Consider the following 57671-nt stretch of genomic DNA (forward strand, 5'->3'; position numbering starts at 1 on the left):
TGAGCTATGCTGAAAAAACCGTAGATAAAAACTTGGTAAACTAAGGAAGACAATTAGGAGTTTACCATGACAAAGAAAGCTAAAAGATACAGTGAAGAATTTAAAGCAGAAGCGGTCAAAGCAATAGAGAATAATGGTGGCAATGTCAGTGCCACAGCAAGGCATTTAGGGCTACCAATGCAGACACTAGCCAATTGGCAACGAAAAGCCAATCAAGGCAAACTCAAAGGTACTAAGCAATACGATCCAGAGCTTGTTTCAGCCCTTGAAGAAATTAAGCGTTTAAAGCGTGAACTAAAAATAGCACAAGAAGAGCGAGAGATATTAAAAAAGGCTACGGCGTACTTTGCCAAACACGATCAGTAAGGTACGCCTTTATTGACCATCACAAATATGAATTTAGTATCACAGCCATGTGCAAAAACCTTGATATCAAACCATCAAGCTACTATGACTGGAAAAAGCGTGACATCAGTGTTCAGCAAATACATCGCAATCACTGTGAGCTGCTTGTAAAAGCTGCGCACAGGAAGACCAAAGAACGATATGGCTATGAGCGTCTGCATGCTCACCTAAATGAACAAGGACACGATGTCAGCAAGTATATGGTACGTAGTATCAAAGAAGAACATGGTATCAAATGTAGACGTCATAAGCGCTTTAAAGTGACAACGGACTCAGAGCATAACAAGCGTGTTTATCCTAACCTGCTTAAACAGAAGTTTGGCGTTAATCGTCCTAATTGTGTCTGGGTCAGTGATATCACCTATATCTGGACAGATGAGGGCTGGCTTTATTTGGCAGGCGTTAAAGATTTGTATACCAAAGAACTGGTTGGCTACGCTATCGATAAACGCATGAAGACTGATTTAGTCTGTAAGGCCTTAAATAAAGCAATCAAAGATAAAAGACCTAGCCAAGGACTTATTGTGCATTCAGATAGAGGTAGTCAGTATTGCAGCGATGATTATCGCAAAATGATCACTAAACACGGTTTTAAAGGATCTATGAGTGCGAGAGGTAACTGTTATGACAATGCGCCAATAGAGAGCTTCTGGGGCGTTTTAAAGAATGAGCTGGTATATCATCATAATTATAAAACTCGATTTGAAGCAATCAACAGCATCTTGAAATATATTGAGTTAGATTACAATCAAGTCAGGATTCAGCAGAGTTTAGGTATGAGATCGCCAAGACAAGTTTGGATGGATTTCTATCGTCAAGCTGCCTGATTAAAATCTCCCAAGTTTAGGTGTACGGATTTGACAGCAGGGGTCAAACCCCTTATTTGCTCTAGTATTGGCTTTATTTGTTCGTAGTAAATTATTAGTACTTAAAACCTTAGACAAACACTAAATCTTTTAACATTACCCGAATCTCAACTATTTTTTATCCTTGGTTTTAAAGATCTGAAAATATTTAGTTATTAAATCTAACCTTACTGATAAATAAATTATGCTAAATCAATCACTTTTACAAGCCTATGAACAGACAAATTACTGCTTTAATGACATTACCTTAAATATAGGTATGATATCTAAAGATAGCACAGAGTTATTTACACCCTATAATGCTCTAGGTGGAATATTTATCACTGCATGGAATCCATATGGCAAAGTAAGAAGCCATATTGAAAACAATCAAGCCAATGAATCATTAAAATCCTATCTATTAAGTTTAGGATTGAAAGTAATTGATGGGTATGGTGAAAGCCCTGATGGTATATGGAGAGAAGAGAGTTATTTTGCTTATCCTGTCGATAAGACTACTTGTTTAGCATTATGTAATCGATTTAAACAAAATGCAGTAGTGTACGTTAATCATAATGGTCTAGCTGAATTAGTATTTTCAGATTAAACTGCTAACATTATTGCATTTGTTTAAAGCTTCATAAAAATAAAAAATACTTTGACAGAAATCAAAACATCTGATAATTTAAAAATACATCGTGGGTTTATGGCTACTTCCAGCGCGATGTAAAACAAAGACTGGTAAAACGCACAACTCCTTTTTGCTCTGTAAGGTGACTGTGTCGTTTCAATTTGGCACAGACAGAGCACTAGGAGATTTTTTATGTCTAAAATTCGTCCACTCCCCTTTTTCATCCAATCTGTAAATACGCAATCCAACTTATTGTCTAACCACTTTTATCCTAAAGTGGCAGGACATATGCACACGCATGCCTTTCTAAAACAAACCAAACTTTATCAACAATATCTCATTAAATTCCTAAACCATAAAATCTGCTTGGCTTACCTTTCTTTTTATTACTGTATTTAACGTAACTCCGCATCTAATTAGTACATTGTCACTCTAAATACAATCACCTCATTTAAAACGTCAAAGGTAATCTTATGAATACGAACATCACAAATGACATTGATAACACCAAAACTCAAACTTGGATCAAAGAGATATGGGAGTGGGCTGACGTCAATAATATACCTGAATCTCAGATTCCTCGAGATGCTAAATCACTAATCGAGCTTAAAGAGCTTGATATCTCATTTTGTAGCTCTTCTACATACGTATCGGACGGTAACGGTGGTTTTATTGAAACAGAGTCTCGTAAGGCTTTAACCTCCCTACCTGAAGCAATTAAAAACCTTAAAAACTTAAGATATTTAAGATTAATCGGTGCTAATAACCTTCCACAAGGTTTTGAAGAATTAGATGGTTTAAAAACATTGGTATTTCTTAAAACATCATTTGAAGTTATACCTTATTCCGTCTGTAAATTAAAAAACCTTAAAGAGCTTTATATAATGTCGAGTACGCTTATAAAACTACCAGACAATATAGGTCAGTTATCGTCTCTAAGACTGATTGATATGAGAGGTACTCAGGTTAAAGAATTACCTGAATCATTTACTCAGTTAAAACAGCTTAGAAGTATCACTTTTTGTGTGAATCCATTGGAATATCTTCCTGAGGATCTCGATAAACTATCAAACCTTGTGTATATTAATATTAGAGCTTCACAATTGGATAGACTACCCGAGTCTTTTGGTAACCTGCCAACATTAGCTAGCTTGACCTTATATGAAAATGGTTTGAAATCCTTGCCAAACAGTTTGGCTAAATTGAATTCATTAGAGCATTTAAAAGTTCAAGAAAGCTCGTTATTAGAGGTATCCCCTGCCGTTAAAGAGTTTATTAGTCATTATGATGAATAAGAGCATCTAATATTGATTAACAGTTGTATATAATAATTTTAATAAAGAAAGCTTCTTATTACTAGGAGCTTTCTTTATTAATATGGACATGCAAGGTGAACGTCCTATTCATATCACAGTAAATCAAAGAATTGGAGAAAGTAAAAACAGACGGCCGATTCCTTCGTCTCTTTATTACAGTCTTGGTCTAAAAATTCAGGGTTAAGCAAAGAGCTAATTAAAAAGGTCCATTTATTGCAAATTCCAACACCAACTAGGAATTATATGGATTACCGGACGCCATCAGATGTGGACAAAAACATGCGTACATATAAAACTACTATTCAATCAAGATTACTAATTAACCTCCCAACCCATTACCTACCCGCTTTTCGACTATAATGCGCTTGCTGATGCTTTAAAATACTGGCGAAAATGGCATCATCGTAGGGCACCACAAGGCTTTTTGGTACCGTTAGCTCAAAGTCACCTGCTTCTACCTTGATGAGCTTTTCGTCTAAATGTATAACATTAAGACCATAATGTTTTAGGTCTTCTGCCAACTCATTGAGTATCGTTTCTTTTTCAGAGTCACTAATGGTAGGCCTAGAGTAACTTTGCGGCTTAATAACTAATCTATCTCCCACTACCTCATGATTGTCGAGTGGATCGCCGTTTAGTAGCACACTATGTTCAATTTGGCTTTTATAGCGGTCATTGACAACTCCCATATCGTCCTCTCTTTATTTATTGTTATTCTTAATGGCTATAGGTAGCTTTCTAGATTTGGGCTAGATTTGGGCTAGATTTGGTAGAACGTGACAGGTAATACTTATAAATTAATACTATCAATCAACGTGTGTCAAATGACAGATGTTTGTTTAAGCTTTGATATTATTGCTAGGGCTTATGTGATGAGCGGTTTAGCCCCGATTGCAGCGGATATACTTGGGGCAGCACAAGGTGGGGTCGCTTAGCCAATGCCGGTATCGCGATAGCAGGAACGGCAGTGGCTATTAGCGTCACCCTTGTGCCACCCAAGATAGTAGCGCAAAGCGGGTTGAGCTACTCAGCTTGTATGGTATGCCGTTTAGTCTTTAAGTGATGCTCTTCTACAAATAAAACCCCCTACTTCACCACTACTAAATCTTTTACTCGTGTCGTATAACACGGGCTTAATAGTTTGCGATTCATCTGCCACGTCTGTTCCTTTTTGATACCCTCACTGGCGATAAATAAGGCATTTTGCTGATAATGATCCTGTTTGAACTTGTGGTTCAGCTCATCCATAACGGCCATTAACGCCGTTTGCTTTTCTTCAAGATGACAATCCTTATCTTGCCCAGTCGCATCTAACAAATCAAGCTGCACCTCATCGTGCTGGCAAATTCCCGATAGCATCACGCCAGCCTTCGCATACCGAACATCTTGTTTGTAGATATGATGGAGCACCTCACGCGCAGCAGCCACTATCACTCGAGTATCAGCAGTGGGCGTGATAAATTGATATTGACCGGATATTGGGGTGTAGCGCTCTGTGGTATTAAAGGGGCTATTTTTGGCAAAGACGGTCATAAAGCTACAGACACTTTGTTGCGCGCGCAGCTTACTGGCGGCCTTGGACGCATGACCGCATATGGCCTGCTCTAAGTCTTGCTGGCAGGTAACTCGATTCGAAAATGAGCGTGAAGATATGATTTGTTGCTTAGGTTCGACCTGCTCGATACCGAGACATGACTGCCCATTGAGCTCTAGACAGGTACGCTCCAGTACTACGCCAAAATGCTGGCGAATTTTGCCCGGTTCACAAATTGCCAGTTGATAAACGGTGTCGATACCGAGCGCATTCAGTCGCTTTTTATAGCGGCGCCCAACCCCCCATACTTCGCTGACATCGGTAATTTGCATTAATCTGCGCATCCACCTTGGGTTGGTTAACACACAAACACCCTTGGTAGCTGGATATTGCTTGGTGGCATGATTGGCCAGTTTTGCCAGTGTCTTGGTCTCCCCTATCCCAACACCGACAGGGATACCTGTATACATTTCAACAATTTGCTTAATCTTTTTGGCATAAGCGTCTAAATCCTGCATGGCTACTGGATAATCGGCAAGGTACAAAAAAGCCTCGTCGATTGAGTAAACTTCTACGGTCGGACACAACGACTCTAAGGTACTCATGACCCGATGCGACATATCGGCATATAAGGCGTAGTTTGAGCTAAATACCTCAATGTTATGTTGCTTGCAGAAGTCTTCGACCTTAAAGAATGGCACTCCCATCTTGATACCTAAGGCTTTCGCCTCTGCTGATCGGGCGACGACGCAGCCATCATTATTAGACAATACAACCACTGGCTTATGTTTTAGATCGGGGCGAAAAAGCTTTTCACAGGAGGCGTAGAAACTGTTGCAATCAATTAGGGCGTACATGGGAATATCCCAGTATATCTCGTTCAGGTTAAGGTGGATGATAGTCGAACAACTCTAAAATGATGATAAGGCAACCGAGCGCAAGACTACTAAAGCAGGCTTTGCAAGGTTAACAGAGTAATCGTTTTGTAGTTCGCTGACTATAGAGAGACGAGGCTCACTACTAAGGTCTGTCAGGACGGATTAAAGATAACAGAGAGAGCTAATAAAATAATAGTCTTTAAAGCGAATTGACGACGCTTGATGTCGCTTTAATTTTAGTTTTGGGCTTAGTTTTAGTTTCAGTTTTAGTCAGAAGAGCTATAAACCGTGTTATCGCAATAAAGAAAAATGAGTGTCTAACGTTAGTCATTGTATTGTTTGTTATAACAGTGTTTCTTAATTAGAAAGCCTTAAAATAGAAAGCCTGTAGAATGAAAAAGTATCTAGCTAACTAGTAAAAGAGGCGTGGGCAACTTAAAAATTTGGGCGACGGCTTTGACCCCGACCACGTTTCACCTCTCGGATAATATTGATGACAACGCCAAACACTTCAAAGTCAGTGTCGTCATCTAGGAGGATATCGTCAAAGTCTTTGTTGTACGCCACCAACTTTGGGGTTGGCTCCAAGCAAAGCTCCTTCACCGTAAATTCGCCATTGAGAGCACAGACAATAATGTCGCAGTGCTGAGCCTCTAAACTGCGATCCACCACCAATAAATCTTCAGGGTAAATGCCGGCATCGATCATAGATAGCCCGCCTGCCCGTACCAAAAATGTCGCATTGGGATGGCTGATGCACAGCTCATTTAGGTCAATACTGGCTTCAACATAACCTGCAGCGGGTGACGGAAATCCTGCTGGCACTTTTTCAATAAAATAAGGTAGTGGACTGAAACTTGCAGGGTGAAGCTTACCAAGTACTTTTGTTTTCATAGTGATATACAACCCAATTCAAAACGACCTAGACCACGAATTTTAACTTATTACCGATTTTAAACACCTTATCTCATTTTACACATAATAACCTCATTTATGACCTAATAAACTCATTTTAAATCTAACAGCAATTTGAGATGAGCAAACTATTGACCAGTAACGACATTTTTTAGAGGAGTAACGAACTATCCTAGTCAAGCTAGTGTAGTCAAGCAAGTAGAGCAATGTAAGTATAGAGCAATATAAGTATAGTTAAGCAGGACAGTCAGGCAGGATAATCAAAGATATTGAGCACCTTATGATAGTGCCTTATAGCATAGCCTCATCATATAGCTACTACTCAGAATATAGAGACTATCCAGATAAACCATATTTAGCTATTTTTGGAAGCTAGTGCGATCTAAAAAGTAACAAATCATTACAACGTAATTATCATGTTTAAATATTAGGTTACAACTTATAAAAACATTACTTAAAAATACATTTTTAAATATTTGCTACTCCTTAACAATACTTACATTACAAAGCTTTATATTATTATTGGCAGTAAGTTATTAGTAGATAGTAGCAGGTATAGGAACCTTATCCTGAAGGAAAAGACGAAAGGGAATAAAATGCACTTGAGACCATTAATATCCAGTTAATACTATTCAGTAAGTGAGTCTATTTGTGAAATTAAGTTATGACCTTTGATGCCTTATTATAATTTTATCCCATGTGATTTATTACCGTTCCTCTTTACACCATGTAAACCCTATACATACGCCTAACTTTTAACGATAAGATGGCTCGATAAGACTTAATCAATCCTAAATAAATATAAGACTTAATAACTATTTTCCTCAGGATAATACATGACCTTAGACAAGCTTAATTCTCCCGATATAGCGCTAGATACGACATCAGACACTACAGATAATTATTCTAAAAAGTCTGCTAGTATAGAGGATAAGGCCCATGGTCAATACCTTGAGGCGATTAGCTTTCAAATAATGACATGTGCTGAACCGCCTGAATTAGTCATCAATACCATCGAATCTTTATTGGCAATTAAAGAGGCGCGTGACGAAATCCTTATTATTGATAATAATAATACACAAATCGAAAAGTATGCTCCCCTTGCAGCATTCTGTAACCGCCTAGATCCTGACTTAAGGGTTCGCTTCTATCATGTGGATGCTATTGAAGGATATAAAGCGGGCGCTCTCAATCTTGCTTTGGAGATGATGGCGTCCAATTGTTCACACATTGTCGTGGTTGACAGTGACTATCAAGCGCTGCCTCATGCAAGGCTATCTATTGCCAATGCTTTGCAACGTTATCCTGAACATACTCTACTTCAGTTCCCACAGTTTTATCGTAACGAGGGCCAACAAGATGTGCATAGTGAGTTAAATCACTATTTTAATTATCACTTGTATCGCCCTTTTAATCGCTATAAGGCGTTATCGACAGGTACCTTTGCGGTAATACGCCGTCAGGATTTGGTAAATTTAGGGGGTTGGTCTGGTGCTTCGATTACGGAAGATGCGCAGATGGGTGTGCTCATGCATCGAAATGGATATCGCAGTCAATTTATCCCTGAAGTTATTGCGACTGGCTTATTGCCTAATTCACTAAAAGATCTTGCTGCCCAGCGCCGCCGCTGGATTTACGGCAATATGCAGGTACTCAAAAACGTCTCTTCAGTTTTATTAGGGTTTTTTAATAGACGTTCTCGGAAATCCGGCTCATTTAATTCAAAACCTTACGACTCACAACCTTCTCATTCAAGCTTTTCAAACTCAAGCTTTTTAGAAAAAGGCCGAATAACCAATGACTCTATCGATACTCGCGCGATAAACGATGACTATATAGCGTTCCGTTATTCAGACCCGAATCTTATTAAAAAAGAATCGGTCATACCCCAAAAGCAATCTATGTTTGAGCGTGTGGCTTATCTACGCGCACATCTTTCACAGTTGACTGCTTGGATAAATTTTACCGGTCCCTTTATTGGGCTTCACATCGGTAGCTTGTTGGTCGCAACGGGTACAGTTTTTTACCCCATTAGCAAAGCGTCAATAGTGACGTCTCTTTCTATCGTTTATACAGGCTATTCGGTATTTTTATTAAGACGCTTATGGGCGTATTTGCAAGACCAATCACCTCTAAATAAACAACTTATTAATAACAGTACGAACGACATTGGCTCTATTAACATTGGCTCTATTAACATTGGCTCTACAAACGAAAAGCTTCTGAAAGGTCAGCTCCTTAATGGCGAGCTTCTTAATAGAAATCATCTTAATAGAAATCATCTTAATAGAAAGCTACGTGCTTGGCTAATGCATCTAAACTTTTGGGAGTTGGGCGCTTTATCTTGGCTACCCGTATTATGGGGTCAAAATAAGCCTTTCGTTTGCACCCCTAAAAATAAAATCAAATCTATTAGTCGATCCGCTTGGATGAATAACCTCAGGACAACCCCAAAGCTGGTGTTTGTATTAAACCTATCAACAGCAGCTGTGGTATCTCCCCCCAGCCCATTTTATTCACCGTTATTATTAACCAGTGCGCTTAGCGTCTGTGGATTAAAACTCGCAGCTTTAAAAGTAGCCGTCGATAACTTTGCCAGCATTACAGAAGAGTCAGCAATAACACAACCGATAAATAAAACGTATCTTGCTATTCATGGCCGTATAAAAAAGGATACCCGAAAAAGACTTAGTGACAGAGTAAGCGATGGTAATAGATTTAACAAAACACTGGATGACAAAACCGGTACCAATGATAGGGACTGTATCAACACTAAACCCACTATCACAACCCCTAAAGCATCGTATAACTGAGGCCAAAACAAATAGTATTCATCGTAAAAAGCGTTAAACGTATTTAAAGCCTACATTAATCAATACCTTCTAAACATCTACATTTTTTATCGCACATTTTTATCGCACACATTGGGGCACTTATGTCATCGTTAGCACATCAAACTCATACCACATCCTCTCAATCTACCCCCTCTAAAACCACATTGTCATCAGCCAAAAAGTTACGTATTGCGGTTATCGCTCATTCGCTATACCCCATCGCTCAGCCTTATGCCGGGGGTCTTGAAAAGATGACACACTTAATCTGTGATGAGTTGGTAGATCTCGGTCACGAAGTTCTGCTATATGCTCATAAAGACAGTAATACCAAGGCAACCTTAATACCACTACTGACCCGTGGAGAGTTCGACACCCTAGTTAGTGAAAATGGACATAAAGCCTTATCCATGGGTAGAAATGAGTTATTCCAATATTTGACGTATCAACTGGCGCTTCGCGATATCATTGCCCGCTATGAACGCGGCGAGATTGATATTGTACACAATCATAGCTTGCACCATATCCCGATGATGACCGGCCAAGCCTTTGGATCTCGTTTTTTTACCACGTTCCATACGCCAATCTTCCCTGATCTAAATATTGCACTACTGACCTTAAGCCGAGGCACCTCCACTCAATTTACGTCAGTCAGTCATTATCAACAACGCCTATTCTCTGAGTTTGTACCGTCAAAAGTGGTGTATAACGGCATTGAAGTAGATGAATTTAAGGCAAACGTAGCCCCTATTAAAGATGAGGTGTATTTTTGGTATGGCCGTATATGTCCAGAAAAAGGCACCCATTTGGCGATGCAATATTGTAAAGAAGCCAATAAAAAATTAATCATTGCTGGACCTAAGAGCAATCAAGGTTATTTTGATGAGCAAGTCGCTCCGTTGCTTCGTGAGGATGAAGAAAATGGGTCTGCAAAACGCTTTGAGTATGTCGGTCACTTGACCAAATCTGAAATTAATGACTATCTTACTCAAGCGACAGCCCTGCTATTTACCAGTACATGGGATGAGCCTTACGGCTTAACCTTGGCTGAAAGCTTGGCCTGTGGTACGCCCGTTTTGGGATTTGATGTTGGTGCTAGTGCCGAAATAGTTACTCCAACGACGGGTATTATCGTCGCTAAAGAGGACAAGCAGGCCTTTATACAGGGTTTTGATGATATCAAAAATATCTCTCGGCAAGCGTGTCGTGATCGGGCAGTGCAGTTTTGTTCGGCGACCGCAATGGTAGAGGGGTACCTAAACTTATATTATCAAACATTAGATAGCTCAAATGATTTGCAGGCATTCACTGACTGTGAGGCGTCATTAGAACGCGAACCGCTCTCTACTTATCATGGATCAGACTTAAGACAAGACTCAAGAACAGACTTAAGAACAGACTCTTCGCAAATCACGCTATCTCATAACGATACCGATGGTAGAGATAAACATCCTGTTCATAAGAACCCCACGTCAAATCCCGCAAATTCTGGCTCGCCAGTTAACGTTGGGGAGTGAGAGTGATGCGTATTGGTTACTACGCCCATCATCATGGATCGGGACATTGCCGTCAGGCCGATAAGCTTGCCGCACTTCTCACTGATGTTGATAGACAACAGATGACTGTTTTTACCAGCTTAAGTTTGGATACTTACCGCTTTACATCCCTGCCAGAGTCACAAATCATTCGCCTGAGTAATGAGCATGAGCGAAAAGATGACGTGCTACCAGGCCGTGCTGGCAACTATTGGCAGCCTAGTTGCCTTCATTACTCGCCTATCGGCAATACCGATATTTTAAAGCGTAGTCACCAACTTTTAGATACCATCTATCAGCGTCAGATAGATCTGATGATTATTGATGTCAGTGTGGAAGTTGCTATGCTCTGCCGTGTCTCAAGTATCCCCTACTTATATGTGAGACTGCCAGGGAGCCGTGACGACACACCACATATCAATGCCTTTGCTGGCGCTTTAGCATTACTCGCTCCATATCCGCCCTCTTTGGAGTCGAGCATTACCTCTGATTGGGTCGGTCAAAAGACACTCTATCTTGACTTTATCAACTTTTTTAAACAGTCCTCTGTATCATATCCAGCATTTATTTCCCAGTTGTCTAACGACGTAACGCAAACCGCGCACAGTCTAGATAAAAGCAGATCATCTAACCCGTTATTAAATAGCCTCCGCCAAAAAGCGGCAACATTGTCAGATGCCGACTCAACGACATTAGAAACATTTCCATTAGGTATATTGCCGGATGAAAATAACATCAACAACATCAACGACAACAATGTCAATTCAAGCCACTCTTTTTCAAGCCACTATCATTCAAGCCACCATCCTATTGTAACCGTTATTAAAGGTTATGGTGGGCATGAGGCAATTGACATCAAGCTGCCTGAATTACGTAGTCTGTTACCAGAGGCCATAATCATATCGCTTGGTCCTATCCATGAGAATGTACGTCATAACGTTGATATTGCGACCCATGTCGATGACGTCATGCCTTTTATTGAGCATAGTGATTGTGTAATCATGGCATGCGGGCTGAATGCGATTGCTCAAGTATATGCCTCTAATACACCGCTGGTGGTACTACCCGATAATAGACCGCATCGTGAGCAAGAAATCATGGCGGAAGCATTAATATCAGAAGGTCGCGCATTGAGTTGGGCGCAGTTTACTGAGAAGATGAGGGTTAATGCTAAGCAAGAAAAGACTACTTTGACTCAAGCGCTTAAACAAACTCTTAAAACAGAACCGTTAGATAGCGTAGTCGCTCAAGACAGGCAATCCAACTCTTCTAATCATCATCAAACCCGTTTAGAACCATCGGCTGCGAAAGCTTTTATGCAAAGCATGGTTGAGTATACAACCTGCAAAAGCTGGTTTGAAAACTGGTTACTGCCTCAGCTTGACTTGAAACCTGATAGCTTTTCTAGACACTAAACTATCTTTGCCAGCCATTTAAACCCATTATCAATTAACCCTATTACCTATTAACTCTTTTTTAAACGCTTCAAACGTGGTGTGACTTGATGAATGACTCAAATACAGATTTAACGCAACCCTTTAATCAGAAGGATAATCAGCCTTCGAACAACCAACTTTCTAATAACCACGTTGCCGTCAGCGTCATTACTACTTGCTATGGGCGAAATCGGCATTTGTATAATCTGCTAAGTAGTCTTGAACAAGGAAGCGTTCAGCCTGAAGAAGTTATTATTGTTAATGATGATGCCGATCCGAAGCGTTTAGCAGAGTTTTCGCTGAATATTATTCAGATCCCGACTACCGTTTCAGACTCTGATTTAGGCTCAAATGCAGACGCTACTACCGGCTCTACTACAGCTTCTACTAGCAATGCCAAACCTAAATTTGATATTGGTCACAATCGTAATCTTGGTGCAGCTAAAGCCCGTTATGAAGCGCTGATATTTCTTGATGTCGATTGCATCGTTGCACCGCATTTTATTAAGCAGATGAGTTTAAAACTACAAAGACAGCCTGATGCCTTAATTATGGGACAGCCCAGATACTTGACTCGTCCTTTAACGGTTGATGAAAGCACGCTGCTAAAAGATGGCAACTTTCCTGTTCAGACGTTGAACGCCTTATCAGTGTATAACCCTTACCGTTATAATTTTGAGCCTAGCGATTCTGGTTTTTCAAACAACGAAGATAATTTAGATGATGATAAGACTGACGACAAGTTAAAGAATAATCAAAGCGACAAGGTCGAAACATGTTCAGTTAAAGCCGCTCCTGTTAATGTTGCAAATACCCTATTAAGAGAAACCTCTCATGCGAACCCTTCGCTACCAACTTCAACGCCAATGATGAAGACTGACGACTATGGCGCCTTTTGGAGCTTATGCTTTGCCATAACACGCCAACAGTTTCAAAATATAGGGGGCTTTGATACTCAATATATCGGTTATGGGGCAGAAGATACTGACTTTGCGTTTACTGTGCGTGCCATGAGTATTGACTTTTATCTAAGTGCCGATGTGGTGTATCACCAGCAGCATGGCGTGTATCGGCCGCCCCTCAATCACCTTTACAGTATTGTTATTAATGCCAATCGCTTTTATAACAAATGGCAACATTGGCCAATGGGCGGCTGGCTTCAGCAATTTGTTGATATGGGTCTGATTGAGTGGATTGATCAACAAGACAAGCCTATCACTGTGATTAGGGAACCCTTAGAGGATGAATTACAATCAGCCCATTGTCCTGATGCGCCGTTTGTTTGAGGCAGCGTTTGTCTTAAATGCTTAACAATAAATAGGCAGCTTTAATAGCCAACAGTATTAATCACTATAACGTCAAACGTCTATGTATTCATAACACCGTTTTTTATCAATCTACTGACGTATCACCGTCACCCCCGATGGCGCTGTGTTGATCTCATGCCTCTCAAACTCCCAATTATGACCATGCCAAAAGTGGTTGGTCACTTCATTATGATTAAAGCCTATCATCAATAGCTCTAAAGGATCGTTGTCAGGAAGAGTTAATTGTAAATACGCCCTCACCGCTAACATCAAGCGATATAACAAAAATCCCGATGAAGGCGCTGAGGAATGTATGTCTTCAAAACGGGGATAATCTGCCACCACGCGATGATTCTCTGACAGCACCTTATGATAACTGTCACTGTCTAACATGGCTTCAATCTTCTCAGGAATGACCAAAATACGGCTATCCTCTATCGGATCATCTTCAGGTTTCGGGTCATCATCAGGTGTAGGAAATTGATAGCGTATATTACTAAGTAGCAAACCAAGAGGGGCGTCTTTTGCCATCTGCGCTATAGAGCTCATGTTATTACTTCTGGGCGGTAGACCAAAATGCAGTTGACTGTCGCCAATCTGACGGAAAAATATCAACTTAGGCAATGCTTTTATCATAGGATGTGTGGTCAAAAACTCAGCATGAATAAAGTAATTAAATAACACCAAAACATCATCAGGGTTTAACATCTCTTCGAGTTTCTCTTTGCTGATTGCTGGGTTATTGGCGATAAGCACCACCCGCTTAGCATCGAACAATGCCTTTTGAATAACACTGGGCAAGCTTTCAAAAGCTAAGCTATTATTTTCAAAAACATTACCTTTTAAGCTTTCATTTTTCAAACTATCAGCTCTCAAACTCTTAAAGGAACTCATCTTATTAATAGTCACCTCTGAAGTCGTTTCTGCAAAGCTTGATGAACTTGGGATACTGTCATCAAGAGAAACATCATCACTATACGAGACCATATTATCTATATTCAGCATTGTCATATTGATTTATCATTACCCTAAGAAATAGTGTTAATTGACTAGAAACTAGTCTACGCCAGTGCAATGGTCGAATGTTCCACACGCCCTAACCATATCTGATTGAAATAGCTACTGATTTTAAACGAATTTAATGTCATTTTGCTTAAAAATATTGCAACATTTTAAAAAAACGTTATCATAGCATTTCTTCTATTATTGTTATGTTATAACATATCATTTTTTCTAAAGTTTAGATTTCATTAAAACCAATTAAGACAGCTTTATAAGGTTACGTTTTATGAAGAGAAAACCACTTTCTGTTGCGATTTATACCCTTCTTGTTTCTTTAGCGACTCAAAACGCTCTCGCCAATACTGAGCCCACCGACAGCTTGACGGACAATGACTTACAGTCCGATACTGAGGTCATGCCTCAGGCCACCTTTGAAGCCATTACTGTTACCGCTACTTCAAACAAAGTACCGAGCAGCTTAGCTTTTGATAATGCAAAAAAGGCCAGTGATGTCGTCATTAGCAATGAGAAATTACGCCACCGTTCTGCGACACTTGGTAACGCCCTAGCGGACGAGCTTGGTGTACATAGCAATCCCTTTGGCGGCGGTGCATCTGCCCCGGTGGTAAGAGGTCAAGAAGGGGTACGTGTCAAGATATTAGAAAACGGCATGGATGCGATCGATATGTCGACCCTATCACCAGATCATGCGGTCGGTGTCGATACCTTATTGGCTGATAGAGTAGAATTAATACGGGGCGCCTCTACCCTTCTGTATAGTACCGCCTCGCCTGCTGGGGTGATTAACGTTGTCGATGGGCGGATTCCGGATTACGTGCCAGAAAATTATGAAGGAGAAGCGGCACTACGCTTTAATGACAATAATGATGAAAAAGTGGCAACAGCAGGAGTGACCTTTGGATTAACAGACAATGTCGCACTGCGTGTCGAGGGCCTGTCACGTAAAGCCAATAACTATGAAGTACCTGAGATTAATCTTGCTGAAAAGCTGAACTACCTACCCGACTCACATAACAAATCTAACGTGGGGACAGTAGGGTTATCTTATATCGGTGATCAAGGTCATATTGGCGTTGCCTATAGCGAGCGCCATGACGACTATGGCTTAGTCGGTCACAATCACAAATACGATTCATGTGGTGGCCATGTGCTAAACTTCCTTGGCATTGGCAAAAATCGCCCTTATCTCAATGTCTATCCTCATTTAATGGGCGATGATGATTTAGTGGACTCTTTCCACTTCCATTGTGGTACCGATCATGAAATGGACCCTGAACATAGCCATGATCATCCGTTTGGGCATAACCACGATCATACACAAGCTGGGCCTTGGGTGGATATGAAGAGTAAAAGCTACTACCTACAAGGTGAGCTGCTAGACCCAATTAGCGCCATTGAAAAAGTCCGATTGGATGTTGCGTATCACAACTACCACCATGAAGAGCATGACCACGGCAAAACCATCCCAGATCCCGCCCAAGGTAGTGTCTTTGTTAAGGCTAATACCTCTTATTTTGACAACCAAGGTTACAATGCCAAGTTACAAGCCTATCATACACCGACCGAGCATTTGCAAGGGGTTTGGGGTATTCAAAGCCAATCTCATAAAAGCAGTGCATTGATCCCTTCTAAAGAAGAACGTGCTGAAAATCGTCGCCTTTTGGTGGAAAACACTCAGCGTCAATTTAGCCTGTTTGGTGTTGAGCAGTATAAGCTCAATGACTGGCTGTTTGAAGCAGGTCTGCGTTATGAAAAATCAAAAATACCTATCACTTATGACCTAGAGGCAATAAAATCCCAAAACAAGCTGCATAGTCAGCTCTCAGAACCAGAAATGCCAGACTTAACCCCTTATAAAGAGTCTGCTTTCTCTTATGCGCTAGGCACTATCTGGGACATTACCCCAGAATATCGTTTGGATCTCTCATACTCGCATAATGAGCGTTTGCCCACGCCAATGGAGCTTTACTATCACGGTAAAAACTTAGCCACCAACTCGTTTTTGTATGGTAATAAAGACTTAGATAAAGAAAAATCAGATAACATTGAGCTAGGCATTCAGTTTGATAATGATAAATGGCACTACAAAGCCAGCGCCTACAGCAATCACTTTGACAACTATGTCCATGCCGAAAACCTACATAAAGATGGCAACTTATATCTTCGACGCATGACTCAATCCAAAGCCAAAATTCAAGGCTTAGAAGCAGAAGTAGGTTATGAATACCTACCTGGGCATAGCGCCACTGTATTTGGTGACTATGTGCGTGGCAAGCTCTATGGTTTTGCCCCCATTTATGGCAACAAAATCTATAAAGAAATCCCTAAATACGATCCACCAGAGTTCTGTGGCGCCTATCCGGGGGATGCAGATTATGAAGAAAGGTGTGCTTATACTGACTATGAAGTGATTGGCATCGACAAGGTAGATCGTCCAGAGCGTAACGCGCCACGTATGTCGCCACTACGCTTAGGCTTTCGCTTAAACAACGAGTACAATGACAACTGGTCAACCTCGCTTGACTTCACCCGAGTCTTTACCCAAGACAAAACCTCGACTGCGACAGTTGCCAGAATACCCAAAGATGAAGACTTACTCAAAGTCACCAAAGTCCCAGAAAATGCCACCAAAGGTTACTCATTATTAAACCTAGGGCTAGATTACAAAAACACATGGGGCAACTCAAAACACCCCTTAGACTACACCCTATCCTTACGCGCCAACAACGTATTGGACGAAGAAATTTATGTACACAACTCGTTTTTATCATTTGTACCGCAAATGGGACGTAATATTTCTTTGGGCTTAAATGTTCAATTCTAGAGTCATCGTCTTCATTTAAAATAAGTCAAAGATAGCGTTTTGCCCATCTTTACTAAGATTTTATAATAACGTGGAGCCCATCCCGCTTTCACTCCTATCTTGGCTCGCACAGAGCGAAACGCTACGCTTTAGTCCGTTCCTGCTACCGCGATACCGGTCTAAAAGCTAGCGTTTCTGCCCTGTGCCTTACCAAGTATATCCGCTACAATCGGGGCTAGTACTCTTTAACCCTCAGAGCTCTGAATCACCTCAGCATTTTCTTTATAGTCAAAGAAATCTAAAATGGCTACAAGGCAACCGAGCGCAACTACTACTCTAGTAGGCTTTGTGAGGTTAACGCTGTCGCTCTTTAGATTGCCTACGACTATAGCCCATGTTTGTGCACATAGGTTATCAGGTAACCTCCCATTTCTACGCCATTTGCGGTATCATAGGCGGATATTATAAATTCTGAAAACTTAGGGCGTGTGGAACATTCGACCATGGCACTGGCGGAGACTATTTTTTAGTCAATATGCAGTGAAATTTTTGACGCTTAGTCATTCTAAGTTAGAACCCTAAATTTTTAATAGCCGCCATATATTGGCAAAAAAGAGTCCCGCCCTCACTCGAGCATAGCTCTCGCCTTGCGAACGGGCAAAGCAGTGCTTTGCTTAATCCGTTCTCAGGGCTGATACTAAAATCGCCCCAGACGTTGTTACAAACCTAGCCAAGGTCCAATACGCTTCGGGCATTAGCGTCAGTTTGCGCCTAGTCTGGAACGATTTTAGCTATCAGCAGTGCTAATTTGCGAATGTTCCACACGCCCAAATTAAAATCAATAAACTTAATAGGTGATTTTGTGCGTCAAATTCTTGTTACCAGTGCCCTTCCCTATGCCAATGGTCCTATTCATTTAGGTCACTTGGTAGAATATATCCAAACCGATATCTGGGTGCGATCAATGAAGGCTCAAGGCCATCAAGTAACTTATGTCTGTGCTGATGACGCGCATGGTACTGCCATTATGTTAAAGGCAGAGGCCAATGGCGTAACACCCGAAGAGCAGATTGCAAAAGTAAAAGCATCGCATGAAGCAGACTTCAGCAAATTCTTAATAAGCTTTGATAACTACCACTCTACTCATTCAGATGAAAATCGCGAATTTTCTGAGTTAATTTATCGTCGTTTAAATGGTGAAGGTCATATCTCAACCAAAGATGTTGAACAGCTATTTGATCCTGAAAAAGGACTATTTTTAGCCGACCGTTTTGTCAAAGGTGAATGTCCTCAGTGCGCCGCAAAAGACCAATACGGTGATAACTGTGAAGTCTGTGGTACTACCTATAATGCGACTGAACTTAAAAACCCTTATTCAACATTATCAGGTGCAACCCCTGTTTTAAAGACTTCAAAGCATTATTTCTTTAATTTACCTGAGTTTGAAGACTTTCTAAAGCAGTGGACCAATGATAAAGATCGCCTGCAACCTTCAGTATCTAATAAGCTTCAAGAGTGGTTTGAGGCAGGTCTAGCCAGTTGGGATATCTCACGTGATGGGCCCTATTTTGGCTTTAAAATTCCGGACACACCTGACGGTGAACCAGATAAATACTTCTATGTATGGCTCGATGCGCCGATTGGCTATATGGCTAGTTTTAAAAACCTGTGCAAACAGCGTCAAGGCTCAACTGACCCTTCTAAACCTGAGCTAAACTTCGATGACTATTGGTTAGAGGAAAATCAACACAAAACCGAGTTGTATCATTTTATTGGTAAAGATATCGTCTACTTCCACGCCTTGTTTTGGCCAGCCATGTTAGCTGGGGCTGAATATCGCACGCCAACGGGTGTGTTTGCTCATGGATTCTTGATGGTCAATGGCGAGAAAATGAGTAAATCGCGGGGTACCTTTATTCAAGCCGAGACTTTTGCTAAACATTTACATCCAGAGTATCTACGCTATTACTTTGCGACCAAGTTGTCAGATAAAGTAGAAGATCTAAATTTAGATTTTGCTGACTTTATGCAAAAGGTGAACTCTGACATGGTCGGAAAAGTGGTCAATATTGCCAGCCGTAGCGCCGGCTTTATCGTCAAAAAATATGACGGTATGCTATCTGATACCTGTGCAGAGCCTGAGCTATTAAATGATGTGATGCGCACCGGTGAAGAAATTGCCACGGCTTATGAAAATCGTGAGTTTAGCCGTGCAATGCGCCTAATTATGCAATGTGCAGATAAAGCAAACGAATATATTGACAGCAAAAAACCATGGGCAATGGCGAAAGAAGAAGGTCATGAGCAGGAAGTACAAGAGGTTTGCTCAGTTGCCATCAATATTTTCCGTCAGCTTATGGTGTATTTAGCGCCAGTATTACCTGAGCTTACTGACAATGCTAAGGCCTTCTTAAATATAGATGACTTAAGTTTTGAGAGCCGTCACACGCTATTGCTAGGTCATAAAATTAATAAGTTCAAGCCATTGATGCAGCGTATTGAGCAATCGCAAATTGATGCCTTGATAGAAGAGTCAAAGCAAGACTTGGCGGCAGTCGATGCTAATAACAGTGCTAATTCTAAGAGCAGCGTTAACTCAAAGAGCAATGCTCAGACAAAAGAAGATACGATCTCAAATTCCACATCTGTAGAAAGCTTTATTGAGTTTGATGACTTTATGAAGGTCGAAATGACAGTTGCTCACGTCCTTGAGTGTGATTATGTAGAAGGTGCCGATAAACTGCTACAGTTTACATTGGATGTGGGTAAAGATAAGCCAATCAATGTCTTTAGTGGTATTCGTAAATTTTACGAGCCAGAACAATTAGCGAATAAAAAAGTTATTTGCGTTACTAACCTTGCCCCACGTAAGATGAAGTTTGGGGTATCAGAAGGTATGATTTTATCTTCTGGCGACCCTAAAACAGGATTAGTCGTCGTCACCTTACCAGACGAGTGTCAAGTCGGAGATAAATTAGCGTAATATATTCTGTCTAACGACTAAGGCGTGTGCCCATTTTTATATCACTTTTATATATGAGGACACGCCCTAAACTTTTTATAGGGGATATCTGAAAATACCTTTATAATGGTGGTGTTGATCAAATATAAGCCGATGTTAATTAACATCGGCTTTTTTTAGTTAGCATCTTTTTTTATTTCACAGTTATGTTACATTATAGTCAAATTCCCTTATAAATGTTACAAGGCAATCGATCTCAGTGAATACTGTGGTTAGGATAGCACCCTACAGCTGTGACACTTTAAGAGAATTAAGAGAATAGTATTCCATAGTTTTGTTTTACATTGTTCATTTTAAGTGAGTAACCGCTAATGCAGTCAGATTCATCATCATTATTAAATCTCTTTCAGCCATCTAACCTATTAGCCTCAAAATTCAACAAAAAAAGAATTTGGCGCTGTATGATTGCATTAAGCATGAGTGTCGGTATTGCGACGGTTACTGGCTGTACAGATAAACCTGACACACAAAGTGCGGGTGGTACTGCACCGACTAAAGAAGCCAAAACAGTAGCGGTAACACAAATTGTAGAGCATCCTTCTTTAGATGAGATCCGCCGCGGCATGACTGAGCAGTTGGCACAAGATGGCTATGTCAAAGGACAAAATCTTACGATTAATTTTCAAAGTGCGCAAGGCAATACGGCGACTGCTGGACAAATTGCCAAACAGTTTGCGGGTGATATGCCGGATGCTATCGTAGCCATTTCAACCCCTTCTGCACAAACTGTCGTTGCATCTACGACCACTATCCCTGTTATCTATACCGCTATTTCTGACCCCGTCGCTGCTAAGCTTATTACGGCTAATAACGTCCCAACTCAATCCAATGTCACCGGCTTATCAAGTCAATTACCGATTGAGCCCCCTTTGGACTTAATTCAAAAAATTGTACCAGATGCCAAGACTATCGGTTATGTTTACAGCCCAGGAGAGGCCAATTCCGTTGCCGTATTAAAGCAATTGCAAGCCGCGGCACCTGCACGTGGGCTTAAAATACTTGATGTGGCTGCCAATCGCCCAAATGATGTGGCAATGGCAACCCGTAGCTTACAAGGTCGAGCGGATGTTATTTACACCTCACTTGATAATAACGTCATTACCGCATTTGAAGCCATGGCCAGTGCCGCAAATGAGATGGATATACCCGTCATTACGTCAGATGAGTTTAGTGTACGCCGCGGTGCTACTGCTGCCCTTGGTGTCAATGATTATGACTTTGGTCGTGTCACCGGAAAAATGGTATATCGCGTGTTAAATGGTGAAGCCATCACCGATATAAAACCAGAAATAATGAACGAATTAACGCTATACGTCAGTCCAAAGCATGCCAAAGAACAAGGCGTCACACTGGATAAAAGCCTGATAGCGGATGGTATCAATGTGGATGAGACAAAACCTAGTAACCAAGCTGCGAAGTAACAACCAAGCTTTTTAATAACACCAAGCTTTGAAGACAACAGGCGAGATTAACTATTCGAGTCTATTTCATAATGACAGTACTCAATAAACGCTTATAAACGGAAAGTTATAAGTTTTTCATGCCGCCACTGTTGGTCAAATTGCAATACTAAATTGGAGTGGCTATCCTGACGTCATCGATGCCATAGCCACCCCATCATTACAATCTGTAGAAGTCTTAATCAATACGAAACTCATTGTATTCTCATCGGTTACAGACTCAGTAGAAGCCAGGCTTGTAACGAGCTGAGAGGGTTCAGACACTAAAATTACTGGCGCTTCAGATGCCCTACCCTTGTATCCTCAAATTTAGTTAATGCAACAGATTACTTTGGGTTTAAAAAGTTGGTTACGTTTATAGTCCAGAAGAGGTAAACCCTACTGGCGTTCTTTGTAATTTTAAATTAGGTCCATAAGGCGTGTGGGACATTCGACCATGGTACGGGCTTAGACTATTTTTGAATGTTCAACCGACCTTAACTTGAGTGCAGAGTTATATTGTACCTCGTTCTCAACTTATGAAAACTCATTGTAGGTTGGTGCTTTTAGCCCAGAATATTAAAACCTTTAATCAAAAATGCTGGGCTAAAGCCACAGCCTACGTTAAGAGTTGAGAATGGGGTATATTCTGTAAAATTCATTTTGGCTTACAACACTTAGTTAGCTCAATATATCATTCGTTATTAGTTTTTAGGGATTAACTATTAGCACTGAACGACTCATTGGGTTAACTAAGTTATATGCTGCGTAAGTCAAACCATTGTGGTGTTTATCCATTATGTCTATCATCGCTTTTTTTGGTGCCCTTGAAAGTGGTCTCATCTATGCCTTAGTGGCTTTAGGCGTCCTTATTTCATTTAGAACGTTAGATTTTCCAGACTTAACGGCTGATGGTAGCTTTCCTTTAGGAGGAGCAATCGCCGGTGTCTCTATTGTCTCTGGCATAGATCCTTGGATAGCCTGCGGTCTAGGCATGCTCGCTGGTGCAGTCGCTGGCATGGTCACTGCTTGGCTACATGTCAAATTAGGCATATTACAACTGCTTGCCAGTATTTTGGTGATGGTAGCTTTATACTCAGTCAATCTTCGCATCATGGGTGCACCAAACCTTCCACTACTTGGTGAAAACACTGTATTTAGTACGCTAGTGACCAATGAGAATGGCTATTGGATGCGCTGTCTCATTATTGGCGGTGTCGTCATTCTCGCTAAGTTATTTTTGGACTGGTTCTTTAGTACTGAATCAGGATTGTCCATGCGTGCTACCGGTTCTAACCTTAAAATGGCTCAAGCTCAAGGCATCAACACCTCTATTATGACTGTGGTTGGTATGGCAATATCTAATGCGCTGATCGCATTGGGAGGTGCGTTATTTGTACAGACCCAAGGCAGTGCAGATATCTCAATTGGTATTGGTACAATTGTCATTGGTTTAGCCGCTGTTATTATTGGTGAGACCATTACTCCTGCCAAACGTATCTGGTTAATTACCTTTGCTGTGATATTAGGGGCTTTGATCTATAAGTTATTTATTCAAGTGGCACTGTCGAGTGATATGCTAAGAAGTATTGGCTTTGGCTCACAAGATTTAAATTTAATTACTGCGTTACTGGTAGTGATAGCCCTACAGTTACCATCGATAAAATCTAAATTATTATCTGGTCATCGAACGTCGTAAATAACGACTGTCAGTTTATTAAAACTTATTTGGAATAAGCTGGAATAAAAAGGATATCAGTTTATGATGCAAGCCAATGACCTTCGATTGACTTTTAATCGAGGCACACCTATTGAGAATCCTGCTTTACGTGGCATCAGCCTAAATATTGCAGAGGGCGAGTTTGTCACCGTTATTGGTACCAATGGTGCGGGCAAGTCTACCTTCTTAAATGCCGTCAGCGGTACTATCCGAGTTGATAGTGGCTCTATATTACTTAATGGTATTGATGTCACTAAAAAGAATGCTCATCAAAGAGCGCATTGGGTTGCCCGTGTTTTCCAAGACCCTATGGCCGGCACTTGTGAAGCATTAACGATTGAAGAAAACTTAGCACTGGCTTATAAACGGGGTGAAAAACGTGGTTTAAAATTCGCGCTTAATAACAGCAACCGTGACTTATTTCGAGAGAAGCTGTCTATCTTAAAGCTTGGTCTTGAAAATCGCTTATCTGATAGAATGGGACTATTATCTGGCGGTCAACGTCAAGCCGTCAGTCTTCTAATGGCATCTTTACAACCGTCAAAGATATTATTGCTTGATGAGCATACCGCTGCTTTAGATCCAAAAACAGCCTCGTTTGTGTTAGAACTAACAGATAAGATTGTGACAGAGAATAATTTGACAACGATGATGGTCACCCACTCAATGCAGCAAGCATTAGCGCATGGCGACCGAACGGTTATGTTGCATCAAGGTCAAGTAGTGCTTGATGTTTCAGGTAATGAGCGTCAAGGTATGACGGTCCATGACTTACTTGATATGTTTGAACAAACCCGTGGGGAGAAAGTCGAAGATGACAGTTTGATATTAAGTTAACATGGGTTTGCTAAGATATAGTCATAGCCAGACTATAGTTGTTTTGGTAAGAAATAGTATAAAGCTCTAAATCAAAAAGCCTAACTGAATTCAGTTAGGCTTTTTTGTATAACTTAAGACTAAGTATTAAAGTTCAAACTCTAAAGGACGGTCACCTTCACTGTCTTGAATACGGGTCGGCAAGCCAATATCGTTTAGCAAGTTAATAAAAGGTCTGACGTCGAGCTCTTCAACGTTTGCCATGTGGCCTACATCCCACTCGCCAGTCGCGATAAGCATCGCCGCGGCAACCGGTGGCACGCCAGCGGTGTACGAAATACCTTGGCTGCCCACTTCATTATAAGCGTCTTTATGATCAGAAACGTTATAGATAAAGACTTCGCTATCTACGCCGTTAATTTTACCTTTAACCTTATCACCGATACAGGTTTTGCCCGTGTAGTCTGGCGCCAATGAGCTTGGGTCTGGTAAAACTGCTTTAATGACTTTAAGAGGCACGACTTCTTGACCTTCTGCGGTAGTGACTGGTTGCTCTGATAGCAGTCCTAGGTTTTGAAGTACGGTAAAGACATTGATGTAGTGCTCACCAAAGCCCATCCAAAAGCGAATATTCGGTACATCAAGGTTAGCTGATAATGAATGAATTTCATCATGGCCGCTAAGATAGCTGTTTTGCTCACCAACAACAGGTAGGTCGTCGGTGCGCTTCACTTCAAACATTTTGTTCGATTGCCATTGACTGTTTTGCCAAGAGTAAACGGTTCCGGTAAACTCACGAAAGTTAATCTCTGGGTCAAAGTTGGTGGCAAAATATTTGCCATGACTGCCGGCATTAATATCGATAATGTCAATATCGGTCACAGTGCCTTTATCCATCATGTCATAGCCGACACGCGCATACGCATTGACCACGCCAGGATCGAAGCCTGCACCTAAAATGGCAGTGATATTGTTATCAGCACAGCGCTCTTTACGTTTCCACTCATAGTTACCATACCAAGGCGGTGTTTCACAAATTTTGCGTGGATCTTCGTGAATTGCCGTATCGATATACGCAGCGCCTGTATTAATACACGCTTCAAGCACTGTCATATTGACGAATGCTGAACCGACATTGATAACGATTTGTACGCCGGTGTGTTTGATTAATTGAGCGACAGCGTCTGAATCCATCGCATCCACGGTATGAGTATGCAATACAGCCTCTTGCTTAAAGCTGCCTTTTTCTACAATACTGGCGGCAATGGCATCGCACTTAGCCTTGGTACGTGACGCGATATGCAACTCCCCCAACACGTCGTTATTCATAGCGCATTTGTGGGCAACCACTTGGGCAACACCGCCGGCACCGATGATTAAAACATCTCGTTTAGGGTTTTGAGTGTGAGTAGTAGTCAATCTGGAAATCCTCCTTAGTGGGTCAACCTATCTAAATCGATTACCATCTAGGTTATGAGTTGACGCCGTGAATGATGTGCGTGAATTAAAAAGGAAGAATTAGGAAAACCCACGCACCCGAAATATTAAATTTACTAGACATTGATCTATCGTTGTTAGATTAAAATAGAATTTGGCAAAATCATAAAACCTACTATTTGTAGGGTTAGATTAGTTGCATCTGTAATTGCCTTCTTCGATAGATAAATGTCTAGATTTGATATACTTAATGAATCAAATAAATTCAAAGGGCAGCATTATAGTGATTTATGACTGATTTTGCGACTGAATTTTATTGATCAAACTTAACTATTAACCGTCTAAGATGCTATTTTAGCAAGATTACTCTTAAATATTGGCTACTTTAAAATCAATACCATCATATATAAGAGCATTCATAGGTTATTTAAGCTCTAATGACATATAAGGGGTTAAGCTTATGATGTGCTATCCGGCTTAGGACAAGCTGGCTTTAAAATCATGATAACCAAACGTTTTTTGTACCTTTAACTCGCCATTTTCATCACAGATGACAATAGAGGGCATTGCCACGCCATTAAACCAGTTTTTTTTAACCATGGTATATCCTGCCGCATTGCCAAATGCAACAGTATCGCCGATGCTCAAGGAACTCTCTAATGCATACTCTCCAAATATATCTCCAGCTAAGCAAGACTTACCATAAATAATCGTACTAGATTCACTCTCTTTTGAGGTGATATTGCAGTTTTGTTTATTAATCTGAACTAATGGTGCAGTCTCTCGATATATTAATAAATCGAGCATGTGAGCTTCAATCGAGGCATCAACTACGGCAAGTGGCTTCCCATTATGTAAGGTATCGACCACCGTCGTCACAAGCTTAGCGGCATTATGAATACAGGCTTCACCAGGTTCTAAATATATTTGGACGCCATATTCGTCACTGAAGGCTTTTAGTCGATTTGCCAACTTCTCCAATGGATACTCTAGGGCAATGAAATGAATGCCGCCGCCAAGACTGACCCATTCAAGCTCATAAAAAATATCGCCAAACTTACTTTCAATATCATCAAGGCTGGCACTAAAGGCCTCGAAGCTGTCATTTTCACAATTATTATGAATCATAACACCTGTAATCTCGGAGATGATAGGTTTGATTTTATCGATATCATGCTCCCCTAGACGGCTAAAGGGACGCGCTGGATCGGCAATGATGAAAGACGAATTACTGGTTTTTGGATTAATGCGTAATCCGACAGGAACACCTTGTGTTTTGGCCTTGTCTTTAAAAGCATGGAGCTGATTAAATGAGTTAAAGATAATCTTATCGGCGTAAGATAACACCTCATCGATCTCATCGGCACTATAGGCAACACTATAAGCATGAGTCTCTTTCTTTTCACGGCTACCGTCAGCTTTAATCCAATCTCCAAATTCTTCTTTTCCTAAACGTACCTCATTAAGCGAGGAGGAGGTTGTGCCATGCAAGTAAGGCTTCATCTCATCAAACACGCCCCAAGTCGCAAAACATTTGAGCGCCAACAGTGCTTTTGCGCCTGATAAGTCGCACAAACGCTTAACGATTTCTAAGTTTTGCTGTAAATCGGCGATATCAATTTGATAATAAGGGGTTTTTAGCATATTTCTTCCTAAAACAAACAAAGGACAAAAGTCTATTAATTATCTACGGTAACTCACCCATTTTACTCTTTAATGGCTTTTAAGGAGCGATTTAGCTTCTCAGCATCAGGGTGAAACGCATAACAGATCACTTCCCTATCTCCATCTTGCCAGCTATCAACGGTTGGTGTCAGTACCGACATTTCATAATAGGATTTTTGATAAGGACGTCCAATATAGCCTTTAAATTTATCCTCACAAATATCAAGCATAGTATTTAATAAGCTGTCTGTCTCAACATACGCTTTGGCGTCTGGTAAGTTGAATTTATAATATACTTCGTTATCATGCGGTGACTTACAATCAATAATCGGAAAATTATTAGCCGCTATATTATCCTTATCATCTTTAATGGTATCTTCTTCACTAGGATCGTCAAAACACATGCCAACGTGCATTGAACTTGCTTCATTTCCAGTCATTTCCTGCTGAGACTGTTCGTGAGAGCATCCACTGAGCCACAATGTACCTATCAAAACAGACGTTAGCAGTCCGACTGAAACGCTTTGCGTGCGAGCTTTACACTTTTTCAATACCATTACTCCACTTTTGGACCACTCGATATGATCAAACCTAACCCAATACTATGCAGAATTTAATAGAATCAATCTTAATGACCTATCATTGGCTATCATTGGCGGTCACTGGATGTCATCGCCTGAAATACAGAATCTTAACGTGTTTATTGTCTGTGATTTAATTTATTTGGTTAAACGAGCTTGTCTTAGTCTTTCATAGCTACTTAGCTACCTTGCCAAATATTCAGTCATCTCTTCCACACCATGCAATGTCATCGGATACATATGACCTTCCATTAATTTTTCAATCTCACCTATGGTATGAGTATAGTGCCAGTGAGCCTGCTCTTCTGGATTAAGCCATGCTACTTTATCAAAGTGGTCAAGCACACGTTTGAGCCATACGACTCCAGCCTCTGCGTTCATATACTCGACACTGCCCCCAATAGAAAATAACTCATACGGTGACATCGAAGCATCACCGACAAATATCACTCGATACTCTCGGCCATATTTCTGCAATAGCTCCATCGTCGGGGTACGTTCTGAGTGTCGACGTTGGTTGTTTTTCCACACATAGTCATATAGACAGTTATGAAAATAAAAGAACTCTAACGTTTTAAATTCATTTTTAGCGGCAGAAAATAACTTTTCCAATGCTTCAATGTGCATATCCATACTACCGCCAATATCAAACAGCATTAAAACTTTCACCCGGTTACGGCGTTCAGGCTGCATATGAATATCAAGCACCCCCTTGTTGGCCGTTCGCTTGATCGTCTCTTTGATATCAAGCTCATCCGCGCTACCGGTACGCGCAAACTGACGCAAGTTACGAAGTGCCATTTGTAATTGGCGAGTACCCAGCTGCCTGTCATCGTCTAAATCACGATACTTACGCTGTTCCCATACTTTGACCGCACTGCGTTTACGCGATTCACCGCCAACGCGCACTCCTTCAGGGTGATCGCCATAGGCTCCAAAAGGTGACGTACCACCAGTGCCGACCCATTTACTGCCCCCTTGATGTCGCTCTTTTTGCTCTTTTAAACGTTCCTCTAGGGCTTTCATAAGCGCTTCAAGCGAGCCATATTTTTTTAACAATCGGCGTTGTTCTTCAGTTAAGTTTTTGGGATCAAGCTTTAAGTCTAGCCACTCTTTAGGAATATCGGTCAGCTTCGCCATTAGCTCATCAATATCTAAGCTATCTACACCATCAAAGTAGTCTGCCATGGCTCGGTCAAACTTATCAAAATGTCGCTCGTCCTTGATCATGCAAAGCTTTATAAGGCGATACATATCGTCACGACTGGCAAAAGTCCATAAGTCTTCCTTGTCCCCAGCATCATCAAGGTCATCATTCGATAACTCAGGATGTGGCTGACGCATTAATCCCTTATCGAGCGCGGCATTTAAATCCAGTAGCTCACGTGTGCTTACTGGTATGCCATAAGCCCGTAGCGTATAGAATAGTTTTACAAACATAATCGCCTTACCCTCAAACCTACACCAAAATACGACGTCTCATTCATTATTTACTATCTAAAGTAGTCCAAAGTAGATAATAGACTAGAATTAACGACGCATCATATTGGCAAAACGCTGTAATAATGTAATATCAGCCTCATTTTTAAGCAAAGCGCCATATAAAGGCGGTATTGACTTCTCACCACGTAAGTTCTCCTCCAATTCTTGCTGCGCCATATCATCAGCCAAAAGCAGCGTCAACCAATCCACTAATTCTGAAGTCGAAGGTGGTTTTTTTAAACCTTGAATATTACGCAGTTTATAAAATATGTCTAACGCATCATTGACAAGCTTTTGTTGAATATTAGGGAAATGCACATCGACAATCTGGCGCATCGTCTGTTCATCAGGGAAATCAATGTAGTGGAAGAAGCAACGACGTAGAAAAGCATCGGGCAACTCTTTTTCATTATTTGAGGTAATGATCACCACCGGACGTTGTTCGGCTTTAATGGTCTCCCCCGTTTCATAGACATAAAATGACATTTGATCTAATTCATGCAGCAAATCATTCGGAAATTCGATATCGGCTTTATCAATTTCATCAATCAACAGCACACTACGCTCTTTTGAAGTAAACGCTTCCCATAGCTTTCCCGGCTTAATATAGTTATTAATATCATAAACTTTATCATCACCCAACTGTGAATCGCGCAGGCGTGATACCGCATCATATTCGTATAAGCCCTGCTCAGCTTTCGTTGTCGATTTAATATGCCAGGTAATCAAAGGCATACCCAAACTTTGAGCAACTTCTTCAGCGAGTAAGGTCTTACCTGTCCCCGGCTCGCCTTTAATCAACAAAGGCTTTTGAAGGGTAATAGCGGCATTGACTGCCAATTGCAAATCATCAGTCGCAATATAACTTTGGGTACCAGAAAACGTAGTATTCTGAGTCGTTAGATCTGTGGGTTGATCATTTATATTTTGAGTCATAAGGGGGTTCTCTTCGAGTAAATTAAAATTGAAATGATGCTCAATATATTTTTAATTATTTAGTACTAGCTCACTAACTGTTCGTTAAATAGCTGTTTGTTAAATAGCTGGTTACTCACTAACTCATTTTTAAATAAAAGGTTACTCTCTAACAAGCTTTATGCCCTAAAATCTAATTCACTAAATCCTTATCACACAAATTCTGTGACATAAGACGTTATGGGGTAAACTTTGTGATATAAGAGTATTGCTTGGTGTTGAGTGGGTCTTCAAGAAAATAGAAATCCTGTTAATTGAGGTGACCCGAGCATTGATAATTTATAGGGACAGGACTTAAGCATAGATAGCATAGGTAATTTTTATTATTCTTTTGTAGTTTTTTGACTCCATCATGTTTTGAATCGAGCATCGACGTTGTCTTAAACGTCAAAATTACCTTAAATGACTTTAATATGAATATTTTGAATTTAATTGACACTTTATACTAGTCGACACCTGATGATAATTGACATCTATATATTAAAAAATATTAATAAACATTAACCTAGTTAAGGATTACTTCGAGTATATAAAACCTACTATCTATGAATCATTATGTTTAGAGGTAGGTACTGGTTTTTTAGTCTTAATTAACTGATGCTCATTAGCTTCATCATTACTGTCTATTAAGTCGATATAATTTGCAGAAGCCAACTGGAGGTTTGATTTTTCATCCTTAATAGCTTGTTGACGTGAACGTTCTGCATTAGATTCAATTAGATTTCTAATCATCTGCCATATAAAGCCCAATACCAGTCCTAATCCAAAAACGACCAATATAGGCAGTAAGCTTCGCAAGGCGGTACCAGGTTCTTTCATCAAAATACCATAAACCACACCAATAATTGCTGGGGCAATATCACCAGAGTTACCCGCTGCAGTGCTTGGTGTCAATAGTATGGCAAAAACAGCAAGCCAACTCATTCCTCCAATTGGGCGAGGAAGTATTCTGACAATAAACAACCACAGCAATAGAACAATAATTGAAAATCCCACATAGGCATAAATAGGCAGCATATCTGGTGGCACATCTGCCACAAGATGACTCCACCAAATCGTAATCCGACTAGCGGATTCGCTGATGGCATCCATCGGTAATTTAGAAATAATATTGCGTAACCAGTCCATGCAATGCTCAGTCTATAAATTAATTAAGGTTAAAAATCTAACTACTCTAGCAGATTTGGTCAATAACAAAATAACTATTAATCAACCTTAGCAACTTTATCCATATTTCTATTGCTACAGTAATATCAATAGCCGCCTAGTTGTATATAAAAATACTTTTCAAGAATACAGTTTGAACAACACTCATTTTAACATGACTTTAGGGTCTAATGAACATTAGTATCGATGCAAAAATCGATAGTGAGGATTAAGATATTGATAAAAGTGTATTAATACAGCAACGAAAGTCAGTCATATTTCTTATCTTGAGAGTCTTTCATGCGAGCCTGCGCTTGTGCCAACAATACATCTGAAGGCGGGGCTTGAACAAAATAGCCTTGTGACTTTAGCTTTTCAATAACCTCATCTTTATCTACTCGCGCTAATTTCTTAGTCTCTGATAAGTCCAAATGCATTAAAAACTTGCTCTCGCCTAAGCTTTGACGTAATTCTTTAGGCAATACCCCAAGCCAATCTTTAATCTCATCGGTATCATTCGGATAATCTGGACGGGCTATATAAACATACATTTCACTATGCTTTGGGAATTTATAGATATCGCAGTGCATTACATCGGCTCTTTATTAGTTAGTGAATAAAAATGGTTAGTGAATAAAAATTATTTAAAATTGATTAAAAGATTGCTGAGGAAGTTTCTTTGAATGACTTAAAATTAATAGTGATTCATAAGTGAATAAATCTTTAAGTTAAATTCTAATCTCATCAATACTGATATTTTTTTCCTTTATTATTTACCTTTTGTACCCCTTTATAATACCCTAATATCTTTATAGTATGACTTTTCATGATTAAAAAAATAATAAACTCAATACATACCGTTACTATTATACGTAACCGTTTTTTTAACGATTATTAAGATTAAATGAGTCTCATAAACTTATCTCTTGTAAAAAAAGCGAACACCTTTCATAATAAGGGCGTTTTTCAGGAGAGCACAGTATCTTTTTTCGTCACATATTTGTTTTAAATTATGATTACATTAACTAATCATATTAATTAACTTGAATATATGTTGCGACAAGTATGGCTGTCACCGAAGGCGTAAGCACCCTGCCAATCGCTCAGGTAACCGGACTGAATAACTCATTTACTTGCCGCCTATTGATGTAGGATCGGTTAAAAGTAGGATTGATGTCATCGCGAATTAAACATCTTTTTACGCGTTTTCATCGTAATGACAAATCTGGAGAGTGGTACATACAGGCGTTTGAAACGAACGACTAAGACAATAACCTATCTAGTCAATAAAGCATATTTTTTATAACTAGCGTTTAGTTGTCATTACTCGTCGTTAATAGACCTATGAAAATGTACCCACCGAAGGGGAAAAGACATCTTATTATTGTATTTTAATTAATGTAAACTCTATAGTACTGATGTCGAAAATCTCAGGTAACAGGACAGATGGGGCAAATAAGTTAATCGAGACATCTTATCAGTGTAACTGAACAAGAGCGAAACAACATCGCTTTGGTTTTATTGATAAAATGGACTTTGTAACTTATTTGCCCCTTTTTTGTTCCGCACTATTTATAACTAATCGATTTGTTAACTATTCGATCTTAAGGATTTGTCATGACAACATTGCAACGCACCCCTTTTTATCAGTCTCACCTCGATAATAATGGTAAATTGGTTGATTTCTCTGGATGGGAACTCCCTATTCATTATGGGTCACAGATTGATGAACATGAAGCGGTACGTACTGATGCCGGTATGTTTGACGTGTCGCATATGGTCGTCACTGACGTTAAAGGTAGTGACGCCAAAGCATGGCTGCAGAAACTATTGGCCAATGACGTCGCTAAGCTAAAAACTGTTGGTAAAGCGTTATATTCAGGTATGCTTAATGAAGATGGCGGTGTTATCGATGACCTAATCGTTTATTTAACCAATGAAGATGAAACGACATATCGCATTGTGTCCAACGCTGCAACGCGTGACAAAGACTTAGCGAACTTCAATAAAGTAGCCGAAGGGTTTGATGTGACGTTAACCGAACGTCCTGAACTTGCTATGCTAGCGGTACAAGGTCCAAATGCGATTGAAAAGCTTAAGCAAGCCAAGCCAAATTGGGCAGATACTTTAGATGGGTTAAAACCTTTTGTGGGTGCTGACCTAACAGATGTAGAAGGTGAGAACTGGTTTGTCGCTCGCACAGGATATACCGGTGAAGATGGCGTTGAAGTGATATTGCATGGTGATGACGCCAATTCCTTTTTTGCTTTATTGCTAGATAAAGGTATCAAACCAGCTGGTCTTGGCGCTCGTGATACGCTACGTATGGAAGCGGGCATGAACTTATACGGCCATGATATGGATGAAACCACTAGCCCTTATGAGTGTAACATGGGATGGACGTTGGCCCTAAAAGATGATCGGGACTTCGTTGGTCGTGAGGCAATGACGGCAAAGCGTCAACAGGCGAAAGACAATGGTACGGCGATGAAGCAAGTGGGATTATTATTAGAGTCTCGCGGTGTACTTCGTGAAGGTATGACCGTAATGATCAATCAAGGGTCTGATAACGAACAAACGGGTATTATTACCAGTGGTACCTTCTCCCCTACTCTAAAACAATCTATTGCGATTGCCCGTATTCCAGCTTCAGTTAGTGATGACGATACCGTAGAAGTTGATCTACGCGGTAAAGGTAAATACGTGGCAGTACGTGTTTTAAAACTGCCTTTCGTCCGTAATGGTAAAAAGCAGTTTGCTTAACCAAATTTAAGAGCTTGTATAAAACGAACATTAATAAAATTTCATGACTAAAACATGACTAAAAAATAGCCCCTGACTTTGCTATAGTGAGTCCGTCATTTAAACTTAACCCGATAGTTTTGATGCCGTAGTTTTAGAGTTTCCCCCTAGCCAAACCACTACCTTTTTTGGAGAATAGTATGAGTAATGTACCAAGCGAACTAAAATATGTTGCCAGCCATGAGTGGTTACGTTTAGAAGATGACGGTACTATCACGGTCGGTATTACAGACCATGCCCAAGAAGCCCTTGGAGATATCGTTTATGTCGAGCTTCCTGATGTCGGTGATACTGTTGCTGTCGATGATGAAGTGGCGGTTGTTGAATCTGTAAAAGCGGCTTCAGATGTCTATGCCCCTATCACAGGTGAAGTTGTTGAAATCAACGAAGCGCTTGAAGATGATCCAGAAGTCATCAATACCGATCCTTATGGTGACGGCTGGATGTATCGTATTAAGCCTGACAATGTCGACGATTATGAGGCCTTATTGAGCGCTGAAGAGTATCAAGCAGAGCTATAATCTCTCTAATGGTTTTAAGCTATCTAATTGATACTTAACAGCTGAATACTTTAAAGACTGAATAATTTTAAAGATGTATTGCGAGCGTTATGTCATGGATGGGGTGACGCTCACTATTCACAAATTGGCGACTTAGGTGTGTTAAGCATGCCTATTTAGTACATCCATGACTATATGGAGACATCTTAAACTCAACACTTAACGGACACTTAGGGATATTTGTTATGTCTACTCAGCCTCAAAATAGTACACCCAGCAACTTTCAAAACCATGATAATCAGAATGACAATCAGCATCATAATAAGCGCAAAAAAAACGCTACTCAGCCATCAGCACCCCATTTAGCAGCATTTACTGAAGTGGTGGAATCTCGCCGCTCAGTAAGGAAGTTTACTGATACGCCGATACCAGATGACGTTTTGGCAGATTGTTTGCGGTTGGCAATGCTTGCGCCAAACTCTAGTAACTTGCAACCTTGGGAATTTTACATTATTGACACCCCAAGTATCCGTCAACAGGCAAATCGTATTTGTATGAATCAAAATGGTGCTAAAACGGCAAATAAATTGATTGCTGTTGTGGCACGTACGGATACATGGAAACAGCATGCAAAACAAAATCTTGATGAGTTTCCACACTCGCCTGTTCCCGAAAAGGTTAAAAAATACTACAGCCAGATAGTTCCTCTTGACTTCTTACGTGGTCCAGCTGGCATTATCTCTATTGCCAAGCGTGGGCTCACTAAAGCGGTACGACAGTTTAAAGGCCCCGTTAAAACGCCTTATTATACCTTTGAAGATATTAAAAACTGGGCGACAAACAATACGGCGTTAGCAGCAGAGAACTTAATGCTCGCCCTACGTGCACATGGTTTTGACAGCTGCCCAATGGGTGGGTTTGATGAACCTGCACTCAAAAAACTATTAAATCTATCGCCGGATCACCATGTCGTTATGATTATCGGTGCCGGTGAGCGTGCTGAAAGAGGCATCTATAGTGATCAGTATAGATTTGATTATGATCAGTTTGTCAAACACGTATAACCCAAAGCAGTATTGGCAACGTCTTGTTATATAGGCAACTTGCAAGGTCTATATCTTGCAATGCCTAACAGCAAAACCTAATGTCAAAACCTAAATATGAATCAATACCGCTATTAAGCTATGAACCAATACCGCTATTAAGCAATGCCACTACTATGAGTACTGTCAACCGCGTCAATAATTCCAATTACTTTAAGTAAGTAACATAATTAAGTACTGTAAGTAAGTACGATAATTAAGCACGATAATTAAGCACTATAAATAAGTACCATAACTATCGTTAACGTTTGCCTTCCTGCAAACCTCAGCCCCTCGTTATATTGAATATTAAGGACTGCAATGACTTCACCAACTAACTCTAACTTATCATTTGACAGTTTATTTGATGATGCCCGCTTTGTATCCAGACATCTTGGTTCGGGTGCTAATGATCAACAAGCCATGCTAAAAGCAGTGGGCTATGATGACATGGACAGCTTTATTGCAGATACTGTGCCTGAAGCGATCCGTATGAACCGTGCGCTTGATTTACCGCCAGCTATGAGCGAGCATAATGCGTTAGCCAAGCTACGTACTATGGCGGATAACATAACCGTCAACAAAAGCTATATCGGTCAAGGCTACTCTCCTGTGCGCATGCCTGCCGTCATTCAGCGAAATGTGTTGGAAAATCCAGGTTGGTACACCGCTTACACGCCTTATCAAGCAGAGATATCACAAGGTCGTCTTGAAGCCTTGTTAAACTTCCAGCAAGTTTGTATTGATTTGACCGGCCTTGAGATGGCAGGTGCGTCGTTACTTGATGAAGCCACAGCGGCGGCGGAAGGTATGGCAATGGCCAAGCGCGTTAGCAAAAGCAAATCCAACCAGTTTTTCGTCGATGAGCGTATTTATCCGCAGACTCTAGACGTGATTAAAACCCGTGCTAAATACTTTGGCTGGGAGGTTGTGGTCGGTGATTTTGAAACCGCTAAATCAGGTGACTTCTTTGGGGCGATCTTCCAATATGTTGGCCGTGAAGGCGATGTGGTAGATTTAACCGAGGTGATTGCTGCTGTTAAAGAAAATAAAACCTATGCGTTGGTAGTCAGTGATATCATGAGCTTGGTACTCCTTAAGTCACCTGCGGATATGGGTGCAGATGTGGCATTAGGTAGTACCCAGCGCTTCGGTATTCCAATGGGCTTTGGTGGACCACACGCAGCCTACTTTGCCTTTACTGATAAAGCAAAACGCTCAGCGCCTGGTCGCATCATTGGTGTATCCAAGGACGCTCAAGGCAATGTCGCCTTACGTATGGCGCTACAAACTCGTGAACAGCATATTCGCCGTGAAAAAGCCAATTCAAATATTTGTACCTCGCAAGTTTTACTTGCCAACCTAGCAGGTATGTATGCGGTCTACCATGGTCCAGAGGGTCTAAAGCGTATCGCAACTCGTATTCATGCGATGGCAACGGCATTTAGTAACGCCATTAAGTCTGCAAACAATGAGTTAAAGGTGGTTCACGACAATATCTTTGATACGGTATTGGTTGACTGTGGCTCAGAGAAGCTGGCATCACAGATTTTCGAAAATGCGGACAATGTTGGCTACAACTTATGGCGTGAAGGCGACACTAAACTATCTGTCTCTTTTTCAGAGACCAGTGACGCGGCTGATTTTGAAGTATTAACTCAGTTGTTTAATAACAAAGCGCAGTCGCTTTCACATGACGCTGAAATGTCCCTTGATGCAGCAGTCCTGCGTACAGATGATATTCTGACTCATCCTGTCTTTAATTCGCATCATACTGAACACGAGATGCTGCGTTACTTGAAAAAGCTTGAAGACAAAGATTTGGCGATGAACCGCAGTATGATTTCACTGGGCAGCTGTACCATGAAGCTTAATGCCACCAGTGAGATGTTGCCGATTACTTGGAATGAGTTTGCCAATGTGCATCCTTTTGCCCCGCAAGATCAAGTGACCGGTTATCTGGCGATGATTGAAAGCTTACAAGAGCAATTAAAAGCAATCACTGGCTTTGATGATATCTCTATGCAGCCAAACTCTGGCGCTTCTGGTGAATACGCTGGGCTTCTTGCCATTCGCCGTTATCACGAATCACTGGGACAGTCTAATCGCACTGTCTGTCTGATTCCAAAATCAGCGCACGGTACTAACCCTGCGACGGCACAAATGATGGGAATGCAAGTGGTGGTGGTCAATACCGATGAAAACGGTAACGTTGACATGGCTGACTTAAAAGCCAAATGTGTAGAACACAGTGATAACCTTGGCGCCCTAATGATCACTTACCCATCGACACATGGTGTGTTTGAGCCCGGTATCCGTGATATGTGTCAGCTTATCCATGATCATGGTGGACAAGTCTATATGGATGGTGCCAACATGAATGCTCAAGTTGGTATTATGCAGCCTGCTGAAGTGGGTGCTGACGTTCTGCATATGAACCTGCATAAAACCTTCTGTATTCCACATGGTGGTGGTGGTCCTGGCATGGGGCCTATCGGGATGAAGTCGCATCTTGCGCCCTTTAAAGCCAACCACAGTGTGACTCCGGTATTCAATGCGCCAAAAGATACCACAGCGGTTTCTGCAGCGCCTTATGGTTCAGCCAGTATCTTACCTATCTCATGGATGTACATCACTATGATGGGCCGTGATGGTCTGCTTGCAGCCACTAAGACTGCGTTATTAAATGCAAACTATGTTGCCAGCCAGCTTAAAGATGACTACCCGATTCTGTATACAGGTAAAAACGGCCGTGTGGCTCACGAGTGTATTATCGACATTCGTCCTTTGAAAGAAGAAACTGGTATTAGTGAGGCGGATATCGCCAAGCGCTTAATGGATTATGGTTTCCATGCGCCTACGATGAGCTTCCCTGTTGCTGGCACGCTAATGATTGAGCCTACTGAGTCAGAAGCTAAGCATGAGCTTGATCGCTTTATCTCAGCGCTAAAGTCAATTAGACAAGAAGCGATGAAAGTGAAAGCGGGTACAGACGGCTGGACAGTGGATGATAACCCATTAGTAAACGCACCGCATACTGCCTTTGTTATCACAGGTTCTGACTGGTCACATCCCTACAGTCGCGATACTGCAGCATTCCCATTAGACTATATCCGTGAACACAAATTCTGGCCATCTGTAGGCCGAATTGATGATGTGTATGGCGATAAAAACTTAATGTGTAGTTGCCCAAGTATCGAAAACTATATGTAATCTATTATCTAACCTGACAATAGCACTGTTAAACACCTCCGAATGAAAAGTTTGGAGGTGTTTTTTTTTGATGGTTTTTAAATTACATTTATGCTAATGACGTTTATTGATGCTAATACCGTACCGCTTTAGTTTAGATACAACTATAGTGTATGATAATCAATTATTTCATTAGTAAGACAGGATAACCCGCGTGTCAAATTCATCCCCCAATCCCCGCCCCTTCGTCGTATTAATTCATGGTCTGCATCAAACGGGATGGATCATGACGTTAATGGCCAAAGCGTTTAAAAAGAATGGCTTTGAGACGCACCTGCATAACTATCATAGTCTGCGGGACAGTATCGATCTGCACAGTGATAGCTTAAATAAGTGGTTAACGGACAATCATAATCCTGAGGTGCCGATTAACCTTGTCGGGCATAGCTTAGGGGGTCTGGTTATTCGTGATTTTATCGCCAGATTTCCTCAATGGAAAATCGGACGTTGTGTCACACTAGGCACGCCCCACGCCGGTAGCGTCACGGCAAACTATGCCAAAAAGCTCGCAGCGCCTTTAATCGGTAATGCGTTTGAAAATGCGTTAGATGGTCAGACTGCGCCTTTAAAAGAGGAGATTAGCTTAGGCGTTATAGCCGGCAATTCGCCTTATGGCTTAGGGCAACTGGTCTTAAACTACCACAAGACAAAATCAAAATTACCCGATAATAAAGGTGAGCACGACGGCTCAGTGTATGTGTATGAAACCTATCTACCTGCTGCAAAGGATCATATCGTGTTGCCTGTGTCACACACGGGTATGTTAGTCAATAAAGAGGTGGCTCAGCAGGCGATTTACTTTTTAAATCATGGAAAGTTTAAAAGAGATTGAGTTTAAACCTCAATGATAGTGTGACTATAAACACGTAGGGTGACATAGCCCTGATTGAAGCGGATATACTGCTTGGCTGAGTAAGATGCAGGGGCTTGCTCATAGGTGGCTCGCGAAGCAAGAGACACTAATGAGCCTAGCCATCTGCCTTACTCAGTCAAGGAGATAGCAGCGAAAAGCAGGAATAGCTCCAAATTTATGAACTATAAAAAGAGCAATAAAAAGCGCATTACAACCCTTTCTACGTACTGACTTTAGTCTTCATCTTGCGCCTGCATGCCTTGCTGTAAAGCGACCTTATGAGACTCAATCAACGGAATAAGTGTCTGCATCACCCACTGATTACGCCAGCCTTTTAAGCCTTCTGGCAACGTCTCAATAGGCAGATCATAGGCGACCATTTCATACAATTGGGTCAGCCATTTTTTGCGCATCAGCACATTCGCAGGCACGCCCGTTTTTGATTCATAGGCTTTAACCGCTTGATTCACAGCTTTTGAAACCGTCTTATCCTTTGAGCGATAAGGGGGCAATATACGCCCAGGCTGCTCCGCAACCGGTAACTGTCGCGCCTGATTAATCACAGCGAGTAACTCTTCCCCATATAACCGCGCTATACTGCGATGAATGGTGGTCTTTTGTGTCAGCTGTTTCATCGTCGTTGGCAACTCAACCACCACATCTCGCACGGCTTGTTTTTTTAAGATAAAGGTTTTAGGCTGGTTAGTCGCTCTCGCTAACGCTTCACGCCAGCTTGATACGGCTTGCAATACTGCCAGCTGCTCACCCGTATAGCGGAAATCTGCCATCGCTAAATAGGTGGCATCATCTTCGATATTGGCGGACTCAAATAGCTCTTTGGTATAGAGCTGACAGTCCTCTACCACCTTGTCTAGTAAGTTCTTTTTTTGCAGTTGTTGTTGCAAAATATCATATAGCGCTAACAGGTAACGCACATCATCGATGGCATAACTTTCTTGATCATGAGTCAAAGGTCGGGCCAGCCAGTCTGATTGACTCTCGCCCTTTTCAACCCGAATATCAAGCTGCTGACCCAAGGCTTGCTGATAGCCCATCTGTAGTTGACCGGTGAGATAAGATAAAGCAATCTGAGTATCAAACACATTGGTTAACGCCGGACTTTCTGATAGCAGGTAGAATATCCCCAAATCTTCGCCGCAAGCATGCCAAATCATAGTGGGCATATCCTCTAATACGACCCAAAACTCCGTAAGGTCAAGCTTAGGCGCATCAATTAAGTATATCGTCTCCCCTGTATTTATTTGAATCAATGCTAAAATAGGGAAATAGGTATTGCGTTTAATAAACTCAGTATCTAATGCAATTCGCTCATGGTTTTCCAAATCATCAAGGCACTTCTCTAACGAATCAAAGTCAGTTACCCATTTGACAGGTAATTTTTCCGCTAACTCAAGTTGTGTCTTGATGACATTAACATCGAGCAATTGACTGGGGTCATTAATAGTGGCTGTTTTGGGTTCTTTGGCACTTTTATCATCTAAAGGAGACGATGTTTGGTTTGCTGTGCTTTGAGGGTTAGAAGCGCTTTGAGATTGAAAAGACTGGGTTGCTTGATTTGACATATAAGTTTGCTCTGACTGAGTCAACGGTTTTGTTTTTTTATAGGTTCGAAGATTAGGTTATTAAAGAAGGTTGGATTATTAAAGAAGTTTAGGTTACTAAAATAGCTTACGAGCGATTTTGTAGAGCTTGCGATAAGGTCATACTGTCTAAGTATTCGAGCTCTCCGCCCATTGGTATCCCTTGCGCGATACGGGTCACCTTACCCACATGACGACGTACGGCTTCACTTATAAAATGAGCCGTGGTTTGCCCTTCTACCGTGGTGCTGGTGGCTAGAATAATTTCTTCAACTGGCGTTGTTTTGACCAGATTGACCAGCTGATCTATATTCAGATCATCGGCATTGATACCATCTAAAGGCGACAAATGTCCGCCCAATACAAAATAGCGACCCCTATAACCTGCGGTTTGCTCTATCGCCATGACATCAGCAGCCGTTTCAACCACGCATAACACACTATCATCACGCCGAGGGTCAAGACAGATCGGACATATTTCGTGGTCGCTAAACGAGTGACATTGACGACATTCGATAATATCGTGCATGGCAACATCTAGCGCTTGAGCCAATGCTGCACCTTGTGGCCGTTTACCATTAAGCAAGTGCAATGCCATACGTTGAGCCGTTTTTTGACCAACACCGGGTAGTACACGCAGCTGCTTAACCAAATTATCAAATTTTTCGGTTAACAATCAATCACCTTTTTAAATTTTAACTCATTCAATTTAACTCAGCTTCAATTAAGCTTTTCACAATAATAGACAACTCTATAATAGAGAACTCTATTAAAGGTAACGTAATAATAGACGACACTATAAAAAATGGGGCGTAATTTAAATATTACCACCCCATTCTACACTTAATCTAATATAACAACCTATCTTCGTATCACTATTTAACTAGCTGTTCAAAAGCTAGCCAAACAGTTAGTTAACCGAACAAACCTTGCATACCTGGTGGTAGACCCATGCCGCTGGTGGCATTTGCTAGCGTGGTTTCAGATAACTCATCCGCCTTGGTCACAGCAGCGTTAATAGCGGCAGCGATTAAGTCTTCAATCATATCCGGCTCATCTTCTAACAAGCTTGGGTCAATGGTAAGACGCTTGACCACATGACGGCCAGTCATCGTGACCTTTACCAAACCATTACCCGCTTCAGCTTGAACTTCTTTATCAGCAAGCTCTTTTTTTGCCTTTTCAACATTGGCTTCAACTTGCTTTTGCATGGTTTGTGCTTGTTGCATCAATGCTTGAATATTCATAATACCCTCTTTAAATTATCGATGAATTAAATTTTGACTAATCTTGACTAATAGATTGGTTAAATAAAAATTTTGTTAAATAACAGTGTTGTAAAATAAAGGGATGAGACCTGCGTCTTATATCCCTGTAAAATGTGTGATCGTTTTAGGCTTAAAAGTATCAATAACGATAGTGTTAGTGTCACATTATACTGATAAGCGGACAAGCTGTCTAAGGACTTATGGTTTAGCTGTGTGTCACAACGCCAGCCTTCAGTTTAATAAGGATGCTTTTCAATAAACCGCTTTCGATAAGTTATTTTTTACAAATAGGACTTACGCAGTAGCGACTATTTCAGCTAGTTACAGGCGACTGGGGATTATTTATAGCGCCTCTGGAACCACTGAACAGCCAGCGCATATAAATGATTACAAGTCGCCACCCTATTTAGATTTTGCGTAAGTCCTAATAAAGTGTGTGAACCCATTACAGTTGTGACCCATTATCCCAGACTGTCTAACCCTCGAGCCAAGTCTTTTATAATATCATCCACATCTTCTAAGCCAACAGAGAGTCGAATCAACGCATCCGTCACCCCTGCTTCAGCTCTGGCTTCTGCTGAAATTCTAAAATGAGTCGTCGTCGCGGGATGAGTGACGGTGGTTTTTGCATCGCCTAAGTTGTTGGTAATAGACACCATCTTTGTATTATCGATAACATGCCACGCAGCAGACTGCATACTATGCTCGCCGACCGCTTTGACTTCAAAGCCCATAATAGCACCATAACAGTTTGCACGGTGATGTTGTTTTTTAACCAACTCATGCATCGGGTGGCTTTTTAAACCTGAAAAATGCACCTTCTCTACATTAGGATGAGCCTCCAAAAACGCTGCAATTTTGTTGGCATTATCGCAGTGCGCTTGCATACGTAAATTGAGGGTTTCAAGCCCTTTAACAAACACCCAGGCATTAAATGGACTCATGCTGATACCACAAGATCTTACCACGACGAATGCTTGTTGCATGAGCTCCTCACTTCCGACCAAGGCACCGCCTAAGACGCGTCCTTGACCATCAATATACTTAGTCGCAGAGTGTACGACCACATCCGCGCCAAACTCGAGTGGGCGCTGAATGGCAGGGGTGGCAAAGCAGTTGTCCACCGCAAAGATGGCATTATGAGCATGCGCAATGTCACTAATGGCTTTTAAATCTGCAATTTGCCCTAAAGGATTGCTTGGTGTCTCACAAAAAAACAATTTCGTATTAGCCTGAACTGCATTGGCCCAGGCGTCATTATCAAAGCAATCCACATAAGTAATACTCACCCCAAACTTACCCATGAAGTTATTAAACAAACCTACTGAAGATCCAAAAAGCTGTTTGGCGGCGACAATATGATCGCCCTGTTTTAAATAAGCCAAACACATGGTGATGATTGCACCCATGCCTGACGCGGTCGCTACAGCCCGTGTGCCCCCTTCTAAAGCCGCCAAACGACGCTCAAAGGTACGTACTGTCGGATTGGTATGACGCGAATAGACATTGCCGGTTTTTTGCCCATTGAAGTGGGCGGCAGCATCAGCGGCAGAGTCATAGACATATGAGCTTGTGGTAAATATTGGCTCACCATGCTCACCTTCATCCGTCCGATGTTGACCCGCTCGCACTGCCATGGTTTGCATTGCATAATCGAGACTTAAATCGAGCGCATCATCAGACCAGTTTTTGTCTAGTTGGTTATCTACTTGATTGTTGTCTATAGCGCTACTCGTAGGTTTTGAATCAGAGTTATGGGTATCAGTATGGGTTTGTGAGGTGTTTGTCATAGTTTTTCAGCTAATAAGTCTTAGGGGTTAAAAGTAGGTTTTAGTCATTAATAAATGATATACGATATAAAATACGCTATTTTAACAATAAATTAATGATTTATTTGATTTTAATTAGGGTCTGTATAACAAGATAACAAGATTTAGCCTTTTTGACTCATTTAAACGCCATAGGACTTACTCAAATATAACAAGTATCTAAGCTTTGATCGGCAACTGACGGTTATTTATTAGACGGTTATTTATTAAGGATTTATTTATAGTCAAAGAATTCTAAAATGGTTACAAGGCAACCGAGTGCAAGTAGCAACGAATGCGGCATAAGTCCTACGCAAGAGTATCTATCGAGAATACGGCCTAACCTTTTAATCGCAAGTGTCGCCATTTTAAATTACAATATACATTAACTTTATTATTAAATGATATAGTCATATTATAGCTTGCACATTGTTTAACGTGTGGTGCCTTATAGCGAAACCCGCGTTTAAATTTTTAGTCAAATTATAGTGTCTATTTTAATTTAGGTTTGATGAGACACACTAAGACACGATACCCTTCACTATACAATCAGGAGCGCACCATGATCCCTAAATATGAAAGTTCGTCCCCCAAATCAGTCAGCTTTATCGGACTTGGTGCGATGGGTCATCACATGGCGAAACACTTAGTCAACAGCTTTGAGACTGTGATGGTGTGGAACCGATCTTTTGATAAAGCTCAAGATCATGCTCAGCAATTCGGTACAATTGCAGTGCCTTTAGAAAAGGCGGTCACTGCTGATGTTATAGTCTCCTGTCTACCAACCAGTGATGTCGTCGATCAGGTCATTAAAGAAGCGCTGCCTCATCTTACTGAAAATAGTGTATGGGTTGACTGCACCAGTGGCGTTCCTAACCAGGCTAAGGCCAGTCAAGAAATGTTGCAAAGCGTTGGTTGCGACTTCTTAGATGCCCCAGTGTCAGGACAAACGGTTGGCGCAGATAACGGTACTTTAACCGTCATGGTTGGCGGTAATGAAGCCGCGTTAAACTATGCTAAGCCTGCTATTGAATGTTTTGCAGGTTTCATTGTCCATGTTGGGGAGTGCGGCGCTGGCTTCGCCGTCAAGGCAGTTAATAATACCCTATTTGCCATAAATGCGTGGGCAGCGGCAGAAGGATTGTCTGTACTCAAAGCACACGGGGTCAATCCAACCAACGCTTTGGCCTGTATTAATAAAGCAAGTGGTCAGAGCTTTGCCACATCAGCTACCCTCCCAGACCGCATTGTCAATCGTGCCTTTCCAAAAACCTTCACTATAGATTTAATGGCCAAGGACTGCGGTATCGCGATTGATCTACAAACTGCTAAACAAGTACCGGCGCCCGTAATGGCACAAGTTGCAAGCTTAATTAGAGCAGCTAGCAATCAGCATCAACCCGGTGAAGCCGACTTCTCAGAATTTGCAAAATTTTATGAAATGATGAGTGGCGTCACTATTGAAGACCATCTGACTGATGACCTGACTAATGACCGTACTGAAGTTCCTAGTGAAGTCCTGAATATAGACCCGACTGAAAAACTGACTAAACATTGATATAAACCTTGTTAGGGTAATCTTACTGTGAGTCACCTTTCGAATATATTAGGGTTTTAATTAAATCATCAATAGACAGTATTAAGAACAGAAGACCCCATTAAATGACTAGAAATACTGTTATGGCTAATAAGAGAATTGACTGTCTATCTGATCTTTCTGACAGCGGCATGAACGCTTGCATGAACACTTTATCAAGTGTCCTACGCTTATTTAAATTTAGCGTATTTTGTTTGATCTCCATATGGATTACCGCTTGCAGTACCTTACCAAAAGAGCCTCATGTTCCACAAAGTATTGAACTTACTAAGCTAATAGACAGCCGCTATGCTCAAAATCAGTTGTTTGAAAAAGAACAACTATCAAATAAGTCGTTAGAGACACAACCGCTGACACAAGAGTTAGCGCCAACCGACCAATACACTAACTTTGAGCATCATAGCTTAGACAATAACAGTAATACACAGATCACTACTGATACAGATACCGCTCATAATACTGATAGCACTAAAGATACTCGCATTTTTAAAACTGACGATACTGCATCGACGACTTCTGATCGACCACCGCAATTATTATCTAACACAGTTTATAAGAATAATATAGCGATCGCTTCTACCACGCGCAATGCAAACAATAGTCAGCTATCACAGTCTATAGACGAGCAAAATCAATCTCATCCTAATTTATCAGGCTATCATCCGATAGTCACTAGGGCCAATGCCTTTGCTGCACGTAGTATTTTGACGGATATGGCAAGTAACAGTATTGATGTTCAATACTATATTTGGCATAACGATCAAGCAGGACAATTATTATTAAAGCAGCTATGGTTAGCTGCTGAACGCGGCGTTATCGTTCGCTTACTGCTAGATGACTTTAATAGTAATGCTGAATTAGACCAGCTCCTTTTAAGTTTTGCCAGTCACCCTAATATAGCGGTACGGTTTATCAACCCAATGGCACATCGCAAGTTGCACGCTTTAAACTACTTGACGGATCTGCGCCGTATTAATCATCGTATGCACAATAAAAGCATGACGTTTGATAGGCAGTTAAGCATCATTGGGGGTCGTAATGTGGGTGATGAGTATCTAAGTCATCCTACCCTTAGTCGCAATGTGAGCGCCGAAGTCAACCGAGGCAGCAGTCATTTTGCTGATCTTGACGTGTTACTCATTGGTGACGTTGTGACTGATATTAACGCAAGCTTTGAGCAGTATTGGCGCTCTGATGTCTCATATGATATTGAGACCTTAGTTCATAACCCCTTATTAATTAATAACCCCTCGTTAAATAGCTCCTCAGTCAATAGCGCTTCAGTCAATGACATCTTAGTGAGTAGCTCCTCGCTCTTAATGGAAGATGGTTCAATTAATAAAATAGACTTTATTCGTTTATTAAATAAAATAACGCCTACCAAATTAGAGGATTTAGATGACATTGTTGATTTGTCCAATTATAATCAGGCCCTTAAAGAATCGACAGTGGGTATCGATCTTATTAATAAAAAGGTGCCGTTTCGTTGGGTTCCTATAACTTTTATGAGTGATGAGGTTGATAAATTAATTAACGATGATAACCCGCAGACCCATCTTGTCACTCAACTCAGAAACTTACTTGGCACACCAGTCCATAAATTAACGATTGTTTCGTCTTATTTTGTACCTACCAAAGAAGGGGTAGACACTTTAATAAAGCTGTCTCAACAAGGGGTACAAGTGACTATATTGACCAACTCTTTTAATGCCACGGATGTCGCTGCGGTGCATTCGGGGTACGCACAATGGCGTATTCCCTTGATAAAAGCCGGTATTCAGCTATATGAGTTAAAAGCCAATGCAGAAGAAGATAGAGAAAACAAGGTTTGGCGGACAAGCACACAGTCCTCGACCAGCTTACATGCTAAAGTATTTGCGGTTGATGACACGCATACCTTTATCGGATCCTATAATATTGATCCACGATCTGCCAATATAAATACTGAGTTGGGCGTTGTCATTGAAGATGCCGCACTGACCGCTAAATTACATGATGCTATTAGCGATGACATACTTTCTAATGCTTATAAGCTAGTGCTAACGGATAAAGGCCGTCTTCAATGGCAAACTATTGAAAATAACCAGTTAGTTATTTATGACAAAGAGCCATTTACTGATTTTTCAGATACCTTTTGGATTAAAATTCTGTCGTATATGCCTATTGACTGGCTTTTGTAACCTTAGTTTTAGATCTTCGAATGCTTATCAGACTGAAATACTAAAATAGCACTAACATCATTTTCACATGTTTTTTTACTATTAGATAATATTATGCCTTTTGTAGCCCTATCGAATGATAAAAGCACAGTATCCACTAAGCAAGTCATGGTCATTTGCTTTGGGAATGCTGTTTCTTTTTTTGATTTTTTAATTTACCTTTTTATGGCAGATATTATTAGCGCCGCCTTTTTTCCGGTAAATGAAGATCCGCTTTTGATGAAATTACAAGCATTAAGCTTATTTATGGCAGGGTATCTTACCCGTCCTATAGGCGCCATGCTGGTAGGACGTTATGCGGATGTTAGGGGCCGCAAGCCAGCATTATTGATGAGTTCATCTGGCATTGCCATTATGGCTTTAATTACTGCCTGCCTACCAACCTATGCACAAGTTGGCATGCTTGCCCCTATATTATTCTTTGGTGCAAGGATGATTCAAGGTATGGCCTTTGGGGCCCATACTCCGTTAGGCTGGGTATTTATTGCCGAGCATGTGCCTAAAGGCAATTTGGCGACGTATCTTAGCATCGTTACTGCAAGTTTTGTATTTGGTGAGCTAGGATCCATTTTTATTTTTGAGATTATCAATAGCACCCATACTCAAGCCCAACTCATTGAAAGTGGTTGGAGAATCCCCTTTGTTTGGGGCGCTATGTTAAGTTTTATCAGCCTGCTGCTCTGGCACACATTGGAGGAAACTCCGATATATCTTAACCAAAAAAATAAACATCATTTTATACCCAAGCTTGTTGAATTAGCCCCAATATTTAAACGATTTAATGCTATATTCTTAGCGCTAATACTAACCTTTATTTTTGCAAGCTTAACGATCGTTGTTGCCCTGCTATTACCTGAACTCATTTCAATGAAGTTTAGTATCGATGAGTCAATGCTAAGCTTCTCAAAAAACTTAGGCTTATTTTTCTTGATATTAGGATGTGTTTTCTTTGGCTTATTAGCTGACAAAAGCAGTGCGGGTAAAGCGCTTATGATCGGTTCTTTCGCACTCATATTTCAAGCGTTAGCATTTTATTATCATTTAGAAAATGGCGGCGGCGCCTATATCTTATTTATGTATGCAATCTTAGGATTTTGCACCGGTGTGATGAGTTTATGTACGGTTATCTTAATACAGTTATTTCCAACTGAGATTAGAGTTACTGCTGTGTCGTTAACTTATAATTTCATGTATGCCATTGTCGGCACAGTTTTGCCATTTAGTCTGGCATATGCCACCAATATTATTAGCTTCTCGCCTGCTTTATACATCACCTTTGTTGGATTATTAATTTTTATCATTGGGCTGTATATTTATCGTTTACCGAAGTTTCGAAACTTAGATGACTCTCTTAAGTTATAAAACAATATACGGCTAACTATAGCTAATGGCTAAACCTATTACAAAAAACGCACCTACCCTTTACTTAAATAGCTCAAAAAAACTATGACTTATCAGAATAATGCGATCGACCCTCAGTCCGCCAACACGACGCTCTTCAATATGAGAGATAAGCGCTTATCGGTTGCGCCCATGATTGACTGGACGACAAGCGACTATCGTTACTTTGCCCGTCTATTCAATCCTCATGTCTATCTCTACACAGAAATGATTTCTACGGGTGCTATCATTCATGGAAATACCGATCGACTACTGCGCTTTGATCCCAGCGAACACCCTTTGGTGCTACAACTGGGTGGTGCGAATATTAAAGAGATGACTTACTGTGCGATTGAGGCGCAAAAACGTGGCTTTAATGAAGTAAACATCAATGTAGGGTGTCCATCTGATAGAGTTCAGCATAATAAAATAGGCGCTTGTTTGATGGCAGAACCGCACACTGTAGCAAGTTTAGTGCGTCACATGCAGGCAGAAGTGGATATTTCAGTAACCGTTAAACACCGTATCGGAATAGACGACTATGATGATTATGAATTTATGCGTGATTTTGTGACAGCCAGTGCTGAGGCGGGTTGCCAGAGATTTATCGTGCATGCCCGTATTGCATGGTTAAAAGGATTGAGTCCGAAAGAAAACCGCGAAATTCCGCCACTTCGTTACGAGGATGTTTACCGCCTAAAGCAAGAGTTCCCGAGTCTCAATATTGAAATTAATGGCGGCATTACTACCATTGATCAAATAAAAGCTCATCTTCAACAGGTGGATGGCGTCATGATTGGTCGTGCCGCTTATCAAAATCCATACTTATTAGCAGAAGCTAGACAATTATGGGGTGAGACACCACCTACTCGAAAGCAGATATTACAACAGCTATATCCCTACTTAGAACAGGAGGTCATCAAAGGTGAGCCCTTACCCTCTATTGCCCGACATTTTCTTGGCTTATTCCAAGGGTTGCCAGGAGCGCGCAAGTGGCGACAGGCGTTAAGTGGTAAACAAACCCTTAGTGTGGAGCAAATACGTGAGGCTGGCGAGCAAACCTTGCGCTATATTGAGAATGCCAAAACATAAATTGTGCCAATATATAGACCACTCAGTACATAGACAATTTAGTACATAGACAATTTAGTACATATAAGGTTCGTCATATAAGAATTTAGGAATGTAAGAATTGAACGTTGAGCTCTCCTCAACTGCCAAACACACACTCTAAAATTATTGATGAGGTTAATTGACTATCAAGTACAGCCACATAGCAACTGCATTATTTACAATATGAATGAGGATAGGCAGTAAAAGAGAGCGTGATTTAGCGCGAGCAAAGCCTAGTAACAAAGAAAGAATAAAAATAGCACTCATCTCATATAAGTCATATTGCAAATGAATCACTGCAAATATGAGACTGGTTATAATAGTAGCAATCCACACCCCTTTTTTATCGGCAAATTGTTCTTTAATCGCAGACCACAGTATACCTCTAAATATGACTTCTTCATAAATCGGGGCAATTACTACCATCGTCACGATGAGCAGCCATTTGGGATCAGCACTAAAGTATAACGCGTCCACAAAGTCTGTCGGATCTTGATCTAACACATAGTTAGCAGACTCAGTGGCGATAATAAATAAGAGCCATAGACCCATTACGCCCACACCAATATGAAGAGGAAAGGAGCGTATTGCCAAATAGTCTCTGACCTTGAGATTCTCTCCAATAGAGTGATAATTCGAGCGTAAGTGATTTAAACGTAATTTAACGATGAGATAGGTGATGGTCACAATCCCTGCAAACGTCAATGACATGGTGTAGCTTGTCACCGTACCATTAATACCTCCCATACCAAATCGCTGCAAGGGTGTTAAGGAGGGATCGTTTAACACATAAGGGGCAAATAAATAGACCCCCGTTAATTGAAGAATAAAAAACAACCCTACGAAGCCAAAAATTAACGCAACTGCACCTGCCTTTGAAAACAGCTTCGACGTTTGGTTTGTCATATACTCTATAGAATCTGGCTTGTTGGGTTGAATTTTGTTCATTATAAAAAGAATAACTACCTATCAAATCAATACAGAAGGACGATATTAGCTGACGTCAAGATTTATCAAGCCAGTCTAATCATAGACCAAAGGCGAATTGAACTATGCATAAATAATACAGTGCTTAAATAATACAGCGCTTAAATAATACAGTGCTTAAATTAAAAGATGCTTTAAAAGCTATATTATGCTTGTTCAGCAATCGTTGCTACTATCATTTGAACAACAGAATCAGGATGCTCTAAGGGAAACATATGTCCACCAGGATGTAATTTGAAAGGGATAGAAAGCCGCTTTCTTATTTTTTGTGGAAATCTACGTTCATAAAACTGGCTCTTATCCCCTATGATTAGTGTTACAGGTCTCTTAGGGGGTTTATTTGGTGTAAGCCAAAACAATGACGGATTGGTTCTAAATACAGCAACTTCAGTATCCTTGGGAATGGTTAACGTGATAGAACCATTCGGTAATTGCTTTAAGCCATGTTCAATATAATCATCGAAAGTACGAGGGTCAAAGTTTTTAAAGAAACCTTTTGGACGTAATAAGTCTTTCGCCTGCTTACGACTGTCCCATATGTCCCGTCTTTTGTTAGAAATACCTGCCGGTGACATCTTATCGACTGTTTTGGGAGAGACAAGTTTGGATAAATGCCAAAGCAAATTATCTCGCCCATAGATAATGGGTGGGTCCATAAGTACCGACTGCAAAAAGAGCTTCGGCTTACGGTACATCGCCTTTAAGGTACATAGAGCACCCAATGAATGTCCAAGCCCGATGACCGCGACTTGATGCTTTTTATAAACCGCCTGAACGCTGTCTATCACCTGCTGGGTAAGACTTTTCCAATGATTGTCTATGTGATAAGCAACATTTCCTGCTTCATCGAACCCTAAAGTTGGAATATATTCGATGGTAAAGTCCGCTTCTAAAGCGTCAAATAAAGTCTGGTATACCTGACTAGGCATACCATTAGCATGGGCAAAGTGAATGACTGGCTTGCCAGTTAATTTAGAGACAGGCAAACTTGATAGATCTACATTAAGGTTAGTGCTGTTCATCCTAATATGATCCTCTTAAATTCTGACGCTACCAGTCATGCAACTGTTAACGATAATGAACGAAAAAACAAAAAAGCTGACTCCACATCTTATGAAGTCAACTTAATTGGACTTATCTCATCTCAGCAGTTGATTGTTCTTGAGGTAGAAGCTTCATTTCAATCGAAGAGCCAATCCCTGCGCCCATTTTTACAGCAAAATTCTCGAGGAACATTTGTAACGGATCTACAGGCGTATAATTAATAACCTCATCGATTTTTAGCTCTTTCTCAAGGGTCATCAGACTACCCTCTTTATCGGCTAAGCCTAATTTGATTGACTGCTCTCCTGTCCAAAATAATCCAGAAAATAGATTGTTTTCTTCAGGATTCTTTAATCGATTACCCCGACCTTGTTTCACCGCATCTATGAAATGTTTGTGCGTATTATCCAAGACACTCTTAACATGCGCTTTTTCAAACTCGCTTAAGTCGCGGCTGACGCTTAGAATATCTTTATACTCGCCCGCCGTTAAGGTAGCATCTTTTACGCCAATCTTATCCATCAGACCTTCAACATTATAACTTGGCATTATCACACCTATTGAGCCTACAAGACTCGACGGATTGACATATATTTCATCAGCGGCTGAGGCTATATAATAGGCGCCTGACGCTCCCATATCGCCAATGACAGCATACAATTTCTTATTAGGGTGCTCTTTGCGCAATGTCATCATTGTCTGCCATATTTCATCAGACTGCACAGGCGAGCCACCCGGTGAGTTTATATTTAACACGACCGCTTTAGAGCCCTTCGCTTCAAAAGCTTCGGTTAGAGCCGTGCTCACGTCATAGGCATTTGCCGGGTCATCGGCGCTAATCACCCCTTGCAGATCGACAACTGCAATATGAGGCTTGCTCACATCGACCGTGGTCATATTACTATCATTGGGTGTGCAACCTTTCACTAATAAAAAGGTAATTAACAGTAAAAAACCCAACGTTAGTAGCTTAGATATCATACGCCATCGACGCGATCGGCGCTGCTCTTCTATACTAGCCAATAGGGTTTTTTCGAGTAGATGCCATTCCCTGCCGCCAGCTGTGACGGGCATACGGGGAGATTGGGGCGTCATTTTTTCAGGATTTTTTGGGGTTTGATTATTATCAGGAACCTTATCAGGATCTGGTGGCCAGTTTGACATATAAAAAGTACGTCCTACTTAAATTAGAAAATGAAGTTAAAATAAATTAAAAATATTTGGATAAATTTATTCTAACTGTTAATGAATGATTACAAATTAACTGCGTTTGAATTTTAACAACTTAATTTAATAAAACAGGTCTAGTGCTTAGTTTAAGAATGAGCTTATTAATTAAAGCCCATTATCAATAGTAAATTAATTAAAGTAATTTTTAAGTATTTTACGTATTAAGATTAAACAGGTATTAAGCATATACATCAATAGTCACAGAAAATCAACTATGAAATTATTATAAATACTATTCTTTTTAGGTATAACCATAATTTATTTGCAAAATACAACTCTACCTGACACGACGCTTGTTTGTCAGGAGTAATTCTGTAAATAATTAAGGTGAATTATTTCCAATTGTTAAATGGTTTAATGGGGAAATATTTAAGCACTCAGTACTAGTCATTAGAGTTTATTAGCAGTCTAATACTAATGAATAGTAGATTTTTAATCATTTATGCCAAAATGTTGCGCCCAATATAGGTGTGATTGTTTTAATTTAGAGTTTGCAGCCTCTATATCTTGATCTAAGATATGCCATGTATATGGACGTAAGCTATTAATCATATTGTCATCCATATAGGCTTGTGAAGGCGTCAGCAAGTGTGGTCTTTCAGCACTCTCATTCCCTGAACATATTAAATTCCAAAGCTGAATTAGGGACTTGCTGGCACTACTAGATAGTATCACATAGTTGGTTTCATCAGTCTCACCCTTTTTAGGTGTTAGGTGTTTAAACTTTTCAATATGTATATCATCTTTATGCAAATCAGTACTGCTCTCTATTTTTGATGCGAGAGTAGTCCTACTAAGTTGATTCTTATTTACTTGAGTATTATGCAGTAACTCAACAGCCTCTGTGCTAGTAATCTCTATTGCACAGTCCCACACTAAAGGATCATTTATATCCTCCCACCCTGTGATTGCAGTAAGACTGAATGAAGATAGAGTATCGTTCTTTATCTGCGATTTTTTGGGTGTTTGCCAAGCTCTACCCTCCTGACAGCTTTGTGCGGCTATATTTGAATCACCTAGTAACCTACTTACCTTTGCTCTATTTGCAGATAACCCTGCTTGCCAGTATTGGGATATCGGCAGCACCTTACGTAAGCTGGCAACGACAGAAGCTAGCTCAGGAGTTGACGTTTGTACAATCACTCCCGTTAGTCCATCGATCTTTTGATATTTAAGTGCATCGTAAAAATTTTGCGTGAGATGTAGAATATCTTCATCTGATAGCCTATCTACAGAGTTATCATTGGCATTATAGCCCTTAGTGTAAGCGGACATTAGCAACCATGCTTGATGATTATACTGAATCAAGGTGGATGAGATAGTATGAGAGTCTAAAGATATTTTAGGATCTATGACTCGGATTTGGACAGAGCCTTCAAGCGTTTTTGCATTTGCGAATACAATAACCCCAATCAAGCTTAATGGTGCAATACTGACAACACGATTTAATACGCCTTTAGGAAGCATCAGGGGTAATGCCGCTAAAAATATCAAAATCAGTATCGGTAAGCTTATGTCACTATATATCCAACCTGATTGCTGGAATATAGATTGCAAATTAATCAACACGTCATGGAAATTATCCAATATCCAAAAGTCTATCTGCCATATCTTATCAGCAATGGACGATGTAAAGGATAATAAAGGTGATAAGGGCGCTAAGCTATACAACACACCAGCCAGTAAATTTAAAGGGACAATAATCCATCCAAACAATCCTATGGCAAATAAATTGACAACAAAACCCCATAAAGACACCTTGCCAAATAGCCATAAACTGAGGGGTAATAAAGACAAAGACATCCACATTTGTAGCTTAAACAAGTTAAATAAGGCCTTTTTAAAGCTTTGAAGCCTACTTATTGTGCGATTGATTGGCCGGGTTACACTATGGGCGATATGATGGTCATGCCGCTCCCAACGCTTACTGTAAGCGACCAATACTGCCACTGCAATAAACGATAACCAAAATCCTGCCTGCCATAATACAAACACATCAACCCACACCATCCCAAGTGCCAACACCAACAACACTTTAAATACCGGAGCCACCGCCAACAACATCCTAACAGAGCCAACCAGTATTAACATAAACGCCGTTCTAGCCGCAGGTACATCAAAACCTGCAAAAACGGCGTATAACAAAGCAGCCACTACCGCGATGACAAAGGCACATTGCCAGCGCGGTATCCCTCTATAAATACTGGGCGCAACCTTTGAAATTAAAAATGTAAAAGCGGTTGCGCATAACATTGCTAAAAACAATACATGAGTACCGGAGATCGCCAACAAATGTGATATTCCTGCAAAGCGATATAAATCTGTCATCTCTGTTGTAATCAAACTACGATCACCGGTCAATAAACTTAAGGTAATGGCAATCGACTGATTGTGATCATGACTTTTAGGTTCTGCTTTCTCTTTGTCATCTGTTACGAACCGTAAAATAGATTCTGATTTGAGTTCAGACTCTGACTTAAGATGAGAGTTAAAACTTGAATTTAAAGCTGATTTTTCATCACTTATTAATTCAGTTTTAGTTTGAGCGGTATCTGCAGATAACTTTGAATGAGATGCCTGTAGTTTAAGAAAATGGCTGCGAAACGTGAGGCGCTTGAGATCTATCTTTTGCCTTACTGTTAGGTTTGGTGATTCTGTTAGCTGATTAAAGTCAACTTTTAAAGGAATTGCTTTGGCCGTAGCATGTCGACTACTCAACCAACGATACTCATCAAACTCTTCTGTACGGTTAGACTGATTATTGCCACGGTGACGCTCTAAAACTTTTAAAGGACTTAGTACCAGTCTCATACGCCGACTTTGATTGACCGCCAATTCATTGAGGGCTTTATTTTCCGACTCAAAGGACTGCAACATAACGATCATAGTTGGTGGGAATGGGTCATCAACATTACTGTTTTTATCTACATATTTGTCTGCTTTGGTTTTTATTGTAGTGTCGATATCCATCTTTAAATCTTTAACGCTTTGCTGCCCTTGCTCCGTTAATCTGGAATGAGGGGCCAAACTGGTATTTAGGCTGTTTTGAGACTCGAAGGGATTGTTGAGCTGATTCGTTTCATGAGTGCGGCTTTGTTTATTATATGCTTGCCCAAAGCTATCATAGTGTGAGTGTTGCTGAGAGTAAGTTTTGATATCGCTAAGCGTTACCAGTTGCCGATAGCCTTGCTCT

General features: G+C 40.7%; 42 protein-coding genes and 1 riboswitch (1 of these 43 running past the window's edge). Of the genes, 21 read left to right on the top strand and 21 right to left on the bottom strand.

The window, feature by feature from the left end; genetic code table 11:
* Positions 1-66: 66 nt before the first annotated feature.
* From AC2SLT_RS11630 to AC2SLT_RS11640, 3 genes are all read left to right on the top strand, one after another.
* Positions 67-1232, top strand: a protein-coding gene (locus AC2SLT_RS11630) for an IS3 family transposase (RefSeq protein ID WP_486547055.1) whose coding sequence is annotated in 2 segments (ribosomal slippage) — positions 67-337 and positions 337-1232 — 1167 coding nt in all. Because the reading frame shifts where the segments join, the coding sequence is not laid out codon by codon here.
* A gap of 223 nt (positions 1233-1455) precedes the next feature.
* Positions 1456-1857, top strand: coding sequence for a DUF3293 domain-containing protein (locus tag AC2SLT_RS11635; RefSeq protein ID WP_486547819.1), 402 nt, complete (start codon positions 1456-1458; stop codon positions 1855-1857).
* 497 nt (positions 1858-2354) lie between these two features.
* Positions 2355-3176 (top strand): leucine-rich repeat domain-containing protein, encoded by an 822-nt coding sequence (locus tag AC2SLT_RS11640; RefSeq protein WP_486547821.1) that lies wholly within the window; start codon positions 2355-2357, stop codon positions 3174-3176.
* Positions 3177-3532: 356 nt separating this feature from the next.
* Here the strand turns inward: AC2SLT_RS11640 and AC2SLT_RS11645 are convergent, their stop codons facing one another.
* The 3 genes from AC2SLT_RS11645 to umuD all read right to left on the bottom strand — a co-directional run bounded on the left by AC2SLT_RS11645 (position 3533) and on the right by umuD (position 6503).
* Positions 3533-3886 (bottom strand): hypothetical protein, encoded by a 354-nt coding sequence (locus tag AC2SLT_RS11645; protein WP_486547822.1) that lies wholly within the window; start codon positions 3884-3886, stop codon positions 3533-3535.
* A gap of 397 nt (positions 3887-4283) precedes the next feature.
* The gene (locus AC2SLT_RS11650; protein WP_486547823.1) at positions 4284-5588 is read right to left on the bottom strand and encodes a Y-family DNA polymerase; all 1305 of its coding nucleotides are present in this window, start codon (positions 5586-5588) and stop codon (positions 4284-4286) included.
* Positions 5589-6044: 456 nt separating this feature from the next.
* Positions 6045-6503, bottom strand: a complete 459-nt coding sequence (gene umuD, locus AC2SLT_RS11655) for a translesion error-prone DNA polymerase V autoproteolytic subunit (RefSeq protein ID WP_486547824.1) — start codon at positions 6501-6503, stop codon at positions 6045-6047.
* 857 nt (positions 6504-7360) lie between these two features.
* Between umuD and AC2SLT_RS11660 the strand changes: the two genes are divergently transcribed.
* The 4 genes from AC2SLT_RS11660 (at position 7361) to AC2SLT_RS11675 (ending at position 13612) form a co-directional block, all read left to right on the top strand.
* Entirely contained in the window at positions 7361-9337 is a 1977-nt protein-coding gene (locus AC2SLT_RS11660) for a glycosyltransferase family 2 protein (protein WP_486547825.1), read from the top strand.
* Between the two features lie 122 nt (positions 9338-9459).
* On the top strand, positions 9460-10872 hold the full coding sequence (locus AC2SLT_RS11665) for a glycosyltransferase (protein WP_486547826.1): 1413 nt from the start codon (positions 9460-9462) through the stop codon (positions 10870-10872).
* A 2-nt stretch (positions 10873-10874) separates the two neighbouring features.
* Positions 10875-12305 (top strand): hypothetical protein, encoded by a 1431-nt coding sequence (locus AC2SLT_RS11670; protein WP_486547827.1) that lies wholly within the window; start codon positions 10875-10877, stop codon positions 12303-12305.
* Between the two features lie 89 nt (positions 12306-12394).
* Positions 12395-13612 (top strand): glycosyltransferase family 2 protein, encoded by a 1218-nt coding sequence (locus tag AC2SLT_RS11675; RefSeq protein WP_486547828.1) that lies wholly within the window; start codon positions 12395-12397, stop codon positions 13610-13612.
* Between the two features lie 111 nt (positions 13613-13723).
* On the opposite strand, the gene AC2SLT_RS11680 is transcribed toward AC2SLT_RS11675, so the two are convergent.
* A complete protein-coding gene (locus tag AC2SLT_RS11680; RefSeq protein ID WP_486547829.1) occupies positions 13724-14644 on the bottom strand; it encodes a hypothetical protein in 921 nt (306 codons plus the stop codon).
* Positions 14645-14921: 277 nt separating this feature from the next.
* Here AC2SLT_RS11680 and AC2SLT_RS11685 point away from each other — a divergent pair, with 277 nt between their 5' ends.
* From AC2SLT_RS11685 to AC2SLT_RS11695, 3 genes are all read left to right on the top strand, one after another.
* Positions 14922-17480 carry a TonB-dependent receptor gene (locus tag AC2SLT_RS11685; protein ID WP_486547830.1) on the top strand — a complete coding sequence of 853 codons (2559 nt, stop codon included), beginning with the start codon at positions 14922-14924 and terminating at the stop codon, positions 17478-17480.
* 841 nt (positions 17481-18321) lie between these two features.
* A complete protein-coding gene (metG, locus tag AC2SLT_RS11690; RefSeq protein ID WP_486547831.1) occupies positions 18322-20442 on the top strand; it encodes a methionine--tRNA ligase in 2121 nt (706 codons plus the stop codon).
* Positions 20443-20882: 440 nt separating this feature from the next.
* On the top strand, positions 20883-21902 hold the full coding sequence (locus AC2SLT_RS11695) for an ABC transporter substrate-binding protein (protein WP_486547832.1): 1020 nt from the start codon (positions 20883-20885) through the stop codon (positions 21900-21902).
* A 162-nt stretch (positions 21903-22064) separates the two neighbouring features.
* On the opposite strand, the gene AC2SLT_RS11700 is transcribed toward AC2SLT_RS11695, so the two are convergent.
* Positions 22065-22205, bottom strand: a complete 141-nt coding sequence (locus tag AC2SLT_RS11700) for a hypothetical protein (RefSeq protein ID WP_486547833.1) — start codon at positions 22203-22205, stop codon at positions 22065-22067.
* A gap of 514 nt (positions 22206-22719) precedes the next feature.
* On the opposite strand from AC2SLT_RS11700, the gene AC2SLT_RS11705 reads away from it, so the two are divergent.
* Both AC2SLT_RS11705 and AC2SLT_RS11710 read left to right on the top strand, forming a co-directional pair.
* On the top strand, positions 22720-23619 hold the full coding sequence (locus AC2SLT_RS11705; RefSeq protein WP_486547834.1) for an ABC transporter permease: 900 nt from the start codon (positions 22720-22722) through the stop codon (positions 23617-23619).
* Positions 23620-23682: 63 nt separating this feature from the next.
* Positions 23683-24477, top strand: a complete 795-nt coding sequence (locus AC2SLT_RS11710) for an ABC transporter ATP-binding protein (RefSeq protein WP_486547835.1) — start codon at positions 23683-23685, stop codon at positions 24475-24477.
* Positions 24478-24603: 126 nt separating this feature from the next.
* Here AC2SLT_RS11710 and AC2SLT_RS11715 read toward each other — a convergent pair whose 3' ends face one another.
* From AC2SLT_RS11715 to AC2SLT_RS11745, 7 genes are all read right to left on the bottom strand, one after another.
* Positions 24604-25875 (bottom strand): saccharopine dehydrogenase family protein, encoded by a 1272-nt coding sequence (locus AC2SLT_RS11715; protein WP_486547836.1) that lies wholly within the window; start codon positions 25873-25875, stop codon positions 24604-24606.
* 495 nt (positions 25876-26370) lie between these two features.
* Positions 26371-27537, bottom strand: a complete 1167-nt coding sequence (locus tag AC2SLT_RS11720; RefSeq protein WP_486547837.1) for a carboxynorspermidine decarboxylase — start codon at positions 27535-27537, stop codon at positions 26371-26373.
* A 62-nt stretch (positions 27538-27599) separates the two neighbouring features.
* Positions 27600-28115, bottom strand: a complete 516-nt coding sequence (locus AC2SLT_RS11725) for a septum formation family protein (RefSeq protein WP_486547838.1) — start codon at positions 28113-28115, stop codon at positions 27600-27602.
* A gap of 207 nt (positions 28116-28322) precedes the next feature.
* A complete protein-coding gene (locus AC2SLT_RS11730; RefSeq protein WP_486547839.1) occupies positions 28323-29579 on the bottom strand; it encodes a vWA domain-containing protein in 1257 nt (418 codons plus the stop codon).
* Positions 29580-29669: 90 nt separating this feature from the next.
* The gene (locus tag AC2SLT_RS11735; protein WP_486547840.1) at positions 29670-30557 is read right to left on the bottom strand and encodes an AAA family ATPase; all 888 of its coding nucleotides are present in this window, start codon (positions 30555-30557) and stop codon (positions 29670-29672) included.
* A gap of 582 nt (positions 30558-31139) precedes the next feature.
* Positions 31140-31724, bottom strand: coding sequence for a hypothetical protein (locus tag AC2SLT_RS11740; protein WP_486547841.1), 585 nt, complete (start codon positions 31722-31724; stop codon positions 31140-31142).
* Positions 31725-32011: 287 nt separating this feature from the next.
* Positions 32012-32332: a YcgL domain-containing protein gene (locus AC2SLT_RS11745; protein WP_486547842.1), complete on the bottom strand. Its 321-nt coding sequence runs from the start codon at positions 32330-32332 to the stop codon at positions 32012-32014.
* A 367-nt stretch (positions 32333-32699) separates the two neighbouring features.
* A riboswitch (glycine riboswitch) is annotated at positions 32700-32871 on the top strand.
* 488 nt (positions 32872-33359) lie between these two features.
* On the opposite strand from AC2SLT_RS11745, the gene gcvT reads away from it, so the two are divergent.
* The 5 genes from gcvT (at position 33360) to AC2SLT_RS11770 (ending at position 40210) form a co-directional block, all read left to right on the top strand.
* A complete protein-coding gene (gene gcvT, locus AC2SLT_RS11750; protein WP_486547843.1) occupies positions 33360-34505 on the top strand; it encodes a glycine cleavage system aminomethyltransferase GcvT in 1146 nt (381 codons plus the stop codon).
* Positions 34506-34684: 179 nt separating this feature from the next.
* Positions 34685-35065 carry a glycine cleavage system protein GcvH gene (gene gcvH, locus AC2SLT_RS11755; RefSeq protein WP_486547844.1) on the top strand — a complete coding sequence of 127 codons (381 nt, stop codon included), beginning with the start codon at positions 34685-34687 and terminating at the stop codon, positions 35063-35065.
* Between the two features lie 224 nt (positions 35066-35289).
* The gene (locus tag AC2SLT_RS11760; RefSeq protein ID WP_486547845.1) at positions 35290-36108 is read left to right on the top strand and encodes a nitroreductase family protein; all 819 of its coding nucleotides are present in this window, start codon (positions 35290-35292) and stop codon (positions 36106-36108) included.
* A 339-nt stretch (positions 36109-36447) separates the two neighbouring features.
* A complete protein-coding gene (gene gcvP, locus AC2SLT_RS11765) occupies positions 36448-39339 on the top strand; it encodes an aminomethyl-transferring glycine dehydrogenase (protein WP_486547846.1) in 2892 nt (963 codons plus the stop codon).
* Between the two features lie 193 nt (positions 39340-39532).
* Positions 39533-40210 carry an esterase/lipase family protein gene (locus tag AC2SLT_RS11770; RefSeq protein WP_486547847.1) on the top strand — a complete coding sequence of 226 codons (678 nt, stop codon included), beginning with the start codon at positions 39533-39535 and terminating at the stop codon, positions 40208-40210.
* Positions 40211-40212: 2 nt separating this feature from the next.
* Here AC2SLT_RS11770 and AC2SLT_RS11775 read toward each other — a convergent pair whose 3' ends face one another.
* From AC2SLT_RS11775 to AC2SLT_RS11795, 5 genes are all read right to left on the bottom strand, one after another.
* Positions 40213-40338, bottom strand: coding sequence for a hypothetical protein (locus AC2SLT_RS11775; protein WP_486547848.1), 126 nt, complete (start codon positions 40336-40338; stop codon positions 40213-40215).
* 126 nt (positions 40339-40464) lie between these two features.
* Positions 40465-41814 (bottom strand): ribonuclease D, encoded by a 1350-nt coding sequence (locus AC2SLT_RS11780; protein WP_486547849.1) that lies wholly within the window; start codon positions 41812-41814, stop codon positions 40465-40467.
* A gap of 106 nt (positions 41815-41920) precedes the next feature.
* The gene (gene recR / locus AC2SLT_RS11785; RefSeq protein WP_486547850.1) at positions 41921-42508 is read right to left on the bottom strand and encodes a recombination mediator RecR; all 588 of its coding nucleotides are present in this window, start codon (positions 42506-42508) and stop codon (positions 41921-41923) included.
* Positions 42509-42746: 238 nt separating this feature from the next.
* Positions 42747-43082: a YbaB/EbfC family nucleoid-associated protein gene (locus AC2SLT_RS11790; RefSeq protein WP_486547885.1), complete on the bottom strand. Its 336-nt coding sequence runs from the start codon at positions 43080-43082 to the stop codon at positions 42747-42749.
* Positions 43083-43561: 479 nt separating this feature from the next.
* A complete protein-coding gene (locus tag AC2SLT_RS11795) occupies positions 43562-44746 on the bottom strand; it encodes an O-succinylhomoserine sulfhydrylase (RefSeq protein ID WP_486547886.1) in 1185 nt (394 codons plus the stop codon).
* Positions 44747-45419: 673 nt separating this feature from the next.
* On the opposite strand from AC2SLT_RS11795, the gene AC2SLT_RS11800 reads away from it, so the two are divergent.
* From AC2SLT_RS11800 to dusA, 4 genes are all read left to right on the top strand, one after another.
* Positions 45420-46466: an NAD(P)-dependent oxidoreductase gene (locus AC2SLT_RS11800; RefSeq protein ID WP_486547851.1), complete on the top strand. Its 1047-nt coding sequence runs from the start codon at positions 45420-45422 to the stop codon at positions 46464-46466.
* Positions 46467-46570: 104 nt separating this feature from the next.
* The gene (locus AC2SLT_RS11805) at positions 46571-48685 is read left to right on the top strand and encodes a phospholipase D family protein (RefSeq protein ID WP_486547852.1); all 2115 of its coding nucleotides are present in this window, start codon (positions 46571-46573) and stop codon (positions 48683-48685) included.
* Positions 48686-48778: 93 nt separating this feature from the next.
* The gene (locus AC2SLT_RS11810; protein ID WP_486547853.1) at positions 48779-50086 is read left to right on the top strand and encodes an MFS transporter; all 1308 of its coding nucleotides are present in this window, start codon (positions 48779-48781) and stop codon (positions 50084-50086) included.
* Positions 50087-50170: 84 nt separating this feature from the next.
* Complete coding sequence (dusA, locus tag AC2SLT_RS11815) at positions 50171-51196, top strand: tRNA dihydrouridine(20/20a) synthase DusA (protein WP_486547854.1); 1026 nt, start codon at positions 50171-50173, stop codon at positions 51194-51196.
* Positions 51197-51352: 156 nt separating this feature from the next.
* Here dusA and AC2SLT_RS11820 read toward each other — a convergent pair whose 3' ends face one another.
* The 4 genes from AC2SLT_RS11820 to AC2SLT_RS11835 all read right to left on the bottom strand — a co-directional run.
* On the bottom strand, positions 51353-52123 hold the full coding sequence (locus AC2SLT_RS11820; RefSeq protein WP_486547855.1) for a CPBP family intramembrane glutamic endopeptidase: 771 nt from the start codon (positions 52121-52123) through the stop codon (positions 51353-51355).
* A gap of 227 nt (positions 52124-52350) precedes the next feature.
* On the bottom strand, positions 52351-53226 hold the full coding sequence (locus AC2SLT_RS11825) for an alpha/beta fold hydrolase (protein WP_486547856.1): 876 nt from the start codon (positions 53224-53226) through the stop codon (positions 52351-52353).
* A gap of 112 nt (positions 53227-53338) precedes the next feature.
* Positions 53339-54412, bottom strand: coding sequence for a signal peptide peptidase SppA (sppA, locus tag AC2SLT_RS11830; RefSeq protein ID WP_486547857.1), 1074 nt, complete (start codon positions 54410-54412; stop codon positions 53339-53341).
* A gap of 498 nt (positions 54413-54910) precedes the next feature.
* A protein-coding gene (locus AC2SLT_RS11835) for a ComEC/Rec2 family competence protein (RefSeq protein ID WP_486547858.1) crosses the window boundary here: on the bottom strand, positions 54911-57671 show its 3' portion. The gene runs 521 nt beyond the window's last position; the window shows 2761 of its 3282 coding nt (coding positions 522-3282); its start codon lies off the right edge, out of view; it ends in the stop codon at positions 54911-54913.

Source organism: Psychrobacter sp. CX18 (genome assembly GCF_057396215.1).

Bases quoted from the DNA above. Each gene is read 5' to 3' on its own strand.
- AC2SLT_RS11635 (WP_486547819.1), top strand. From the start codon at position 1,456: ATGCTAAATCAATCACTTTTACAAGCCTATGAACAGACAAATTACTGC.
- AC2SLT_RS11640 (WP_486547821.1), top strand. From the start codon at position 2,355: ATGAATACGAACATCACAAATGACATTGATAACACCAAAACTCAAACT.
- AC2SLT_RS11645 (WP_486547822.1), bottom strand. From the start codon at position 3,886: ATGGGAGTTGTCAATGACCGCTATAAAAGCCAAATTGAACATAGTGTG.
- AC2SLT_RS11650 (WP_486547823.1), bottom strand. From the start codon at position 5,588: ATGTACGCCCTAATTGATTGCAACAGTTTCTACGCCTCCTGTGAAAAG.
- umuD (WP_486547824.1), bottom strand. From the start codon at position 6,503: ATGAAAACAAAAGTACTTGGTAAGCTTCACCCTGCAAGTTTCAGTCCA.
- AC2SLT_RS11660 (WP_486547825.1), top strand. From the start codon at position 7,361: ATGACCTTAGACAAGCTTAATTCTCCCGATATAGCGCTAGATACGACA.
- AC2SLT_RS11665 (WP_486547826.1), top strand. From the start codon at position 9,460: ATGTCATCGTTAGCACATCAAACTCATACCACATCCTCTCAATCTACC.
- AC2SLT_RS11675 (WP_486547828.1), top strand. From the start codon at position 12,395: ATGAATGACTCAAATACAGATTTAACGCAACCCTTTAATCAGAAGGAT.
- AC2SLT_RS11680 (WP_486547829.1), bottom strand. From the start codon at position 14,644: ATGACAATGCTGAATATAGATAATATGGTCTCGTATAGTGATGATGTT.
- AC2SLT_RS11685 (WP_486547830.1), top strand. From the start codon at position 14,922: ATGAAGAGAAAACCACTTTCTGTTGCGATTTATACCCTTCTTGTTTCT.
- AC2SLT_RS11695 (WP_486547832.1), top strand. From the start codon at position 20,883: ATGATTGCATTAAGCATGAGTGTCGGTATTGCGACGGTTACTGGCTGT.
- AC2SLT_RS11705 (WP_486547834.1), top strand. From the start codon at position 22,720: ATGTCTATCATCGCTTTTTTTGGTGCCCTTGAAAGTGGTCTCATCTAT.
- AC2SLT_RS11710 (WP_486547835.1), top strand. From the start codon at position 23,683: ATGATGCAAGCCAATGACCTTCGATTGACTTTTAATCGAGGCACACCT.
- AC2SLT_RS11720 (WP_486547837.1), bottom strand. From the start codon at position 27,537: ATGCTAAAAACCCCTTATTATCAAATTGATATCGCCGATTTACAGCAA.
- AC2SLT_RS11725 (WP_486547838.1), bottom strand. From the start codon at position 28,115: ATGGTATTGAAAAAGTGTAAAGCTCGCACGCAAAGCGTTTCAGTCGGA.
- AC2SLT_RS11730 (WP_486547839.1), bottom strand. From the start codon at position 29,579: ATGTTTGTAAAACTATTCTATACGCTACGGGCTTATGGCATACCAGTA.
- AC2SLT_RS11735 (WP_486547840.1), bottom strand. From the start codon at position 30,557: ATGACTCAAAATATAAATGATCAACCCACAGATCTAACGACTCAGAAT.
- AC2SLT_RS11740 (WP_486547841.1), bottom strand. From the start codon at position 31,724: ATGGACTGGTTACGCAATATTATTTCTAAATTACCGATGGATGCCATC.
- AC2SLT_RS11745 (WP_486547842.1), bottom strand. From the start codon at position 32,332: ATGCACTGCGATATCTATAAATTCCCAAAGCATAGTGAAATGTATGTT.
- gcvT (WP_486547843.1), top strand. From the start codon at position 33,360: ATGACAACATTGCAACGCACCCCTTTTTATCAGTCTCACCTCGATAAT.
- gcvH (WP_486547844.1), top strand. From the start codon at position 34,685: ATGAGTAATGTACCAAGCGAACTAAAATATGTTGCCAGCCATGAGTGG.
- AC2SLT_RS11760 (WP_486547845.1), top strand. From the start codon at position 35,290: ATGTCTACTCAGCCTCAAAATAGTACACCCAGCAACTTTCAAAACCAT.
- gcvP (WP_486547846.1), top strand. From the start codon at position 36,448: ATGACTTCACCAACTAACTCTAACTTATCATTTGACAGTTTATTTGAT.
- AC2SLT_RS11780 (WP_486547849.1), bottom strand. From the start codon at position 41,814: ATGTCAAATCAAGCAACCCAGTCTTTTCAATCTCAAAGCGCTTCTAAC.
- AC2SLT_RS11795 (WP_486547886.1), bottom strand. From the start codon at position 44,746: ATGCAAACCATGGCAGTGCGAGCGGGTCAACATCGGACGGATGAAGGT.
- AC2SLT_RS11800 (WP_486547851.1), top strand. From the start codon at position 45,420: ATGAGACACACTAAGACACGATACCCTTCACTATACAATCAGGAGCGC.
- AC2SLT_RS11805 (WP_486547852.1), top strand. From the start codon at position 46,571: ATGACTAGAAATACTGTTATGGCTAATAAGAGAATTGACTGTCTATCT.
- AC2SLT_RS11810 (WP_486547853.1), top strand. From the start codon at position 48,779: ATGCCTTTTGTAGCCCTATCGAATGATAAAAGCACAGTATCCACTAAG.
- dusA (WP_486547854.1), top strand. From the start codon at position 50,171: ATGACTTATCAGAATAATGCGATCGACCCTCAGTCCGCCAACACGACG.
- AC2SLT_RS11820 (WP_486547855.1), bottom strand. From the start codon at position 52,123: ATGACAAACCAAACGTCGAAGCTGTTTTCAAAGGCAGGTGCAGTTGCG.
- AC2SLT_RS11825 (WP_486547856.1), bottom strand. From the start codon at position 53,226: ATGAACAGCACTAACCTTAATGTAGATCTATCAAGTTTGCCTGTCTCT.
- sppA (WP_486547857.1), bottom strand. From the start codon at position 54,412: ATGTCAAACTGGCCACCAGATCCTGATAAGGTTCCTGATAATAATCAA.